Genomic DNA, 57671 nt, shown 5'->3' on the forward strand with positions numbered 1-57671 from the left:
AGACTCTTTACCTGCATTCGGTATTGTCGCGGCAGTCATGGGAGTCGTGCATGCACTGGCTTCCGCAGACCGGCCGGCAGCAGAGCTTGGGGCGCTAATTGCTCATGCGATGGTGGGGACATTTCTGGGTATTTTGTTGGCATATGGGTTTATCTCACCTTTGGCCACCTTGTTACGTCAGCAGAGTGCAGAAACAACCAAAATGATGCAATGCATCAAGGTGACTCTGCTTTCCAGTCTCAACGGATATGCGCCGCAAATCGCAGTGGAATTTGGTCGTAAAACGCTCTACACCACTGAACGCCCATCGTTTATTGAGTTGGAAGAGCATGTGCGCAGAGTGAAAGCTCCAGCACCGCAAGCGACAGAAGAGGACGCATGAAGCATCAGAACCACCCCGTTATTCTGGTCAAAAAGCGTAAAGCTAAACATGGCGCTGCCCATCATGGCGGGTCATGGAAAATTGCTTACGCTGACTTTATGACGGCAATGATGGCCTTCTTTCTGGTGATGTGGTTGTTGTCTGTGTCCAGCCCGCAAGAGCTTACGCAGATTGCTGAATATTTTCGTACCCCTTTGAAAGTCGCACTGACCAGCGGTGATAAAAGTAGCTCTAGTACCAGCCCAATTCCAGGGGGCGGTGATGACCCTACTCAGCAAGTGGGCGAGGTGCGTAAGCATATTGATTCCGAAGAGAGTCGGAAAGAAGAGTATCGGCTCAATAAGTTACGCGAAAAACTGGATCAATTAATTGAATCTGACCCGAGGCTGAGAGCATTACGGCCACATTTGCTGATTAACATGATGGATGAAGGGCTGAGAATTCAGATAATCGATAGCCAAAACCGGCCGATGTTCAAGATGGGGAGTGCTCAGGTTGAGCCCTATATGCGCGATATTTTACGTGCAATCGCGCCAATCCTGAATGACATACCGAACAAAATCAGTCTGTCTGGTCATACCGATGATCTGCCTTATGCGACGGGTGAACGCGGTTACAGTAACTGGGAGTTATCAGCGGATCGTGCCAATGCTTCACGGCGTGAATTGCTGATTGGCGGTTTAGATGAAGGCAAGGTCTTGCGCGTGGTGGGTATGGCATCGACGATGCGGCTAAAAGAGCAGACCGCAGATGATCCGGTTAACCGACGCATCAGTATTTTGGTTCTGAATAAACAGACTCAGCATGATATTGAGCATGAGAATTTAGATAACAAAGCACTGGATATTGAAAAAGCCGAGAGCTTGAAGCAGGTTGATTCCACAGGCACGACGCCAGTGATACCCGCGCCAACTGCTGCAACAACGCAGGTTGCTATCCCGGCAACGCCTGCGGTAACAGCGGATGGTGCTAAATCACCGGCGCAACCTGTCACCACGGGTTCAGCGCCAGCGACAATACCGGCGACGGCAACCACCGAGCCGGTGAAAGCGGCAGTGCAGCCAGTAGCAACACCACAAACACAACAATCGAGCACGGGGAACATAACTCCGGTTGCCAACCGGCCAACGACATCGTTGCCAGCGGCACCTGCAAGTGATGTACCGGTCTCTCCGACAAGCCGCGACGCACAGTAGAGGTGACACCGTGAGCATGGATATTACCGCGTTTTATCAGACTTTCTTTGATGAAGCAGATGAATTGCTGGCAGATATGGAACAGCATTTGTTATTGCTGGATCCGCTAGCACCAGACAATGAACAACTCAACGCCATTTTCCGTGCCGCGCATTCGATCAAGGGCGGTGCAGCGACATTTGGTTTTTCGGTATTACAAGAAACAACCCATCTGTTGGAAAACCTGTTGGATGGTGCCCGTCGCGACGAAATGCGCTTAAGCACTGATATCATCAACCTGTTTTTGGAAACGAAAGATATTATGCAGGAACAGTTGGACGCCTATAAAACCTCTCAAGAACCTAATGCGGAAAGCTTTGAGTATATTTGTCACGCATTGCGCCAACTGGCACTCGAGGCTTTAGAGCAGCAAGGTAACACCAGCAATACACCGGTAACCGAGCTTAGCAGTACAGCTACTCCGGTAGCTGAAAGCAAAACGGGTGGCAAGGCTCCGGCTCTGGTGCAGGGCGGCATGCGTATTCGTCTCTCTGGTCTGAAAGAACAAGAAATCCCGCTGATGTTGGAAGAACTGGGCAATCTGGGTGAAGTCAAAGATCCGCATCAAACGGCGAATAGTCTTGAAGCGACACTAATTACGTCGGTCAGTGAAGATGATATCAGCGCGGTGCTTTGTTTCGTGCTTGAGCCAGAGCAAATTAGTTTTGTACCAGATGAGTTTGCGCAAGAGCCACAGGCTGAAACTGTGGTTGCAGCAGTGCCTCAAACCGTGCAGACACCGGTTGCAGAGATCAAAAGCGTCGCAAAAACCGATGTGATTGCCGCCCCTACCAGTGCTGAACATGTTAAACCGAAAGCTAAAGCGAGCGAATCTACCAGCATCCGGGTGGCGGTCGAAAAAGTTGACCAACTGATTAATCTGGTGGGTGAACTGGTGATTACCCAATCGATGCTGGCACAACGTTCTAGCACCTTGGATCCCGTAATTAATGGTGATTTGCTTAATAGCATGGGGCAGTTGGAGCGCAATGCGCGCGACTTGCAAGAGTCGGTGATGTCTATCCGTATGATGCCGATGGAGTATGTCTTTAGCCGCTTCCCTCGATTAGTCCGCGATTTGGCCAGCAAATTGAATAAGCAGGTTGAACTGACCTTACTTGGCAGCTCAACTGAACTGGATAAAAGCCTGATTGAACGCATTATTGACCCATTAACCCATCTGGTCCGTAACAGTCTGGACCACGGAATTGAGGATGTGCAAACGCGTATCGCCGCGGGGAAACAACCGGTAGGGAATCTGACACTGTCAGCAGAACATCAGGGCGGCAATATTTGCATTGAAGTACTGGATGACGGCGCAGGCCTTAATCGGCAGAAAATTCTGGCGAAAGCGCAATCGCAGGGGATGGCTGTTAATGAGCATATGAGTGATGAAGACGTCGGGATGCTGATTTTTGCCCCCGGCTTCTCGACTGCCGAGCAGGTTACAGATGTTTCCGGCCGTGGTGTTGGAATGGACGTGGTTAAGCGGAACATTCAGGAGATGGGTGGCCACGTGCAAGTCAGTTTCCAGGCGGGTAAAGGGACGTCCATTCGTATCTTGCTACCATTGACGCTGGCTATCCTTGACGGCATGTCCGTTAAGGTCAGTGATGAAGTCTTTATTTTACCATTGAATGCCGTAATGGAATCACTGCAACCATTAGCTGAAGATTTACATCCACTTGCTGGTGGCGAACGCGTGTTGCAAGTGCGTGGTGAATATTTGCCATTGGTTGAATTGTTCCGAGTCTTTGATGTTGAGAATGCGAAAACAGAGGCCACTCAAGGTATCGTTGTGATTTTGCAAAGTGCCGGTCGTCGTTATGCACTCCTGGTAGACCAATTGATTGGCCAACATCAGGTGGTGGTGAAAAACCTGGAAAGTAACTATCGCAAGGTGCCAGGTATTTCAGCGGCCACTATTTTGGGTGATGGTAGCGTGGCGTTAATCGTTGATGTGTCGGCATTGCAGGCTTTAAATCGGGAAAAGCGTGTAATAGCTGATGACACAGCTGCTGCATAGCAGAAGTACCGGTATGAAACCTGTATGAAACCCGTAATAAAACAGGTATAGGGCCGTGAGGTTTGTTCCCAGCCCTAAAAACAAACATAAATTCAACCTATTGATTGAAGGGTAAAAACATGGCAGGACTAGCAACCGTCACGAAGCTGGCTGGCGAAACGGTAGGACAAGAGTTCCTGATTTTTACGCTGGGCGCTGAAGAGTACGGCATTGATATTTTGAAAGTACAAGAGATCCGTGGCTATGACCAGGTGACTCGCATCGCTAACACCCCAACTTTCATTAAAGGGGTTACTAACTTACGCGGTGTTATTGTTCCTATTATTGACCTACGGGTTAAATTTGCTCAACAGGGTGTCAGTTATAACGAAAATACCGTGGTTATCGTGCTGAATTTTGATCAGCGTGTGGTCGGTATTGTGGTCGACGGAGTCTCTGATGTGCTGTCATTGACCACCGAACAAATCCGCCCGGCCCCTGAGTTTGCTGTGACTTTGGCAACCGAATACCTAACTGGTTTAGGTTCACTTGGGGAAAGGATGCTGATTTTAGTCGATATTGAAAAGCTACTGAGCAGTGAAGAGATGTCACTGATTGATTCAGTGGTTAAAGGCTAAGTTCTTAATTCTCGGTCATTGGGGTGAATGCAGATAACTATCGCCCCGAATGACCACCACAAAGCATTAACACCCAGCTACACCCCGTTAAAATAATGTCTCATCCCGGTAAAGTTCCCCCCTTTAGTGCCGATAACACACTTAATTAGACGTCTTATGTTTTGGCGTACCTGTGTTTTGACGTATTTATGAAGGGATAACATGTTCAAGCGTATGAAAGTGGTCACCAGCCTGCTGCTGGTGTTAGTACTATTTGGTGCCTTACAACTGGTTTCCGGTGGGCTTTTCTTTAACTCACTGAAAAATGACAAAGAAAACTTTGCGGTTTTACAAGTTATCCGTCAACAACAGTCAGTTTTAAATGAAAGCTGGGTCAATCTGCTGCAAACACGTAATACACTCAACCGTGCTGGTATCCGTTACATGATGGATGTGAATCACACGGGGAGTGGCCCGACGGTGAATGATCTATTGGCTTCAGCCAAAGGGACATTGGGCGTGGCTGAGGAGCGTTTTAAAAGCTATGAGCAGATCCCGCTGGATAGTCGACAAGACCCAGAGTCAGCTAAAAAATTAAAACAGACCTATGACCAATACTTTGGTGCCTTGACCGAACTTATCCAGTTAATGGAAGCGGGCAAAATCAATGAATTCTTCGATCAACCGACCTCGAGTTTCCAAAATGCCTTTGAGCATGACTATAACACTTATCTAACACAAAACGATCGTCTGTACGCCTCCGCAGTGGAAGATAGCAATCAATCCTTCAGTTTTGCCATGGGAGTGATTGTTACTGTACTGATTGTGGTATTAGCGGTGGTTATCGTTGTGTGGCTGGGTATGCAGCACATCTTGATTAATCCACTGAAGCACTTGATAGAACATATCAAATATATTGCCAATGGTGATTTAACCCAGACTATTGAAGTGCATAGCCGCAACGAAATGGGCACCTTGGCTGCCAGCCTGAAACATATGCAATCTGAATTGGTGACCACTGTCAGTGATGTGCGCTTAGGGGCAGATGCTATTTATAGCGGTGCATCAGAAATTGCTGCCGGTAACAACGACTTGTCCGCCCGTACTGAACAGCAAGCCGCATCATTGGAAGAAACTGCCGCCAGCATGGAGCAACTCACCGCCACAGTGAAACAGAATGCGGAAAATGCCCGTCAGGCCAGCCAACTGGCATTGAGTGCATCAGAAACCGCGCAAAAAGGCGGAAAAGTGGTGGCTAATGTGGTGCAAACCATGCACGAGATTGCCGGTAGCTCACAAAAGATTGCTGATATTACCAGTGTCATTGACGGTATCGCTTTCCAAACCAACATTCTGGCTTTAAATGCAGCGGTTGAAGCCGCGCGTGCCGGTGAGCAAGGCCGAGGTTTTGCGGTGGTTGCTGGTGAAGTCCGTAATCTGGCACAGCGTAGTGCACAAGCAGCAAAAGAAATTAAAGGTTTGATCGAAGATTCGGTCAGCCGTGTCGACATGGGCTCGGTTCTGGTTGAAAGCGCCGGCGAAACCATGGGCGATATCGTTAATGCCGTGACCCGCGTCACTGACATCATGGGCGAAATTGCGTCCGCCTCTGATGAGCAAAGCCGTGGTATTGATCAAGTTGGTCAAGCGGTGACCGAAATGGACCGTGTCACACAGCAAAACGCCTCTTTGGTGGAAGAGTCTGCTTCTGCCGCCGCAGCACTGGAAGAGCAAGCCAGTATGTTAACCCAATCCATGTCCGTATTTATCCTGCGTATGGATAACGGTAGTACTACAAGAGATGTGAGAAAACCAAAGCAGCCGACACAGGATCAAAGTGGAGCGGCTAAAAAAACACTGGGAAGTGACCTGCAAGAGAATTGGGAAACTTTCTAGACCCTACATAAAACAATACCCTAAATAATTTGAGTTGCAGGAAGTTGGCAGCTAAGAGAATCCCCAAGAGCTTACTTTCAGTAAGTGACGGGGGTAAACGAAGGCAGCTAACGTACATGCAGCTTGAAGTATGACGGGGATAATTAAAGCCGGCCAATGAGCCGGCTGAGAAGAGGTTACGATGTTTGGCCGAATCCGGATTTCTACCAGCTTTTTCCTGTTACTCATGTTGATTTGCGCAATACAGTTAATTTCGAGTGGTCTGTCATTTACGGCTTTTCGTTCAGACTATCAAAATTTAAACCGTGTGGATCTCAGTAGTCAGCAACGGGATGCATTAAGCCTCAGTTGGGTATCCTTGCTTCAGGCGCGTAATACCTTAAACCGAGCGGGGACTCGCTCGGCTCTCAAAGTACCTCAGGAGCAAGTCAATGCGTTAATGGGGAATGCACGTAGCTCATTACAGAAAGCTGATCTCTATTTTAATCAGTTCCTGGCGGTTCCTCGCCTTGATGAGAGTGATACCGGTGGTGAATTGTTGGATGCCACCAAAAACAGTTATCAGAACCTGCGGACCTCATTACGAGAGTTAATCGATTTTCTGGAAGCCGGTAATTTACAAGGCTTTATGGACCAACCAACCCAGAAAACACAAGATTTGTTTGAAGCTGATTTTGTGCAGTATTTGCAGTATGCCAATGAGGTGATTGCTGAAGCAGGCACACAGAATCAGCAAGCTTACCATCTCTCTATGTGGATATTTGGCGGTGCCATTCTGATGGTAATTGCGATGGCCATTTCTTCACTTGTCTGGCTGCGCACGATGTTTGTTACCCCACTGAAGATTATGCGAGCTCATTTTGATCGCATCGCGCAGGGGGATTTATCCGGTCAAATTTATGTCTCTGGTCGCAATGAAATCAGCCAGATGTTTGCCAGCTTACGCACCATGCAGCGGTCGTTAATAACGACAGTTAGTCATGTTCGCGATGGCACTGAAGCCATGTTAACGGGCATTCAGGAAATCTCTGCCGGTAACAATGATTTATCAGCACGGACCGAGCAGCAAGCAGCATCATTGGAACAAACTGCGGCGAGCATGGAGCAGTTAACGGCGACCGTAAAACAGAATGCGGATAACGCCCGTCAAGCCACATTGCTGGCGCAAGATGCGTCGGGAACGGCGGCCAAAGGAGGGGCATTGGCAGGGAGTGTGGTGACAACAATGCACGATATCGCCACCAGTTCGCAGAAAATCGGCGCTATTACTAGTGTTATTGATGGCATTGCATTCCAAACCAATATTTTGGCACTGAATGCGGCGGTTGAGGCTGCCCGCGCGGGTGAGCAAGGACGTGGTTTTGCGGTAGTCGCGGGTGAAGTGCGTAACCTAGCTCAACGCAGTGCACAGGCAGCAAAAGAAATTAAAGGGTTGATCGAAGAATCGGTCAGCCGTGTTCGCCAGGGGTCCACACTGGTCGAAAATGCGGGTACTACCATGGAAGAGATCGTTCGCTCAGTGACTCGGGTTACCGACATTATGGGTGAAATCGCTTCCGCTTCGGATGAGCAAAGCCGGGGTATTGAGCAGGTTTCACTCGCAGTAACCCAAATGGATCAGGTCACTCAGCAAAACGCCGCATTAGTGGAAGAGGCTGCGGCTGCGGCTAACGCATTGGAAGAGCAGGCAAGTATGCTCTCTAATGCAGTGTCTGTTTTTCGTTTGGAGCAAGGTAGCGACAACGAGGAGGGGCAGGCGGCAGACGGCAGTGGTAAGCAATCGGTTGTAAAAGCAACGGTCGCAAAGGAAAACCCAGATTGTCAAACGGCGTAACGAAAACTGTGTTGCGGGGTGAGGCCGGATGAAACCGTCATCGATGAAGTCATCATTAATGAAAGAATCCACTCAGCCATCACCTCAAGAGTCTGGATCGATTTTGACCCAGATGATTCAGCGGCTCCCGCTGTCGGATGTGCATTTCCGGCGCATTTGCCAACTTATTTATCAACGAGCCGGGATTGTCTTGGCCGAACACAAACGGGAAATGGTCTATAACCGCTTGGTCAGGCGGTTAAGGTTGCTCGGGATTAATGATTTTGGTCAATACCTTGCATTGCTGGAAACCGACCCAAACAGTGCAGAGTGGCAGGCGTTTGTTAATGCATTGACCACTAACTTGACGGCGTTTTTCCGTGAAGCGCACCATTTTCCGATTCTGGCTGAGCATGCTCGTCAACGAGCGGGGAATTACTCGGTATGGAGTACGGCGGCATCGACAGGTGAAGAGCCTTATTCCATCGCCATGACCCTATGTGATGCGTTGGGAAATCGTTCGGGTTCCTGCCATGTATTGGCCAGTGATATTGATACGCAAGTGTTGGAGAAAGCCACCAGTGGCGTATACCGACAAGATGAATTGCGCTCGTTGTCAGCACAACAGATGCAGCGCTATTTCTTGCGTGGCACTGGGCCTCATCAAGGTATGGTGCGGGTGCGACCGGAGCTTGCCAACATGATTCAGTTCCAGCAACTCAATCTGTTGGCACCTGAGTGGGCACTGCCAGGGCAGTTTGACGCTATTTTTTGCCGTAACGTGATGATTTATTTTGATAAAGAAACGCAGGAGCGCATTCTGCGTCGCTTTGTCCCTTTGCTAAAACCCGGAGGCTTGATGTTTGCAGGCCATTCGGAGAATTTCAGTCAAATTAGTCGGGAATTCTATTTGCGCGGGCAGACCGTTTATGGACTGACCAAGGAGAGGTGATGAGTAAAATCAGAGTATTGTGCGTTGATGATTCTGCATTGATGCGCCAGTTAATGACGGAAATTATTAACAGTCACCCGGATATGGAAATGGTTGCAGCAGCACCCGATCCATTGGTTGCCCGTGATTTGATCAAAAAATTCAATCCGCAGGTGTTGACTCTCGATGTTGAAATGCCGCGGATGGATGGTTTGGATTTCCTTGAGAAATTAATGCGGCTACGACCAATGCCGGTGGTGATGGTTTCATCATTAACCGGTAAGAATTCCGAGATAACCATGCGGGCGCTGGAGTTGGGGGCTATCGATTTTGTCACCAAACCTCAACTGGGTATCAGAGAGGGCATGCTGGCATACAGTGAGCTGATTGCGGAGAAGATCCGTACTGCGGCGAAAGCACGTTTGCCGCAACGTGGCCCGGAACATGCGCCGGTGATGCTCAGCCATACACCGTTGCTCAGTAGTGAGAAGTTAATCGCCATCGGTGCATCAACAGGGGGGACTGAAGCCATCCGAACTGTCTTGCAACCTTTGCCGCCGACCAGTCCGGCACTCTTGATTACGCAGCATATGCCACCGGGTTTTACCCGTTCATTTGCCGAGCGGCTCAATAAATTGTGTCAGATTACAGTGAAAGAAGCAGAAGACGGTGAGCGGGTATTGCCCGGACACGCCTACATTGCGCCCGGTGATCGGCACATGGAACTGGCACGCAGTGGCGCAAACTATCAGGTGCGTATTCATGACGGGCCTGCCGTTAATCGTCATCGTCCCTCGGTCGATGTCCTTTTCCGTTCTGTCGCGCAGTATGCCGGGCGTAATGCCGTCGGTGTGATTCTGACCGGGATGGGCAATGACGGTGCTGCCGGTTTATTGGAGATGCATCGTGCGGGTGCTTATACCATCGCACAAAACGAAGCCAGCTGTGTGGTGTTTGGTATGCCGCGTGAAGCTATCGGCATGGGGGGGGTTAATGAAATCCTGGAGCTGAATCAGATAAGTCAACGGATGTTGGCGCAGATCAGTAGCGGGCAAGCCTTGCGCATCTAATCTCCCTACGTCCTTGACGTGGCAGGGGGCTAACTCACCCGAATCACTGATTTGAGTCAGTTCAGCGGGATTTGTTTGTTGGCAGGCTACCGGCAACGCCAATGACTTTGGATGATATTGCTGGATGGTTTTTTTCTATAATAAACAGGACATTGGTATTTAATCGCTCAGCGGTGAGCAATAAACCTTAGGAGTTAGTATGGCGGATAAGAATCTCAGATTTTTGGTGGTAGACGATTTTTCGACCATGCGTCGTATTGTCAGAAACCTGCTAAAAGAGCTGGGTTTTAACAATGTGGAAGAAGCCGAAGATGGTGTAGACGCATTGAATAAATTACGTACGGGTGGTTTTGATTTTGTGGTTTCTGACTGGAACATGCCGAATATGGATGGCCTGGATCTGTTGAAAACTATCCGTGCTGACGGTGCTCTTGGCACTTTGCCAGTTCTGATGGTAACTGCGGAAGCTAAAAAAGAGAATATCATCGCAGCAGCGCAAGCCGGTGCCAGTGGTTATGTAGTGAAACCTTTCACTGCCGCTACCTTGGAAGAGAAGCTCAATAAGATTTTTGAAAAGTTGGGTATGTAAGGAGGCGAGATGAGTAACCATCAAATGCCGGCAACAGATGCGGCGTCAGCCAGTGATATAATTAGTCGTATTGGCCAGTTAACGCGGATGCTGCGCGATAGCTTACGTGAGTTGGGTCTTGATCAAGCTATTGCCCAGGCAGCAGAAGCGATTCCTGATGCTCGCGATCGTCTGGACTATGTGGTCCACATGACGGCCCAGGCGGCAGAAAGAGCATTAAACTGCGTTGAAGCGGCACAGCCGCGCCAGAATGAGCTGGAGTCTTCGGCTAAAGCACTCAAAGTTCGCTGGGATGATTGGTTTGCGAATCCAATCGAGCTTTCAGATGCCCGTTCGCTGGTCACTGATACCCGCGACTATCTGGATGTGGTGCCACAACATACCTCATTTACCAATGCACAATTGTTGGAAATCATGATGGCGCAGGATTTCCAGGACCTAACGGGTCAGGTTATCAAGCGCATGATGGATGTGGTGCAAGAGATTGAGAAGCAGCTATTAATGGTGTTGATGGAGAACATTCCGGATATGCCATCAAAACCGCAGAAACCGACTGACAGCTTGCTCAATGGACCGCAATTGGATAAAAATGGCACTGGCGTTATTGCCAATCAGGATCAGGTCGATGACCTGCTTGATAGCTTGGGCTTCTAAACAAGTACTGAACCCTGTAGCGGATAGTGAATTATACGGTGCAGATGAGGCTACTCTTTATAGTAGATTAGTTCTCATCTGCCACTCTTCCTCAATGTATTGGCCGCGTTATTTCATCCTGACCACCGGTGTTTACCGAATATCAGTAATCTAATCCACGGCTTTTACTGCTCTTGTTGCAATTCATGTATATTTTCACGCCACTTCATGGCGAGTTGTACGGCATTTTTGGCATTGACTCGTCCATATCCATACCATTCGCTGTGCCCATCTTTATCATATAAACCATTCTTTTTGTCTATTTGATCACAGGTATGCCGAATAATATCTTTGACCTCCAGATAGCTTAGTGACGGATTGACCGAGAGGATGAGAGCCGCCACACCTGCGGCACCGGGGCAGGCACTGGAAGTCCCGTTAAAGCTATTGGTATAGTTACCAAAAATATCACCGGTATTTGTTGCCCCTTGGCTATTGTTATATTCATGCCGTAAATCAGTAGTCCAAATACCAGGGGTTAATGGCATAGGGTGATGTTCCATCGGGTTGAAAAAATCCCCGCTTGGGAAGGCACACCATAGTGACTTACCATAATCGCTGTAAGTGGAGCGGGTGCTGCGATCATTGCAGGCGGCTACAGCAATAACATGCTTATAATTGGCATAACCGTCATTATCTATCGATTCATTACCATTACCGGCGGCAAAAAAGATGGCACAACCTTTGCCATTGCGGCCATTTTTCACAGCATAATCAATTGCTGAACGGGTCAATGCCGGAAGTTCGGCGACAACTTCGTGTTCAGGGTCGTCTGGGTCGAACCAAATACCCTCGACCGGTCCCCAACTGCAAGAGATAACATCAGCGCCCATATCTGCCGCCCAGGCAAAGGCTAAAGCTTCTCCTAGTGATCCTAAACCTTCCGCTAAACGTATCGGCATCAGTTGTGCCGCCGGTGCGACACCGGATGCCCCGTAACGGCCATCAGCGCAGGCGACTCCCGCACAAGGTGTTCCATGAGTATCACCCGGTTCGGGGCTGGGGTCGCGGTTGGTGTTGACACCAGAAAAATTGACGGGATGGATGATTTTCTTCTCGCGCATAAATTCAGGGTGGTTTAAATCAAACCCATCATCGATAACCGCAATCACGATGCCCTCTCCTTGGGTGATTTTATGCGCATTTTCCACATTGGCACTGGCATCTACATCAATTTCTACTCGCACGACGGTTTTCTTTAGATGCCATTGATTGGGATGGATGATTTTGGGTTCTTTATGATGAATTAACTCAGGATGACAATGGTCAATATCTTTGTGCTGTAATATTTCATCGGCAATGACAAAAACGTGATCTCCGGTATTGGGCTGAGTGGCAACAAAGTAACCATTAGCAATGAATGTCAATTTTACTTTAATAATAAGGTTATATTGGTTGAGGATTTTTTCGCATTCACTTTCTGTTAATTTTTCGTTGAATTTAATAAATAAATTCTCGGTATAAATAATGGGTTCTTTATTTCGCTCTATTTTATAACCATACCCAACAAATCTAACGTCAGTGTTGGTGGTGATATTTTCTTTTAATTCATTGATTTTATTATTGTCAGACTGAACGCTGATAACGTAGACCTGTGCTGCGGTAATGGTGAAAACAACCTGATACTCTATGTTGTCTTTTATCACATTATTCATCATTTTTACGAAATCTTTTCCTGGATGCATTCTAACAATAAGTATGTCATTTGATTTTATTATGGATAACATTTTTCTTTTATGATTTTTAATATCATAAGTTACGTTAAATTTCTTCATCTCAATATCCTTCTGATATGTTTTTTTTATCATTTAACTTTGTGTGTTTATTGTTTTAATTGAGTTTCTGTGGGTAATAAAATAACAGGATTTAATTCCTTTTTTATATCACATCAAAATACACTGTTTATGAACAATTCATTATTAAGCATGAATAAGCCAATCATTATGCCAACGGCTCTTTCGGCTATTGTGATGGTGGTGTGCTACGTGAACCAAAGAGGGCTGCTGCGATGCTGATCCGAGAAATAACCCCCTAATTGCAGCTTTGTTCCATCCATAGGCTGCCTGAATGTTTGTCATGCTAAGCAGCAATTTTATTTTTCATTCATTTCTCTGATACGGGAACGCTTACGCTGAACAGGAATACCTGCTGTGGCTGAAGATAGCGATCTGGAAAAAAGCGAGGAACCCACAGCCCACAAGCTGGAGAAGGCTCGCGAAAAAGGCCAGATTCCGCGCTCGCGCGAACTGACCTCGATGCTTATGCTCGGGGCCGGTTTGGCGATCTTGTGGGTTTCGGGGGAGTCAATGGCGCGACAACTTGCCGCCATGATTGCCCAAGGTCTGCATTTTGACCACGGTATTGTGAGTGATGACAAGCAAATGCTGCGGCAGATTGGCATGTTGTTGAGGCAAACCCTGATGGCGCTGCTGCCGATTTTCGCCGGGTTAGTGATAGTAGCGCTGGCAGTGCCGATGTTATTGGGCGGTGTGTTGTTTAGCGGCGAATCTATTAAGTTTGATCTAAAGCGAATGAGCCCAATCTCGGGCTTAAAACGGATGTTTTCTTCTCAAGCCCTGGCTGAACTACTGAAGGCGATTTTGAAGGCGACCTTGGTCGGCTGGGTTACCGGCATATTCCTGTGGCATAACTGGCCAGATATGATGCGGCTGATGGCCGCTCCTCCGGTCGCGGCTTTAGGTGATGCGCTTCATTTGATTATCTTCTGTGGATTGGTGGTGGTGTTAGGTTTGACACCCATGGTTGGCTTTGACGTATTCTTCCAGATAACCAGCCATATCAAGAAATTACGTATGACTAAGCAGGAAATACGTGATGAATTCAAAGATCAAGAAGGTGACCCGCATGTGAAAGGGCGCATACGTCAGCAGCAGCGAGCGATGGCTCGCCGGCGAATGATGGCGGATGTCCCTAAAGCCGATGTGATAGTCACTAACCCGACTCACTATGCTGTCGCCTTGCAGTACAACGAAGCAAAAATGAGCGCGCCGAAAGTCTTGGCGAAAGGTGCGGGGGCTGTTGCGCTGCGTATCCGTGAACTGGGGGCTGAACACCGCATTCCTCTATTAGAAGCACCGCCGCTGGCCAGGGCATTATTCCGGCATAGTGAAGTGGGCCAACATATTCCAGCCACCCTGTATGCCGCGGTGGCCGAAGTCCTTGCCTGGGTTTATCAACTGAAACGTTGGAAGCGGGAAGGTGGGCTAATTCCGAAAAAACCTGAACATCTGCCGGTACCGGAAGGACTGGATTTTGCAACAGAGAGTGAGACTGACTAATGGCTAATTTGGCCGCCCTGCTACGTTTACCGGGCAACTTCAAAGATACGCAGTGGCAAATTCTTGCTGGGCCAATCCTGATTTTGATGATCTTGTCGATGATGGTGTTGCCGCTCCCACCGTTCATCCTTGATTTGCTGTTTACCTTCAATATTGCACTGTCCATTATGGTGCTGCTGGTGGCGATGTTTACCCAGCGCACTCTGGATTTTGCGGCATTCCCCACTATTTTGCTGTTTTCAACGTTGCTGCGCTTGTCTCTAAACGTCGCCTCAACCCGTATCATCCTTATGGATGGTCATACGGGGGCAGCGGCGGCAGGCCGTGTTGTTGAAGCCTTTGGTCACTTCCTGGTGGGCGGTAATTTTGCCATTGGTATTGTGGTCTTTATCATCTTGGTGATTATCAACTTTATGGTTATCACCAAAGGGGCCGGGCGTATTGCCGAAGTGGGCGCACGCTTTGTGCTGGATGGAATGCCCGGCAAGCAAATGGCGATTGATGCTGACTTAAATGCCGGATTAATTGGTGAAGATGAGGCGAAGAAGCGCCGTTCAGATGTTACCCAAGAAGCCGACTTCTACGGCTCAATGGACGGGGCCAGTAAGTTTGTTCGTGGTGATGCGGTTGCCGGGTTATTGATCATGGTGATTAACGTGGTCGGCGGCTTATTGGTTGGGGTGCTTCAGCACGACATGGCCGTCGGTCATGCGGCAGAAACTTATACCTTGCTCACCATTGGTGACGGCTTGGTGGCACAAATTCCGGCATTGGTTATCTCCACAGCCGCAGGTGTTATTGTGACCCGCGTCAGTACCGATCAGGATGTTGGTCAGCAAATGGTCACCCAGTTGTTCAATAATCCGCGGGTGATGGTATTGAGTGCCAGTGTGCTGGGCTTGCTGGGGATGGTCCCAGGGATGCCGAACTTTGTCTTCCTGCTGTTCACTGTGGCACTGCTGGCATTAGCCTGGCGCTTGCGAGGTAAACAGACACAGCAGCCGGCAGAGGCCGAATCCCCCGTTATACAGGATCAACAACAAGCCACAGAAGCGACATGGTCAGATGTTCAATTGGAAGATCCGCTGGGGATGGAAGTGGGCTATCGCCTGATTCCAATGGTGGATTTTCAGCAAAATGGTGAGCTGCTGGGGCGAATTCGCAGTATCCGTAAAAAGTTTGCCCAAGAGATGGGCTATCTGCCGCCAGTGGTGCATATCAGGGATAATCTGGAACTGCCGCCAGCAAGCTATCGAATACTCATGAAAGGAGTCGAAATTGGCAGCGGTGAAGCTCATCCTGGCCGCTGGTTAGCCATCAATCCGGGTAATGCCGTTGGGACATTACCGGGTGAGGCTACCCATGATCCGGCCTTTGGTTTGGCGGCGGTATGGATTGAAAGTGCTTTACGTGAACAGGCGCAGATTCAGGGCTTTACCGTGGTGGAGGCGAGTACCGTGGTGGCGACGCACCTTAACCATCTGATTAGCCAATTTGCGAGTGAGTTATTTGGTCGTCAGGAAACCCAGCAGCTACTGGATCGTGTCTCGCAAGAGATGCCGAAGCTAACCGAAGATTTCATTCCTGGCGTGGTGACTTTAACCACGCTGCACAAAGTGTTGCAAAACCTGTTACTGGAGCGGGTATCCATCCGCGATATGCGCACCATTATTGAAACACTTGCCGAACATGCACCCAATCAAACGGACCCTTACGAGTTAACCGCAGTGGTGCGTGTGGCATTGGGGCGCTCAATTGCACAGCAATGGTTCCCTGGCACCGGTGAAATTCAGGTTATTGGCTTGGATGCTGCATTGGAGCGCTTGTTATTACAGGCTCTGCAAGGCGGTGGCGGTTTGGAACCGGGGTTGGCTGACCGCCTGTTAGAGCAAGCCAAACAAGCGTTGCAACGTCAAGAGATGCTGGGAGCACCGCCAGTGTTGCTGGTTAATCATGCATTGCGAGCATTATTAGCGCGCTTCCTGCGTCGCAGCTTGCCGCAGATGGTGGTGCTGTCTAATCTGGAAATTGGTGATAATCGCCAAATTCGCATGACATCAACAATAGGAGCAGCCTGATGCTGATTCGTCTTCCTCAAGTTGTTATCGGTGGATTATTCTCGGTCTGTTTGTTGCCATTGCATGCGGCAGCTTCTGGCTCTTGGGTAGCAGATGATATTGGTGTGACGCAAAGCCTGCGGGGCGTGGCGACATCAGCAAAACCGCTGCGTTCACCTGTGGCACTGGCTCAGGAGAATACGCGGATTGTATCGGTGGGTTGGCGCTACCAATTGATGTCGGCAGCACCTGATGGGTTGCAGGTGAAGTTATGTACCCCCACCCGTTGTATGCCACTTGAAGGTGGCAGTGGGCAGAGTCGCGGGCTAGCAGGGGAACCCGCCGCGACCCAACTCACTTTTGTTTATTTCATTGCGGGCAAAGGTCGTGTCAACCCGCCGCTACAAGTGATCAGCAACCAAGTGCTAGTCAATTATCGTTAAGCTACATCCACCGTCAACCTACGCCCATATCGGGTAAATGCAGGCATAGCATATAGACAGTGGCGGGTGACTGTTGAGCTCTTTTGCCTGCGCCACCGAGTGTATTGACATCGCCATTGCACTGCAAAAAACCAAACTAAATAACATGCGCTGTATTTTCATCTTTCCTCCTTGAAACCAAGCAAAGAGTGGCTTGGTTGCGCCACATTAACGCATCGCGAAAATGGAGAAAAAGTCCTTTTTTGTGTTGGCAGTAAGAAAACTAATAACCGCAGGCAGGGTTGACAGTATTTATGAAAGATAAAACAGGGGAATTCCACAAATATAAACCCTGTAATCGGGCATTATATACTTGTGGAACACTAAATTGGATGCAAGGGGCGCTGGAGGATAGTGCTAAATACCAATCTTACGGCCCAGTAGACTGGCACCTTTAGATTGACCATCTGGCCCATACAGTGATTGGCCGTGGCGGGTATTCAATACAGCTAATGCTTGAGTATTATATTCAATATGCTGTTGCAGCAGTAGCCCATTATGCAGGTTGCTATATTGAAGGCTTTCAGCCAATTCCAACATCCGTTGCCAGCGCACGGCGAGCTCAGCCACTTGGTGATAAGGAGCTTGAATATTGACGGTTTTCTCAGTGGTGAGACGTGTTTGATCCAGATAAGCCAAGGTAGCCAGTATTGAACTTTTTTGTTCAGTTACACCTTGCAACACGATACCTTGAATCCGGCCGGAGCACAGCAATTGCTGCTCTTGCGCTACAACAGCCTTCAGGGACTCGAGAAGTTCAAGTTGTTGGTCTAGATTGGTCTGTAATCTTTCCACCACCAAGTATCCTTTTACGGTTAACTATTGTTATTCTGTTTAGCTATTTTTCAGGTCATCCGCGACATTTTTGAGCAGAGCATCGGCAATTTTACCGGTGTCCATGGTCAGTTGGCCTGAGCGAATAGCCTGCTTTAATGTTTCTACACGTTCTACATTGATATCCTGACTGCCCGGTTGCATCAGTTTTGCCTGCGCATCACTCAATTTAACCTCGGTACCGCTCACTTGCGTTTTTGTTTGGGCAGAAGGTTTACGCGTCTGTTGCGCAATATCACTGGTTTCCCGTGGCTGAACTGGTGCTACTGGTAATAGCGGTTGAGTGCGATCAATACTCATATAGTGTTGCTCCCTTTATAGCGGGATGGGCGTTTATCGACCCGCTATCTTTCAGCAAAAGAATGGCGGGATTGTTACTATTTACCCCGCAAATAACTGCATATTAGAGTTATCGGCAAAGGTTAAAAAAACTTTAATCACTATAACATAATGCGAATTGTACCATCTTCCGCCACGGTACCACTGACGATTTGACCCGATGCCATGCGCACCCGGACATTATCTTGAACAGCACCGTTATTCATGGCTTTGCCATTGCTATTAACATTAAATCCTTCACCTTGCGCTAATACCTGCACGTCTTGCCCGGCTTTTATGACCCACAGACGGCGCAGCATATTCCGTGTCAAAGGTTGGCCAGCATTGATTTGCCGCAAGCTTACCGCACCCTGAGCAAAATGAGGTTCCAGTAATGCGCCGGGGGGCAGGGTATCGAGCCGGCCTTGCTTCATCTCAATATCTTCCGGGGTAATTTTCGCGCCACTGGGCAGTCGGCGAGCCGCGACAGCATAGTGTCCACTGACCTGCACTTGCGTCTGAATAAAACGGCGCTGACCATCACAACGTACCGACAGGCTGATATTTCCCCAAGGACGCGCATTGGTTGGCAGTGTGATTTCAGGCATTTCACATTGTGGCCATTGGTTTTGCGGTGTTTTGATGACCACCTTCACCTGGCTCTCTTTGGCGGGATACTGTTGTTGGAAGAATTGATTTACCTGGGCAGATAAATCTGCCGCCATCGCTTGATGTGCAACCGCCTGACTTGCCAGTAGCAGCCCCAACGCTAATGTTATGGCGTCACTTTTTTTTATTGCCATCAATTTTCCTCTTCGCCTCCCCATCCACTCAAGCCAGGCCACGCTTTTATTGCCTACCACCTGTTTTCGCCCACTAGTGTACCTGTACCTCAACAAGGTTAAGGGGATAAATAGCGACGCATTTTGCTCTTATTCTGACGATAGGCTTTCCTCTACGACGTTTATGCTGTCGACTCCAAATTCTAACCTTGCGGGGGGACTATGCTCGACAAACTGGACGGAGCTCTGCGTTTTCAACAAGAGGCGCTTAACTTGCGCGCTCAACGACAGGAGATCCTGTCGTCCAATATTGCAAATGCGGATACACCTGGCTTTCAGGCACGTGATATTGATTTCTCCAGCCAACTGAAAAAGGTGATGGAGCAAGGACGTGTCAATGGTACCGGGGTGTCGCTCAGTTTAACGTCAGCCCGTCATATCCCGGCAAGCACAGTTCAACCGCCTGACCTTGATCTGTTATTCCGCGTACCTGATCAGCCATCTCTAGATGGCAACACCGTGGATATGGACCGTGAACGTACCAATTTTGCCGATAATAGCCTGAAATATCAGACCGATTTGACCGTCCTTGGCGGCCAGATCAAAGGGATGATGTCAGTGTTACAACAAGGATAAGACGGATGTCTTTACTGAATATTTTCGATATTGCCGGTTCTGCATTATCAGCTCAGTCACAGCGTATGAACGTCAGTGCCAGCAACATGGCTAACGCCGACAGTGTTACCGGCCCAGATGGTCAGCCTTACCGTGCCAAGCAAGTGGTATTTCAGGTTGCGGCTCAGCCGGGGCAAGAAACCGGCGGTGTGCGTGTTGCTCAGGTTGTCGACGACCCCGCGCCAGATCGCTTGGTGTTTCAACCGGGTAATCCACTGGCCGATGCCAAGGGTTATGTTCGTATGCCAAACGTAGATGTGACCGGTGAAATGGTCAACACCATCTCGGCTTCGCGCAGCTATCAAGCTAACGTCGAAGTACTGAATACCACTAAATCTCTCATGCTTAAGACGCTGACATTGGGTCAATAATAGGAGCCTGCATAAATGGCCATTACCAACTCCCTGACAGATAGCGATTACGGTGTCAGCACCACCGCAGGTACCAGCTCTACTACCGGTAGTGGCAGTACCAGTCAGGATCTGCAAAACAGTTTCCTGACCTTGCTTGTGGCGCAGTTAAAAAACCAGGATCCCACCAACCCAATGCAAAACAACGAGTTGACCACGCAATTAGCGCAAATCAACACGGTGAGTGGCATTGAAAAGTTGAATACCACTCTGGGGGCTATATCTGGACAAATCGACAGCAGCCAGTCTTTGCAAGCCAGTAGCTTGATTGGTCACGGTGTGATGATTCCGGGAACCTCCATATTAGCGGGCAGTAAAGATGGCACGGTAACCACGACGCCATTTGGTGTTGAGCTGGAACGTTCAGCCGACAAAGTGACCGCCACTATCAGTGATAGCAATGGTCTGGCGGTGCGCACTATTGAGATAGGTAGCCTGTCTGCGGGGGTTCACGCCTTTACTTGGGATGGCTCACTGGATGCTGGCGGCAATGCGCCAGACGGGGCTTACACCGTGACTCTTACCGCCAGCAATGGTGGTGAGTCGCTGGTTGCTACACCGTTGAGCTACGCCATTGTCAACGGTGTGACTCGTGGCAGTGATGGCTCCAAATTGGACCTTGGTCTGGCGGGAACCATCACGATGGATAAAGTCCGTCAGATTTTGTAAGCCGGTTATCGATATAAACAGCAGTAAACCAACATGACGGTGAGGCAATGATGCAACCTGACTCATCCTTATTTTTAAAAGTGACATTTGAAATGTCATCAATGCTCAAGGTCTTTAACGGGCCTCGAATCTAACGGAGAAGAAAATGGGCTTTTCTCAAGCAGTCAGCGGTTTGAACGCAGCATCCAGTAATCTGGATGTGATCGGTAACAATATCGCCAACTCGGCGACCTCAGGTTTTAAAGCCGGTTCAGTTTCTTTTGCCGATATGTTCGCGGGTTCTCAAACCGGGATGGGCGTTAAAGTTGCCGGGATTACTCAAGACTTTAACGACGGCACACCAACCACCACCAACCGCCGTCTGGATTTGGCAATCAGCCAGAGTGGTTTCTTCCGGATGCAAGATAGCAGTGGCGGCGTGTATTTTGCTCGTAACGGCCAGTTCAAACTTGATGAAAACCGTAACATCGTCAACATGCAGGGACTGAGCCTGACCGGCTATCCGGCAACTGGTACACCACCAACAGTACAACAAGGTGCTAACCCGGTTCCTCTGTCTATTCCTCAGGATATGATTGCCGCCAAAGCCACAGAGTCTGGCAACATGGTGGCTAACCTGACCTCAACTCACGATGTTATTTCCGCGACTTTTGATCCAGAAAAACCTGATACGTACAGCTTTGTGAATAACATGACGACCTACGACAGTTTGGGTAACCGTCACGTTATCAATGTGTACTATGTGAAAACAGCGGAAGATGCTGCCAATGGTAACACTTGGGCGGTGTACACCAAGGATAGCAGCGCGACACTCGCTGATGCTACCAAGCCCTTTGACCCGACTGACCCCGCTGCGGCTTCCCTGCGTGGCACCATGGTATTTGATACCAACGGTGCATTGAAAACTGTAGCGAATGGCGGTGGTGCTGCCAGTGCCACTAACTTCAATATGACGATTCCGATGGGCGTAGTTAATGGTGCTCCGGCACAAACTTTCGCACTGAATGTGGCTGGCAGCAAGCAACAGAATACTGGCACTGACGGTATCGTTACTCAGAATCAGACCGGCTATGCTGCGGGTGAATTTACTGGCTTCCAGATCAATAACGACGGCTCCGTTGTCGGGACTTATTCGAACCAACAGACCCAATTGCTCGGTCAAATCGTGCTGGTCAACTTCTCCAACCCTGAAGGTTTATCTCCAGAGGGCGATAACGTCTGGAAAGAAACCAAATCTTCCGGTAACCCCATTCTCGGTACTGCGGGTGGTGGTGGTTTCGGTACCTTGACCAGTGGCGCATTGGAATCTTCTAACGTGGATTTGAGTAAAGAACTGGTGAACATGATCGTGGCGCAGCGTAATTATCAGTCTAACGCCCAGACCATCAAAACTCAGGATCAGATCTTACAAACTCTGGTTAACCTGCGTTAATCGAACTGACGGGATAAGCTCATGGATCACGCAATATATACCGCGATGGGGGCCGCGCGGCAGTCATTAGAGCTGCAAGCGGTAACCGCGAATAACTTGGCTAACGCCTCTACGCCGGGTTTTCGTGCGCAGTTGGCGGCCATGCGCGCCGTACCTATCGACGGGCCGAGTATGGCCACGCGTACCTTGGTCACGGCGTCGACCCCGGGAGTAGATATCAGCCAGGGGACGATGAATTACAGTGGTCGTCCGTTGGATGTTGCTTTGCAGCAAGATGGTTATCTGGCGGTGCAACTGCCCGATGGCACTGAGGCCTATACCCGCAACGGTAACATTCAGGTTGGGGCTAACGGGCAAATGACCGTGCAGGGTTATCCATTAATGGGTGACAACGGCCCGATCGAAGTGCCTCCTCAGGCGGCGGTGACCATCGCAGCTGATGGCACCATCTCGGCACTGAATGCCGGTGACTCACCCAATACCATCGCCCAGCTCGGCCAAATTAAACGGGTCAGAGCCACGGCGGGTGAAGTGATGCATGGCGATGACGGTTTGTTCCATTTGACACCTGCGGCGCAACAGACCCGTGGTGCTCAGTTGGCCAACGACCCGTTGATTAAAATCATGCCGGGTGTGCTGGAGGGCAGTAACGTGAAGGCGGTTGAAGCGATGACCGACATGATTGCCAATGCCCGCAGTTTCGAAATGCAGATGAAAGTCATCCACAGTGTGGATGAAAACGAACAGCGCGCTAATCAGCTGTTAGCAATGAGCTAAGCGCGTAGGCGCAGAGGAATAAACTGATGATCCGATCACTATGGATTGCCAAAACCGGCTTGGATGCACAGCAGACCAATATGGATGTTATCGCCAACAACCTGGCGAACGTCAGCACTAATGGCTTTAAACGTCAGCGGGCGGTCTTTGAAGATTTGCTGTACCAAACAATGCGTCAACCGGGAGCACAATCTTCCGAGCAGACAACATTGCCATCGGGTTTGCAGATTGGTACGGGGGTTCGCCCGGTCGCCACTGAGCGTTTACACAGTCAGGGCAACCTGTCCAAGACCGATAACAGCAAAGATATTGCCATCAAAGGTGAGGGGTTCTTTCAGGTGCAGATGCCTGACGGCACCAACGCCTATACCCGTGATGGTTCTTTTCAGGTGGACCAAAATGGCCAGTTAGTGACCTCCGGCGGTTTTCAGATACAGCCGGCGATTACTATTCCAGCCAATGCCTTAAGCATGACAGTTGGGCGTGACGGGATAGTGAGTGTCACTCTACAAGGGCAAACCGCCACCCAACAAGTTGGGCAACTGACACTGACCACCTTCATCAATAACAGTGGTCTGGAAAGTGTGGGCGAGAACCTGTATCAGGAAACCGCCAGCTCCGGCGCACCTAATGACTCAACGCCAGGCCTGAACGGCGCGGGCTTGTTGTATCAGGGGTATGTTGAGACTTCTAACGTCAATGTGGCGGAAGAGTTGGTCAACATGATCCAGACGCAGCGCGCCTATGAAATCAACAGTAAAGCGGTTTCAACCTCCGATCAGATGTTGCAAAAACTGACACAGCTGTAAATCCGCTCTCGGGGGGCAATAGCGCCCCCTGATAGCCGCAGAATAATAAGTATTCGGGGCTGACCTTGCCAGCCTCCAACCGGTTACAGGATCGATAATCAGAAATGGATACATCGCCGCTGCGAAAATTAGGTGAGTTGAGATGGGTTGGTGCGCCATTGATGGCGGTGCTACTGCTCAATGGTTGCGCGTATATTCCGCATAAACCACTGGTGGATGGCACCACGTCTGCCCAGCCCGCCCCCGCCAGTGCGCCACTGCCGAATGGCTCTATTTTCCAGGCTGCCCAGCCGATGAATTATGGTTATCAGCCGCTATTCGAAGACCGCCGTCCACGTAATGTCGGTGACACACTGACCATTACCTTGCAGGAAAATGTCAGTGCCAGCAAAAGCTCTTCAGCCAATGCCAGCCGGAATGGTTCCAGTAAATTTGGTGTCGCGACTGCGCCTCGTTATTTAGAGGGATTATTGGGCAACGCGCGGGCTGATATGGATATTTCTGGTGATAACACCTTTGGTGGCAAGGGTGGGGCGAATGCCAACAACACCTTTAATGGCACGATCACTGTCACTGTTAATCAAGTGCTGGCTAACGGCAACTTGCATGTAGTGGGTGAGAAACAGATCGCCATCAATCAGGGAACAGAATTTATTCGCTTCTCTGGGGTAGTCAACCCACGCACCATCAGCGGCAGCAATACCGTGACCTCAACACAGGTTGCCGATGCGCGCATCGAGTACGTGGGTAATGGTTATATCAATGAAGCGCAAACCATGGGCTGGTTGCAGCGGTTCTTCCTTAATATTTCGCCGTACTAAGAGGCCCAGCAATGCGTAAACCGTCACTTATCACACTATTTGTTGTACAGCTTATAGCGTTTATTTCGCTGCTGTCATTGCCGGCTTCGGCTGAGCGTATCCGCGATTTGGTGACCGTTCAGGGCGTACGTGATAACGCATTGATCGGCTATGGCCTGGTAGTGGGCTTGGATGGCTCGGGTGACCAGACCATGCAGACGCCATTTACCACGCAAAGCTTGAGCAACATGCTGTCGCAACTGGGTATTACTGTTCCGCCGGGTACCAATATGCAGCTTAAAAACGTGGCTGCAGTGATGGTCACGGCCAAGTTGCCGGCATTTTCCCGTGCCGGACAAACCATTGATGTCGTGGTTTCTTCTATGGGTAATGCCAAAAGTATCCGTGGCGGCACATTGCTGATGACGCCGCTAAAAGGGGTCGACAATCAGGTTTATGCACTGGCGCAGGGTAACGTATTAGTCGGTGGTGCTGGCGCTTCCTCGGGTGGTAGCAGTGTGCAGGTCAACCAACTGACCGGTGGGCGCATTAGCAATGGTGCGACAATTGAACGTGAATTGCCGACCACCTTTGGTACCGACGGCGTGATTAATCTTCAATTGAATACCGAAGATTTCACTATGGCACAGCAGGTCAGTGATGCCATTAACCGTCAACGTGGCTTTGGTTCTGCAACCGCCATCGATGCCCGTACTATTCAGGTTTTAGTGCCGCGCGGCAGTAGCTCGCAAGTGCGTTTCCTGGCCGATATTCAGAATATCCCAGTCAATGTGGATGCCGGTGATGCCAAGGTGATTATCAACTCCCGTACCGGCTCGGTGGTCATGAACCGCAATGTGGTGCTGGATTCTTGTGCAGTGGCTCAAGGGAACCTGTCAGTGGTGGTCGACAAGCAAAATACGGTCAGCCAGCCTGATACGCCTTTTGGCGGCGGCCAGACCGTGGTGACACCGAATACCCAGATTTCCGTGCAGCAGCAAGGCGGGGTATTGCAGCGAGTGAATGCCAGCCCGAACCTGAATAATGTGGTCCGTGCCTTGAATTCCCTGGGGGCAACACCTATCGATTTGATGTCTATTTTGCAGGCGATGCAAAGTGCGGGCTGCTTACGGGCAAAATTGGAAATTATCTAATGAGTGATTTGATGGCTATGTCCGGGGCGGCTTATGACGCCCAGTCACTGAATACATTGAAACGTGATGCGGCCAGAGATCCGCAGGGGAATCTGAAACAGGTTGCCCAGCAGGTCGAGGGCATGTTTGTGCAGATGATGCTCAAAAGCATGCGCTCTGCCTTGCCGCAAGATGGCGTGATGAACAGTGATCAAACCCGGCTTTATACCTCTATGTATGATCAGCAAATCGCTCAGCAAATGTCGGTCAAAGGGTTGGGTCTGGCGGACATGATGGTGGAGCAGCTTTCCGGCACCACCTCACCAAGTGAAAACGCCGGCACGGTACCTATGATGCTGGACAATGAAGTCCTGCAAACCCTGCCTGCGCAAGCCTTGGAGCAAATGGTGCGTCGGGCTATGCCGACGCCGCCGAGCAACAGCTCAGCATCACTGCCGCAAGGCACGGGGAGTTTCGTGGCGCGCATGTCTATTCCTGCGCAGATTGCCAGTCAGCAAAGTGGAATTCCTCATCAGCTCATTGTGGCGCAGGCCGCATTGGAGTCAGGTTGGGGCCAACGTGAAATTCCAACCGCGGATGGCAAGACCAGCTATAACGTCTTTGGTATCAAAGCAGGCAGTAGCTGGGAGGGTCCGGTCAGTGAGATAACCACGACCGAATACGAACAAGGGGTGGCGAGGAAAACTAAAGCTCGCTTCCGTGTTTACGGCTCTTACGTCGAAGCCATCAGTGATTATGTCAAATTACTGACCCAAAACCCGCGCTATGCCCATGTTGCCGCAGCACAAAGCCCTGAACAAGGCGCACATGCCCTGCAACAAGCCGGATATGCCACCGATCCTCAATACGCGCAAAAGTTGGTCAGTGTTATTCAGCAAATGAAGAATACGGGTGAGCAGGCAGTGAAAGCTTACAGCAGCGATTTAAGCCAGTTATTTTGATAAATAGCTATTTTGATTGTGATTAAAGCCGAGTTTGGACCCATATTTTTACTCAAGTTATCAAAAGTCTGGTCGATAACCTTAATAGGCTGTGCGGGGGCTTCGGTTTCCTCAGGCAGTATCCCAATATTAATAAATGCAGGTTCGCGAGAGTTATCACCTGCTGTAAAAGGATTTCTTTATGTCCAATAGTTTAATGAATACTGCGATGAGTGGTCTGAGCGCAGCACAATATGCCCTGAGCACCGTCAGTAATAACATCAGCAATTACCAAGTGGCGGGCTATAACCGTCAGAACACTATTTTTGCACAAAGTGGTGGCACACTCAGTCCTGCGGGATTTGTTGGTAATGGTGTCGCAGTGACAGGTGTAAATCGCGAATATAACTCCTTTATTACCAACCAATTGCGTTCAGCTCAGACTCAGAGCAGTGGGTTAACCACCTATTACCAGCAAGTTTCACAAATTGATAATTTGCTGTCTAACACGTCCAATAACATTTCAACAACTATGCAGGATTTTTTTAGTAACCTGCAAAACTTGGTAAGTAACGCTGATGATGATGCCGCGCGTAAAACGGTATTAGGGAAGGCCGAAGGATTAGTTAACCAATTCCAGAATGCGGATAAATACCTGCGTGATATGGATAATGGTGTCAACCAAAAGATTACTGAAAGTGTTAGCCAGATTAATAACTATGCCGATCAAATCGCCAAGTTAAATGACCAAATTACCCGTCTACGCGGCAGCAGTGGCAGCGAACCGAACGCACTACTTGACCAGCGAGATCAACTGGTGACTGAGTTAAACCAGATTGTGGGGGTGACTGTTACTCAACAAGATGGCGATGCTTATAATGTCTCCTTTGCCAATGGTTTACCTTTGGTTCAGGGGCCGAGTTCTTACCATGTTGAAGCGATACCATCTAGCGCTGATGCCACTCGATTAGCCATTGGCTACAAATATGGTAGTGGGACTACGCTGGAAGTGGATGAAAGTCGTCTGATGACCGGTAGCCTTGGCGGTACCTTGAAATTTCGTAGTGAAGCTCTGGATAGCGCCCGTAACCAGTTAGGTCAATTGGCACTGGTGATGGCGGATAGCTTCAATACTCAACATAAAGCCGGGTTTGATGCCAACGGAGATGCCGGTACCGACTTCTTTAGTTTTGCTGATCCTACTGTGCTGAAAAATGCTAGAAATCAGGGGGATGCAAGCCTGACTGTTGCTTACACCGACACTTCAAAAGTCCAAGCCAGTGACTATAGCGTTGAGTTCGATGGCACTGACTGGCAAGTGACGCGTCTGTCAGATAATACCAAAGTTCCTGCCAATCCGGTGAAAGATGCCAGTGGTAACACTACAGGTTTAAGCTTTGATGGTGTTGTCGTCACTATTGATAACGGCACCACAGGGGCAGAATCCAAAGATAAATTCACGGTTAAAACGGTATCTAATGTGGCCGCTAATTTTCAGGTAGCCATTACAGATTCCAGTAAAATTGCGGCCTCCGGCAGCAAAGATAGTGGTGCCAGTGACAACGTTAATGCACAGGCGCTATTGGATTTACAAACCCAAAAATTAGTGGGTGGCAAAGCGACATTCTCTGGTGCTTATGCCGGGTTAGTGAGTAACGTCGGTAACCAGACCAACACTGCGAAAACCAACAGTGCAGCACAAGCCAATATTGTGACTCAGTTGACAGCAGAACAGCAGTCTATTTCCGGGGTGAACCTGGATGAAGAGTATGGCGATTTACAGCGTTTCCAACAATATTACTTGGCAAATGCGCAAGTTATGCAAACCGCATCAACACTGTTTAGTGCGCTGCTGGGTATTCGTGGCTAATTTTTTGTTGGCGGCGGTAACGCGCCGCTATTTATCTTATTTCGAGTTAAGTCAGTCGGTTGCTGACTTAGCTGTTGCTAAAAGGAACTGACATTGTGCGCTTAAGTACCAGCATGATTTATCAGCAAACTATGCAGGGTGTCACTAATGCCCAATCCCTTTGGATGCAGTCTGGTCAACAACTCTCTACCGGCAAGCGCGTGGTTAACCCGTCGGATGATCCGATGGCAGCATCCCAAGCGGTGATGGTGTCACAATCTGAAGCTGAAAATGGCCAATATACTTTGGCTCGTAGTTTTGCCCGCCAAAGCTCCTCGTTAGAAACTACAGTTCTCTCTCAGGCGACAACGACTATCCAGTCAATTCAAAGTCTAATTATTGGTGCTGCCAAAGACTCATTAAGTGATGATGACCGGGCTTCATTGGCAACTCAATTGCAGGGGCTCAAAGATCAACTGCTTAATCAGGCCAATTCCACCGATGGTAATGGTCGCTATATGTTTGGCGGCTTTAAAAGTGATACTCCCCCTTTTCTGGTCAGCGCGACGGGTGAAGTGACCTATGCGGGCAGTGATACCCCGATTACCCAGAAGGTCGATTCAAATCGTTCTATGACCGTCGGGCATACTGGCTCTAGCGTATTTATGGCATTAACCAAAAATGCAAAACCAGAACCTGATGATATCAATGGTGATCCGGTTGCCTCTGAAACCAATATTTTTAATACCATCGATACGGTACTGAAATCACTGAAGACGCCTTTACAAGGGGCAACTGATGATGTGAAGCAACAAGCCTCGGCGGAGATGGATAAAGGCATCCGTGGTATGGCTAACTCACTGAATAACGTGTTGTCTGTACAAGCGGAGATTGGGACTCAATTACAAGAGCTAGACAGTTTGGATAGCTTGGGCGCAGACCGCACTTTGATCAATAAGCAGCGTTTGAGCGACTTGCAAGATGTGGATTGGAACTCTGCTATCTCCTCATATGTCATGCAGCAAGCCGCATTACAGGCTTCATACACCACATTTAGCAATATGCAGGGCATGTCTCTGTTCCAACTGAATAAGTAATTCATCTTCAAACTGTGGGGTTTTGCCCCACAGTCTCTCTCTTAGCTTGCCAACCCACTTAATACACCCGCCAGACGGTCAAAAAACTCACCAAATAGGTGCTCGGAGAAGGGTGCCAGTAGCGGCATAATTAAACCAAGGGAAATAATACCGACCGTTAAGGTCAGTGGGAAACCGATAACAAACACTGAAAGCTGCGGTGTCATTCGGTTGAGCATGCCCAACGCCATGTTTAGGGTGAGCAGTAGAGTAATGAGGGGGAGTGCCAGCATCAGCCCATTCATAAAGATTAAGGAACCGGCTTGCGTTAATGCCAGGAAACCATTGCCATTCAGTGGTTCGAACTGAATAGGTAAGGTATGGAAACTGTCTGCCAGCAGTGAAATTAGCCACAGATGGCCGTCGAAGGCGAGGAATAACAGCATCGCCAGCAAGTTTAACAAACGGGCAAGAACCGGCATGTTTGGCCCGCCGGAGGGGTCAAAGAAGGTGGCAAAAGAGAGCCCCATTTGTAGACCAATCACTTCACCGGCCAGCCGGACAGCAGCAAAGGCAAACTGCATGGTTAAACCGATGGCGACGCCAATCAATACTTGTTGGGCCGCTACCCACACTGCACCGGCAGAGACTAATGGAATATTGACCGGCGGTAGCGAAGGGGCAATTAGAAACGTAATTAACACCGCTAAGCCAACTTTGACTTTGCGGTTTATCTGCTTCTCGCTTAATACTGGTGCGGTAGTGATCAGGGCCAATACGCGGACTAACGGCCAGAAATACTGGCTAACCCAGATGCTGAGTTGGGTGGTATCGAGAGAGAGCATATTAGCCAATCAACGTTGGTAGGCTGGCAAACAAATTACGCATGTAATCAAGAATTAAGTTCAGCATCCATGGACCAGCGATAACCATAGTCGCGAAGACCGACAAAATTTTTGGGATAAATGACAAGGTCATTTCGTTTATCTGTGTTGCTGCCTGCAATAAGCTCACAGTCAAACCGCTTATCAGGGCGGCTAATAGCAGTGGCGCGGCCAGTGCAAGGGCGATCTTCATTGCCTCAACGCCGAGTGCCATTACCGATTCTGGTGTCATGACGTATCTACCTCTTGCCTAACCATGATTACAAATAACAGCGTTTTCAGCCAAATATCATCAGCTATAGAAGCTTTGCGCCAGTGAACCCAGTAACAGTTGCCAACCATCGACTAAGACAAACAGCATCAACTTAAAGGGGAGCGAGATACTGGCTGGTGGAACCATCATCATCCCTAAAGCCATCAACACGCTGGCCACTACCAGGTCGATAATCAAGAATGGAATAAAAACGGTAAAACCGATTTGGAAAGCTGTTTTCAGCTCACTGGTGACATAGGCGGGCAGCAGGATGCGCATCGGAACCACTTCAGGCCCTTCCAGTGCCGGTATATTGGCTAAGCGGGCATAGAGTGCCAGATCTGATTCACGGGTTTGGCGCAGCATAAATTCACGTAGCGGTTGCGACCCTTTATCCATCGCCACTTCCATACTTATTTTGTCCTGACTAAAGGGCAGATAAGCATCTTGATAAACCTTGTCGAATACTGGCGACATAATAAAGAAAGTCAGAAATAGCGCTAAACCCAGCATAACCTGATTCGGTGGTGCTGAAGGGGTACCCAGTGCGTTACGCAACAAACCCAATACAATAATGATGCGTGTAAAACTGGTCATCATCAGCAATGCGGCAGGCAGAAAACTCAGGGTGGTAATAAAGACTAATGTCTGTACCGGAAGCGACCAACTTTGCCCACCATTGGCCAAGGGTTGGCTGATAATACCAGGCAATTGAGCCAATGCCGCTGGGGAGCAGAGCAAGATGAGCAGCAATAGGGGAGTTTTATTCATTAGCGGACGCAAAGCGATCATGCCGATTTTTCCGGATGTTTCAGTAGCTTGTTCAGTAGTTGGCGAAAATCAGCCGGTTTCGCACTGTTTGGCGATAGCTCGGTACTTGTTTCATCAACGGGTGGGCGGGGCAGAGTATGAAGTTGGGTGACATTTTGCGCGGTGACACCTAATACCAACCAGGTATTATCGACTTCGACGATTACCACTTTCTCACGCTGCCCGACCTGACAACTGGCCCGTACATTCAATAACTTATTGTTGCGCGCCTGCGGTGCAAAACCTAAACGACGAACCAACCACGCGCCACACAAAATCAGCAGCAGAATGCCACCTAATACACTGCCAACTTGCGTTAATACCGTACCTGCGGGCATGGCTGGGGCCGTTTGCTGCGCAGCGACACCCGGATGACTGGCGGCAAATCCGGTCACCGGTGTTTGTGCTGTTACGGGGGGATTCGCAACCGGCAGATTAACTGCCGGTGCATTAATAGCCACCGGCGCAGCGAGTGCGGCTGTCGAATCAGGTGCTGTCACAGTTTGCGCTGCGGTCATTAGCGACTCAGACGACGCATACGTTCTGACGGGGTAATGATGTCAGTGATACGAACGCCGTATTTATCCGCCACCACCACCACTTCACCCTGAGCAATCAGATAACCATTAATCAGAATATCCAGGGGTTCGCCAGCCAGACCATCAAGGGAAACCACCGAGCCTTGGGACAAGCGCAGCAACTCTTTGATGGTCATTTTGGTACGACCCAGCTCAACGGTCAGCTTCACCGGGATATCCAGAATTAAATCGATATCCTGTAGGTTACCCAGTCCATCCGGCGCCTCCAGTGATTTAAATACACCGTCGGTCGTGGCCGCTGGCTTATCCGCTGCTTGCTGCTCATTAAACGCATCAGCCCACAGATCGTCCACGGATTCCTTTCCATCATCAGACGGAAGCTTAGGGTCACTCATTGGGCTGTTCCTCATTCAGAGCATTCAAAATAGGGTTAATCAAATGTTCAACACGTAGGGCATATTGCCCGTTTAATGTCCCGTACTGACTGGTCAGTACCGGTACACCGTCGACATGACCAATCAGTCGATCCGGTTTATCTATTGGCAGCACATCCCCAGGTTGCAGCTTGAGTATCTGCGACAGTCGTAGCGGAATATCGACAAAATTAGCGACCAGTTCCAGCTCGGAATGCTGAACTTGCTTGACCAGCGTTTCACGCCAATGGCTGTCCTCCTGACGGGAGTTCTCCAGTGGCGGGTTGGTCAGCAGCTCACGCAATGGCTCAATCATGGCGAACGGAATACAGATGTTAAACTCACCACTCAACGCACCGATTTCCACATGGAAAGGTGTGGTGACCACAATATCGTTAGGGGAGGTGGTGATGTTGGTGAATTTCACCTGTATTTCGGAACGAACATATTCCACGTCTATCTTATAGATAGGTGCCCAGGCGTCGCGGTAAGCATCCAGCGCCAGTCGCAGCATTCGGTTGATAACGCGTTGTTCTGTGTGGGTAAACTCACGACCTTCTACTTTGGTCGGGAAACGGCCATCGCCACCAAACAAGTTATCAACAGCAATAAACACCAAACTCGGTGCAAAAACGAATAGTGCAGTACCGCGTAATGGCTTCAGGTGTATTAAGTTGAGGTTAGTCGGGACCGGCAGATTTCGGGCAAAATCATGATATGGTTGAATTTTAATCGGCCCAACCGTGATGTCTGGACTGCGACGTAACAGGTTAAACAGCCCCATTCGGAACTGGCGGGCAAACCGCTCATTAATGATCTCCAGTGCATGTAGCCGTTCACGTACTACACGGCGCTGGGTCGTTGGATCATAAGGTTTAACGTCTGTCTCGTTTCCGATCACAGCTTCAGGTTCTTCACCACCGCTGTCACCGTTTAACAGTGCGTCAATCTCTGCTTGTGAAAGAATGCTATCGCCCATAATGATTATCGCAATATAAATGCGGTAAACAGCACATCGCTGACTACCTGATTAGGTTGGCCTTTAACCATTGGCGGGCTAAGAACGTTTTTAATTTCACCGACTAAACGCTGTTTACCTTCTTCATTAGATAGGCTATCAGCAGACTGACGGGAGAGCAGCAACAGCAGGCGGCTGCGCACTTCCGGCAGATAGTCATTGAGTTTTGCGCGAGTGGTATCGTCAGGTAGCCTTAAAGTCAGCCCGATATAAAGCACACGATCCAGATTATTATCTGGCGTGATCAGATTGACCGTGAAGGTCTCCAGTGGCATGAACACCGGAGAAACCGGGGCAGCTTTCGTCGTGGTGGGTTTACTCTTATTGAGCATCCACCAGCTATAACCGCCACCCGCAGTGGCTGCCACCGCAATCAGCACCAGCAGGATCACCCAGATCGAACTCTTACGCTTGGCCGGGAAGGTATTTTCAGACATGGAGAAGACAAATTCCTGTTTCGGTATCAAACCGGTGAACCACGATAATAGCTTGGGGCAGATCACCCCAAGTTATCCGAATTATTACTGATGATTATCCCGCGCATCCTTAAACCCAATGGGCAGAATAGATAGCGAAAAACGGCCTAACTTACTCGTTTGTCACTTTTTGCGGAAACTCACATCAATTTTAGGCGAAAATATCAACACCACCATTGCCATTCGCCAGAGCTTGCAATGCTGCTGGTGTGGTCAGTGGAGTACTGGTTACGGCCTCGCCTGAAGCAATTTCGCCATAGCCCGGTTGACCACGAGATGCGAAACCTTGTTGATTTTGCTGGCTCTGTTGCTGTGCTTGCTGCCATTGACCTTCGCTGCCGACACTGCTTTGGCCTAGCTGAATACCGTTTTCAGCTAATGCGCTGCGCAAACTTGGCATAGCCGCTTCAATAGCGGCCCGCACCTGACTATGCGCTGAAGCAAAGTGTAATTGTGCCTGGTTATCTTCTATTTTTAGGCTGATTTGTAGCGCACCTAACTCTTGCGGGTTTAGCCGCAATTCGGCATTTTGTTGCCCATTACGACTGAACATAATCACTTGCTGCCCAAGCGATTGCTGCCATTCTTGGCTGCCCAATTGCGCGCTTAAATGGCCGCTAGCCGGAGGACTGACCAGGGTGCTGGCAGTGGTTGATAATACCGGGCTAGAAACGGGCGGCAGAGAAGGCGTGACGGTACTTGAGCTGGCTAAGGTTTTATCCACGGTTGCTGAGGTAACGGCGGTCTCTACCTGCGCGGTTAGTGGTGCCACTTTTGTATTGTGGTCAGGGTCTTTGGCACTTAACGGGCTCAGTTTATCTGGTGTAGATGTTGTTTTAGCTTTAGCTGTTGTGGTGGGCAGCAAGTCACTGTTGGTGGTTTTATCACTTTTCACATTACCCAGCGTGCCGCCAATCAGTGCCGCTAAACCTTTATCTTGCGAGGTCAGGCTGGTCAGCGCGGCGATATCTTGTTTGGTACTGGTTTTGCTATCGATCAGGCCATTCGCATTGGCTTTTTGCCCAGAACTGGCCGTTCCCAGAGTGTTGGCAACTTGATGTGGCAACATGGCCAATAATGTTTGCAAAGCGGTAAGATCGACTTTATCGCTGGTTTTATCCAGTGCGCGGTCATCATTTACGGCGGTTTTTTTGACGCCAGCAGCATCGCCGGTTTGCCCTGCATGAGTCAGGCCCGCAGGCAGTGTGGCACTGATATCGCCCAATGCGGCTAACAATTGATTCAGTTTGCTATTACCGGTAATTGATTTGCCACCGTCAGTATCAATGGTGATATCGGTCGTGGCGGCCAGAGAGGATTTCAGTGTTGAGGCATCAATGGCGGTAAGTTCTTTACCCAACTGGTCACCCAACAATTGGGCAAAATCAGCTGGCAGCCCCGCATCGGTAAACAGCGCAGCAATGGAGGATGAGGATGCGGTACCCTCGGCTTCACCAACGGTTGCGGTGGTAGAGGCTGCAGCCGTTGGCAATAAAGACAGATTCATGAATTTAGACTCCTTTGTGAGGCGCGCTGGGCGAACTCATCCATCAATTTTTGATCTAAACGGTTTTCTTGCAGGCGTGCGGTGCTTGCGGCGCGTTCTTGCAACGTCTCAAATGCGTTTAACCGCTGCTGTTTTTCTTGCCAGTGCTTCACTGCCTGTTCAACTTTGACATTCCATTGAGCCAATTGATTTCGATGTTGATCAATGGCTTGCTCCAGTGTTTGAATAAATTGCTGGTAATTTTGCCAACTGGAGGAGGCCATCCCGTTACTCAGGGTGTCATTTAATCGCACCCGATATTCATCCTGATAAGTCAGCAACATAGTGAGTTGCTGCTCAGCATTTTGATAGGACAGACGAGCCTGCCCCAGTTGAGTACTAGCCTGTTCAACGGCCTTTTGGGCCAGTTCACACAGGGTAACGAGAGGTGACTGATTTTTCATCGCATTCCTCATTTATACCCTTCGAACTTGAAGCCGCAGGGTTGTTGGCTACGTTCACTTACCCGAATCACTTACTGGCGTAAGCTCATCGGAATTCGCTTGCTTGCCACCTACCTGCAACCCCAATTTCTTTGGGTATAAGGCGGGATGGCAGGGACATCATCGGCTGGTATTAGCCTGGAAACAGACTCTTCAAGTGCTGGCAGGCATCTTCATAGCTGCTGCGTTCAAACATGCCTTGCTGTAAGAAAATTTCCATCTGTGGATACAGGGCAATGGCCTTATCCAATAACGGGTCGCTGCCTGCGGCGTAAGCCCCCACACTGACCAAATCGCGGTTACGTTGGAAACTGGCAAGTAACTGCTTGAATTGACGAACTTTACTGTAATGGTTTTCATCAATCAGCGAGGTCATGGCACGGCTTATGGAGGCTTCAATATCGATAGCCGGGTAGTGACCGGATTCAGCCAGACGGCGTGATAGCACCACGTGGCCGTCAAGAATGGCGCGAGCTGAGTCAGCAATCGGGTCTTGCTGGTCATCGCCTTCGGTTAAAACGGTATAAAATGCGGTAATGGAGCCGCCACCGGAGACACCATTACCAGCTCGTTCAACCAATGCAGGCAACTTGGCAAATACGGAGGGTGGGTAACCTTTGGTCGCCGGAGGTTCACCAATCGCCAGTGCGATTTCACGTTGTGCCATGGCATAGCGCGTGAGGGAGTCCATAATCAGTAAGACGTGCTGGCCACGATCGCGAAAGTCTTCTGCAATGCGGGTGGCATAAGCGGCACCCTGCATACGCAGTAGTGGCGAGACATCGGCAGGCGCTGCTATCACCACTGAACGGGCACGACCTTCTGCGCCGAGAATATTCTCGATAAAGTCTTTTACTTCGCGCCCACGTTCACCGATTAGCCCAACGACAATCACATCAGCCTGGGTGTAGCGGGCCATCATCCCTAGAAGCACACTTTTACCAACCCCAGAACCTGCAAACAGACCCATACGCTGGCCGCGACCTACCGTCAGCAGGGCATTAATGGTGCGCACGCCAACATCCAATACCTGCTCAATTGCGGTGCGCTGCAATGGGTTGATTGGCGGGGTAATCAGGGGGGCGCGATAACCGGTTTCAGGTGCAGGTAAGCCATCCAGAGGTTTGGCACTGCCGTCTAACACTCGCCCCAGTAATTCAGGGCCGAGAGGCAACTGCTTGCTGGCCGAGGCGCCACCGGTGGTCACTCGCGCATAAACACGAGCGCCAGGTACAATGCCTTCCACTTCTTCCAGTGGCATCAGGAACAGACGCTGGCCATTAAAACCGACCACTTCACTCTCGACTTCCTGAACTTCGCCGTTATCGTGGCGTTCAATCAGACAAGTTGCGCCCAATGGCAACTGTAGGCCAGTGGCTTCCAGCACTAGGCCAGTCGCTCGCGTCAACCGCCCATAACGGCGAATAGTGGTTGATTGGCTGATCCGCTCTTCGAATTTATCCATCGATGTGAGCCAGCGGCCAAGACGGGCGGTCATTATAATTCTCCCGGTGCGGCCAACCGACACAGTTCATGCCAGCGGGTTGCCAGACTGGCATCTAAGTCGCCTTCTTCGGCACTGAGCTTGCAACCGCCCGGATGAATTTGACTATCGCCCAATAGACGCCAGCCATGCAGACTCAGGGTAGTGCCTAAGCGCTGTTCAACCACGGCTAAATCATTCGGATTTACCCGCAATTGCGGTTTGCCGGCAAACATCGGTTCTTGCTGAATCATCTGCTGGATTTGGGCTAACAAGGCGGTGCCATCACAAATTGCGGGTTGCCCCAAAATCTGTTTGGCTGCCGCCAGCGCCATCTGCATAAGCCGCGAAGCAATGACGCTGTCCAGTGCATCCAGAGTACTTTGGAAGTCGTTAACCAGCAGTTGCCAATGGGCAGTTATCGGGGCCAATTGTTTCTCGGCATCAGCTAAAGCTTGCTGATGGCCCTCTTCAAGGCCGGTTTGATAACCTTTATCCAGGCCTTCTTGCAGCCCTTTGGCAAAACCTTGTTGGCGGCCTTGCTTCTCAGCTTCGAGTTGCAGGTTTATCAGTGTTTGTTGCTCATCAACGCCAGTGGGCTCAGTCTCGGTACCCGGCTCGTCAGTGAACAACATGCTGATATCCGGTGCAACAACTGCAGCGACAGGATCTGACTGGCTGGAAAAATCGTTAAGTGACCAGGGCTGCCAGGGCAGGGCATTAATCTGATCAGACATAGATATCCTCGCCGCCACCGATGACTATCTCGCCGCTTTCTGCCAAACGACGGACAATGAGCAAGATAGCTTTCTGTTCGTTTTCCACCAGTGACATACGCACCGGCCCACGGGTTGCCAAGTCGTCGCGCAAGATTTCCGCTGCGCGCAGTGACATATTGCTGAGGAAACGCTCGCGCAGTGCTTGATCGGCACCTTTCAAGGCAATCAACAGCGATTCGTTGTCGATCTCTTGTAGCAAACGCTGAATGCTGCGGTCGTCGACACTGACCAAGTTCTCGAACAGGAACATTTCGTCGATAATTTTCTGTGCCAGCTCGCCGTCATATTCGCGCACCGCTTCCATAACCGTCTCTTCCTGTTGTGTTTTCATCAGGTTGATAATCTCGGCTGCGGTGCGGATACCGCCCATTTTGCTGCGCTTAAGATTCTGGCCATCAAGCAGGTTATTCAGCACTTCAGTCAATTCAGCCAAGGCCGCAGGCTGAACACCGCCAAAGGTGGCGATACGCAGCATGACATCGTTGCGCAGGCGCTCGTCGAACAGGGCCAGAATGTCGGCGGCCTGAGCGCGTTTGAGGTGAACCAAAATGGTGGCGATAATCTGCGGATGTTCGTCGCGGATCAGGTCGGCCGCCATCTGTGGCTCCATAAAGTTGAGCGTTTCCATACCGCTGGTGGTTTCGCGTGACTCCAAAATGTCTTCTAACAAGCTGGATGCACGCTCTTCTCCCAAGGCTTTTATCAGCACGGTGCGCAGATAATCGCTGGCATTGACACTCAGAGCCGCATATTGCTCGGCGTCGTCTTCAAACTCAGCCAAGACATCAACTAACTGCTGGTGAGAGACCTGACGCATGCTCGCCATGGTGGTACTGAGTTGTTGCACTTCGCGCGAGGAGAGGTGCTTAAACACCTCGGCGGCATGGTCTTCACCCAAAGTCATCAGCATGATGGCGCTTTTTTCAGTTCCGGTCAGGCTCATTGGTCATTACTCATCCATTGACGGATAACCAGCGCGACAACACGTGGGTCTTTATCCGCAAGTTCGCGTATACGCTGGGCCTGAACTTCAGCACTTACCCGCTGCTGATTTTTCTTACGCAGGGCCAGCTCTTCTTTACTCTGTTTCGCCGTCTCAGTGGCTTGTGCGGTCTGAACAATGTTATTGACCGAGGCTGCCGCTTTATCAGCAATTTGTTTCTTAGCAATCAATGGGCGCACCAGTTTGCGCCATAAGATCCATGCCACCAGTAAGATGAGCAGATAACGACCCGCATTCAGCAACTGATCAAAGAAGGACGGCTGTTGCCAGAATGGCAGGGCATTACCGGAAGCATTGTCGGTTGCATTAAATGGTGTATTTACCACATTTAATGTATCGCCACGGTCAGTGGAGAAGCCCATCGCCTCTCGGGTCAAAGATTCCACTTGCGCCAGTTGATCTTTAGTCAAGGCAATGGGTTTGCCCGCTTTATCACTGCCGTAATTAACCACCACGGCGACGGAGAGTCGCTGCACCATGCCCGCTTGCTGCTGGGTATGACGAATAGTGCGGTCAACTTCGAAGTTAGTGGTTTGGTCATGGCGACTATTACTGGATGTCGCTGTCGAGCGGGTGGTTGCAGGGCTATTCGCCGCATTGGCATTATTCGCGGCAGCACCTGTCGCTCCTGGAGCCGCAGCAGGCTGAGGTACTTCAATCGGTGCGACCGGCGTGGCTGACGGTTGGTTGGACAATGCTCCCGGCACACCACCGACATTGGAGCCACCCAGTTGCTCACTGGAACTGACTTGCTGAGAACGTACCGCGCCTTGGTTGGCTGCTTGATTCGGTTTGTACTCCTCGTCGGTCTGTTCGCGACTGGCGAAATCAACTTGTGCGGTAACTTGAGCATGTACATTGCCGCTGCCGACCATGGGGGCCAAAATAGTTTCAATACGGCGCTGGAAGCGGTTTTCTACTTCATTGGTAAATTTGAGTTGTGCTGCATTTAAGTCGCGACCTGCGCTGTCGGATTGCGTCAGCAAACGACCGGTCTGATCGACCACGGTGACGTTAGCCGGCGGTAAACCCGCCACACTGCTGGAAACCATGTACACGATAGCGTTAATCTGACCGTCATCAAGCGCGCGACCAGGCTGTAAGGCGAGTGTTACTGAGGCCGTCGGTGATTTTTGCTCGCGAACAAACAGTGAGGGTTTTGGCATCGCCAAATGGACGCGAACATTCAGTACCGGCCCCAGAGTGCCGATAGTTCGGGCGAGTTCACCTTCCAGCGCCCGCTGGTAGTTGACTTGCTCACTGAATTGGCTAATACCAAATTTTTCCTGGTCCAGCAGTTCGAAACCGACGGCACCACCTTTAGGTAAACCCTGCTGTGCCAGACGCAGGCGGGTTTCATGTACTTTATCCGCAGGGATCAGCAACGCCCCGCCATGATCAGCGAAGCGGTAAGGAATATTCAGTTGTGTCAGCTGTGTGACGATATCGCCACCGTCACGATCACTCAGGTTGCTATAAAGAACACGGTAATCCGGGCTTTTAGCCCATAACATCAGGGCGACAATAATAGCGATAGCTGCTGCGGCTGCAATCAGCAGTGGGATTTTTGGATTCGCGCGTAGGCGTGCCAGTGTTGTCGTAAAGGTATTTTCACGATTTTCACCGCCGGTTATCGAGGCATTCATACACGTCCTTGGCCAAGCTGATCAACGTTTGAGTGAGTATTTTTTATGTAATTAATATGTCGAAACAAAACAGACTCCCAAGTGAAAGCATCAATAACTGATATCCCCTTTTATGGGCACGCCATTATTTGCTGTAAGTGAGTAATTCGATGGCTCAATAAGCTGGTATTTTTGTGTCTAATTAGCCGCTTTAGCGCAAAAATGATGTGTTAGGGTGTCATCCTGAAAAAAGTGATGCTTGTCTGGCGGTGAATAACCACCTTGGCCGGTTCATTTGTCATGATGTTATTCGAATAACTAAATGTTCTGGGGTGAGTATGTCTGTTCAAGGTATCGAAGGGGTTCTACAGCAGTTGCAGGTTACGGCATTGCAAGCATCTAACTCTGCGAAAACAATGCCCGCAGAAGCCGGTTTTGCCAGTGAATTAAAAGCGGCAATTGGCAAAATTAGTGAAAATCAGCAGCATGCCCGCACCCAGGCGCAAAATTTTGAGTTAGGTGTCCCCGGTGTTGGCCTGAATGATGTGATGGTGGACATGCAGAAGTCATCTGTTTCTTTACAGCTCGGTATTCAGGTGCGTAATAAGCTGGTTGCGGCCTATCAAGACGTGATGAATATGGGCGTGTGAGTGGGTAATATTATTGATTTATAGATAAAATATTATCATCCTACTTTTTGTCGAGCATGAGCAGGGCATTTTGAGCAAACTTTGCACTTATTAATTTCATGTGCTCATCATGACTACCTGGCATCCATTCGCCATATCCCGAAAAAATATTTGCGCTGATGTATGACCCATCTGAGAGGCAATAAATGATGGGTTTAGCTCCGGCAGAAAGCCACTAACCGGCAAATGTATACCTAGATTGATAGGCTTTCTACTGCTCGCTCCTGACCTCCTCATCGTGCTATGAACCCCCTCCGAGATATCCAGTATCTGGGTTAATGCTCGGGAAACCATATTAAACGGTAAAGAGGGCAATCTTTCTCGGTCGGTGGGATTTGGCTGAGGCCTAAAACACAAAACCGGGCTTAATGGCCCGGTCTGCTTATTCTCAATTCTCTAATCTGTATTAGAAGTTATATTTAACCCCTAACATTACTGCAGTATCGCTATAACCTTTGTTGCCGACCTGCTGCCCAACATTACCCCAGACGTTGACGTTTTTATTAATTTGGCCTTCAACACCCACTTTCACTTCCGCAATATTTGCAGCACCATCTTGCTTCACGGTCACATTATCCATTGTCGTGCCAAAGTCTTTAGTATTATGGATCCAATTTGCTTCAATAAACGGTTGGAATACACGGTCTTTGGTTTTATCTTGATCCGCGTAGCCTTTCATAAAGGCTTTCACGCCCAGACGAGTCTGGATATTGCCATCACCTTCACCCGACACATTCGTGCCGTTGGCTTCTTTATGGTCATCTGCTTTCACGCCCATCCAGGTCACCTGTGCTTTAGGCTGGATAAAGTAAGTGGCATTTTTAGCGGTATTCTCACCCACTTTAAAGGTATAGCCACTCTCAACAGACGCCGTCACACCTTTGGATTTGTACTCTTCACTCGCCAAATCCTGGCCATCAACGGTGTTGTTGAACCAGCTGTATTGTGCCCAGCCATCCACATACAGGCCAGATTTATCGGCTTCGTTAGCATACCAGGTACCGTAGACACCGGTGCTGTAGCCATCAGTAGATCCTTTCGCGTTATAACCAGTCACCTGCGAAACAGAGGTGCTCTTACTGTTACCGTAACCCGCCATTACACCCAGATGAAAACGGTCAGTGGTATTGCTGCTCCATTGAGCAACATCCCCACCTAACTGCAGCACATAGCGGTTTGCCTGGGTGTTTAATTGCCCATGAGTATCACGTGAGCGGTTATGGCCACCTGAATTACGCAACCACAGACTGGTCATTTTACGTTCGCCGGTCAATGCATCTGTATACTGGGTTTCACCCAAACGGTCATTGAGGCTCGTCACGAACATATTATTAGCAGCAGCCAGGTTAGCTGCGTAACTGCTAGCTTCTGGGCGCTCAACCATCGGTAATGGGTCAACAGGGTCAACAGGGTCAACAGGGTCAACAGGGTCAACAGGGTCAACAGGTATTACTGCACTGGTCAGATACCAGTTACTGGTATTTGTACCTACGCCACGTGCCAGAGAGTAGTCATAAGCGCCGGCCACAATACGGCCATTTTTAACAAACTCACCATCGGACAGGCCATTCACTTGAATCAACTCTATGCCGTTCAATGTCGCCGCACCGCGGCCACCCAGGTTAGTGACACCCACTCGAGTTGTGCCCGAAGTATTGCCATTAACGACTAACTTGTCAGTAACAGAAGTATCATTATTTAATACTGAGTTAAAATTCAGCAAACCACCGTTGCCGATGTAATCACCGGATACCGTCAACACGGTCCCTGGCGCGCCGTTAAAACTTACTGTTCCACTATTATCCAGACTGTTGAGTGTCTGGCTAAAACCAGCTAAATCCAGTTGTCCCGCACTATCGACAATATAATCAGAAGCCGCACTGAAGCTGCTTACCGCTCCTGCCTTTAAGGTACCCGCATTAACAGTTGTGGTACCGCTATAGCTATTTACACCGGTGAGTACCGTCGTACCACTGTAAACGGCAACTTTACCACTACCATCAATGGCAGAATTAAATTGATAATTGGTGTCAGTATGGTTAAAAACAATTGAACTATCGCCATCACCCAAGGTAATAATGGGGGTATCAATGTCTCCGGCGGCGGTTGCAGCATAACCGGCGGCACTCCCAATATTCAGCACACCGGTCGAAGTCGCATCGTTAGCAATTATTATACTATTTGTTTTAACGAGACCATTGTTATTGATGGTAAGTGAGGTGTTACCACCATTCTCACCAAAACGCATATCACCGTTGTTAATCCATGTGGAATTGGCACCTGTGACTAAAATGTCACCTCTTGAACCCGAAGCAATACCCACATAGCTGTCAGCACTACTTAAACTCCCACCATCAGAGACGACTATTGAACCATTTCCATCCCAACCTACTATCAATACACTAGAGTTTTGCCAAGAAGAGCCTGCTCCTGAAATATTGACTCGGCCTGTGGCCCCAGCCATATCACCTACATAGCCGTCAGAGTTTGTTACAGCACCTCCATTGGAAATATTGAGTGTGCCATTACTACCAGTGTACCGTCCAACGTCAAGAGAATCGATGTTGTCCCAACGAGAGCCTGTACCGGTGACTTCGACCAATCCTACAGAGCCATTGAGTTGACCGTAACGACTGGTGACCACACCCCCATCGGAAATAATCATAGTTCCTGGGCCGTTGGTAGCAATGTCCAGTAAATCACCTAACTCCCAACGAGAGCCAGCGCCACTTACCTCAACGTAGCCTGTAGAAGTGGTACCCGCACCGACTCTAGCCATAGTTGCAGTAGTAACAACTCCGCCGTCGGTGATTTTAAGGCTACCATCGCCCTCATGTCCGATGAACATCCGGTTACCGGCATTCCAGATGGATCCTGGGCCTGTAACTTCAACGCTGCCGGTAGAACCTGGATGGTAGGCAATATCAGCATCATTTTGGTTAGTGACTACAGCACCATCGGCGATTCGCATCGTGCCATTGCTATTATCTTCACCGCCAATGCGTAATCCGCCACCGTTGATCAATTGCGAACCAGCCCCACTGACTTCAAGGTAACCAGTAGCCCCAACACCAAAACCAACATGCGTCGCGTTAACTGGATTGTGTACAACGCCACCATCTAATATTTGTAATGTGCCGTTACCGTTATAGCCCACAAACAGTACACCGTTGTTTATCCACTTAGAGTCAGGGCCAGTAATAGCCACCTCACCGGTAGCGGTAGAACTATAGCCAATATAGCTCCATAACCCAGCGGCTACATTTCCGCTGGTCAACGTTCCGCCATCGAAAATATCCATAGTACCGGATGACGTATTACCAACAATTATTACCCCTGGAATATCCCAATCAGGGTTGTCAGGTATTACATCACCTGAAAAACTGATGTCAGCATAAGAAGTTGTGGTACTCATCGCAGATATAATAGTTAAGGCAATACAAGATAATTTGCAGTTAAACGTTTTCATGTTGAGTAATAACCCTGATATAAAAATGATAAAAAGAGTGAATTTATTAATATGAATTTTCGTTTACTTTTTAAAATACATATGAAAGGGAACTTATTACTTACAACGATTATTCATGAATCAATAATAACGTGATCCAGATCAAAAAATAATCAGATACTCGGATTGTTTTTGTGGGAATTTTCCTATTTTTTGTTTAAGCATCCCAATTTTTACATCTAAAACACTCGTTTTCTTAACGAGCCTACGATGAGGGGGGGTGATCTAAACTCAAAATTATATTGATAGGAAAATAAATATATAATAATGATGAAATTACTCTGAATATGAGGCTATGGGTTAGCTAAGATATTTTGTACAGATAATTTATTTTAAATACTGGAGTAAATGCCAAAATTTTAATCTTGTATAATGTACTCTCTTGGTTATCTCTATCAGAGTTACTATTGCAGCATTCCTTAACAATAGACATGACCTTCATGATGATAATTTAAGTGATAAGCGATTTAGCTTATCAAAGGGAGACCAAGTAAAGAATAATGATATGGATATCTATTGAGGCGAGGCAAATATGAACGGGGCAAAAATGCGGCAAGTTACGACCTAACGCGAAGTTCACTTGACTTAAGATAACGTGGTTTTTTGTGCAGTAAAATGCCAGCATTAAGAGTGCCATTCTCATGGCGATAATTAATTTCGCACCTGTGAGCAAAATCTCATTCAACATTTATGTGACAATTTGATGTGATATTTATTATTCAACTCAATTGATATAGGTGGCTGTAATGAGAATTTACTTAATGATATCCCTTATCTTTTTTCCTATTGTTTCATTCTCTAGTGAACCAAAATCACTTTTGGCAGAACCAGCAATAATGAAAGTTTCAGAAGCTGTTTGTAGTAATCGCTATGTGAAAAAAGAACGAATTGCTTGTATGAAGTTAGTGGATTTATCCATTGTTAAAGCTTATTGGGTTGGGCAAATGAAAAATACCTGCAACTCGAGGTTTGATGCCTCAAAGCCGGGGTGCGGTAATATTAAAAGGTTGGTAAAGGCATTAGATAGAATGGGTGGGCAGTATCTTGAGGAATAATATAGAGTAGTAGTTGCCGCATCGATGTTATTCAATTTCTTCGTGTGACAGTGCCCATAGATAAAGTGATGCCGTCGTGCCATAGGGCGTGTAGCGGCGGCGATATCGCTCAAAACGCTCACGCGGCAGTGTTTTATGACGATATAAATTCATCATGCCACGGCGTATTGCCAGGTCACCCCAACTGACGACATCTGGACGAGAAAGTGAGGAGATAAGCAGCATTTCTGCCGTCCATATCCCCACGCCATTAAGGTTTGATAGCTGAGTTATCACTTCATTATCGGGTAATTGAGATATAGCTGATAAATCCAGTGAACCATTGAGTACAGCATCAGCGGTTCCTTTAATGTATCCGGCTTTTCTCATGGTCATACCGCAGCCTTGAATAGCTTCGATAGAGGCTGCGGCTATCGCCATTGGCGTAACAGCACCCAGTAAAGTCATCAGGCGCGCATTTACAGTGAGCGCCGCTTTAACCGAGATTTGCTGGTCAACGATATTTCTGATTAATGCGGCAAACAGATCCGGTGATAATGGGCGGGCTATCATCCCCAATCGATCGATGGCCGCTGCCATTTTCTTATCCCGCCGCTTGAGATGATTAATTTCTGTTTCACCGTAGCTATAAAACATGCTTAAAACTCCATTGTGATGCATGCGAAAAGCTAAAAAGCGTAGCCTCAATTCTGTATGGCGCACACTCCGTTTCTTGCTTGTGATGTTTAAGCCGTTTCCGCCAACGTGATATTCTGATGACCCATTCTTTGCAGTAATACCGATACATCAATAACATCCACTTTATCGGCTTGCAAGTGAGCGATTGCGTATTCATGCCAAATACCCGATTGCAGGAATAAAATAAATATTTCTTTATCCAAATGATTCTCGTTCACCATATTAACCATGATGTTCAGCGCCTCGGATAATAGTTTCCCCGGTTTATAAGGGCGATCGGCGGCAGTCAGTGCTTCAAAAACATCAGCGATGGCCATCATGCGGACCGGAATGCTCATTTGGGTATAATTGAGTTGATAAGGATATCCTTTACCATCCATTCTTTCATGATGACCACCGGCAATGGTGGGTACATTCGCCATGGTGCGTGGGAAAGGGAGTTTTTTAAGCATTATAATAGTCTGCATAATATGCTCATTTATTTTATAGCGGTCTTCTTCTGTCAGTGTCCCACGGCGGATACTGAGGTTATAAATCTCCCCACGGTTGTAAAGTAAAGTTGGTTCTGGCACTTTGAAATCATAGTATTCTGGACGTCTGTCTTTATTCTCACGATAAATAATATGTTCTTCTTTATCTGCCAGCATAGGCTCTTGTACTGGCAATGATGAGGTTGGTTGCCGGGATTTGCGTACTCGCTCCTCATTGGCTATACCGGCGTTATCATCTAATGTACGTGTCCAGTGATAACGGGCAATTTGCTGAATACGCGCAATTGCTTCATCAGACATAAATTCGCCGCCGACATTACAGTTAGCGATAAAGTAAAAATCTTCATCTAACTGGCGCAATTCGTCAGCCAGCAATTGTTGGTCAGCTTCACTGGCCATGATGGTGGCATGGCGGTGTAAGAAGATAATTTCTTTCTCGCGTTTTAATACTTCAAACCGCATCCTTACTTCGTGAATACGGTCATAAATCAATTCTAATTTTGTTGATTTATCGACAACAAATTCTGGGGTCGTTATCTTGCCGCAATCATGTAACCAGCAGGCTGTATGCAGTTCTTCCCACTCATTATCTGATAAGGTAAAGTCGGCAAAGGGCCCCTCTTTAACATTAACCGCGGCTTTAGCGAGCATTTTTGTTATTTCAGGGACGCGCTGGCAGTGCCCTCCGGTATAGGCACTCTTAGCATCTATTGCTCCGGCAATAAGTTGAATAAACGCATTGAGCAGATTTTTTTGTTCTTGCAGTAATCGCTGCGTTTCTACAGACACCGATAAACTGCCAACCAGAGCATTAACTAACTGAATTTTTGAACGTTCACGTTCAGTATTTAATTCATAAGGGTTAAATAACAGTAAGAAGCCCAGTAATTGCTCGTCATGTGTCTTCATCGGAACAGCAATAAACCGCAGTGGTAGATAAGGCTGGAGGAAGTCATTCAGTTGGCTGAGGATATTTTCTTTGTTCAATGTCCCAGTGATGGTTTTTCCTTCAAGTACTGGCTGGAAGGTGGTGAAATTATCTTCTATTACCTGCAATGAAGACATTTTCGCCACGGGGATATTTTCACCATTCCAGCGAAATGCCGTTGGTGTAAAGATACCTTCATCTTTATCCGCGAGAAATATCATCCCTCCAGTCATTGCTGCAATCTCAGTGGTTTCACTTAATAATCCCTGCATCTGGCGGACAAAGTTACTTTCAGATGTCAGCATATTACCCATGGAAATAAACTGTTTTAGCGTGGACTTCATTTTTGACATTGATTTGTGCAGTTCATCCACTTCTTCAATCACCGAGCGCTCTACCTGATTATCTTCAAAATATAAGTTGCTGATGGAGTCAGCATCTTGACGAAGACGAATAAGGGGGTTGGATATCTTTCTTGAGAAATACCAGACAATCGGCAAACTGAGCATCAGAAGAATAAATGCAATAAAAGTCGAATGATTACGAATAGAGTTAGCATCGGCAGTCAAATAGCTGGCTGGAGTAGCAATGACTAACTGATATTTATTACCATTATTATTAATATCGACCACAGCACCATACCATTGCTGATTTTGTGCTTCAAATATGATGCTGTTACCATTATTATCATTTGGGTTGTTGGCTGCGGTGCGACTTTGTTGAGCATTCAGTAATGATTGCAATACAGGAACTTGTTTGTCAGTAGTGGCCGCAATCGCGGTTGCCCCTTTAATTTTTGGCAAACTGGCGATAACTTCACCGTGAGAATTAATAATGATGGCCTGACTGTCCAGTGGTAAATTTTGTCTGACGAGAAACTGCGATAAAGAGGCTAATGAAACATCTAGTCCAATGATTGCCTTTTTATTCTCAGCCTGACGGCTATAAGTAAAACCAGCCTCTCCTGTACCTTTGAAAATATAAATAGGGGAGGTGACTAACGTAGGACTGGCTGAGGCGAGAATAAACCAATCTCGCAGACGAGGGTCATAATTATCATTGTCCCGAGGCATAACCGCAATAACTTGCTGTTGTTTATCCAGATAGATAAAGCTTTTTTCCGGCAAACTATCGAGAAAACGATTACTTTGAATCATCCATTCAGCATCTTCAGGGGCATGAAATAATAGGCGATTAGCGTCTGTTAGACGCCTAAGCATAAATAAATCCCCATTAGGGTAAGCACTATAGACAGCACTGGCGTAGGTATTTTGCTTGAGGATTTCAATAAACTTACCTACAAAGTTCATTCTTTGTTCAAGAGTCGATAACTCGGTAATCTGCATACTGGCGAGAATATTAACTGACATCATCATAGGGCGAGTCACCGCGTCTAATTCAGCGGCGATCGCCTGGCCAGTTTTTTGATACTGCCTATTGGTGCTGATTTCAGTCAGCTTAGTTAGTTGGCTATGACCAAAAATAATAATCACCGTGCCGATTGAGACAATCAGCAAAGTAAAGAGAACCGCAATCTGGATGTGTAGAGGATAGCGGCTTTTTAGTCCGAACAGATTGCTAAGCATCGTAACCATCCCGAGAGATTAGTATTTAATCAATTTTAATCATAGGATGTACTGTTCTAACTAACATATTCCTCTTTCTTTCAGTGGCTTATGGTTAATCACATGATTGTAATGGTTTTTTTAGTTATTAAGTCAGCTTTGTTGGATGAAAAAACCAATCACAGTGCGAAAAAAAATGTTTTAATGCGCAGAATATCTAAAAGCAGTATTTAGTCGTCTCAATAAATTGCGCTAAAACGGATAAAGAAAGCCTAAATAAGAACGGTGGATACATTTATAGACTGGAGAATAATAAATCACAGTGAAAATTATCTGAAACCGCAGTGGGTTCAGATAGAGTCTAAATCTGGTGTATGAAGATTTAAATAATTATGATAGTTGAGGGACGATGGTTCGTTATCCGCTGGTTGTAAGCGATGATGCCCACGTATGGCGGTAGGGGCAAAGCCAAAACGTTTACGAAAACGTTCAGCAAAACGTGATGCGCTCTCGTAACCAACTTGACTGGCAATTAATGAGATGGGCCAATCTGTTCCTTGCAACAAACGTAATGCACTGGTCATACGGACATCAATCATCAAATCTCGTAATAATGTATTTTCAGCTGCGAGTTTTCGCCGTAATACCACTTCGCTCATTGCCATATGCTCGGCCACTTCAGATGCAGACCATATTTTGTGTGGGTCGATCGCCAGGCAACGGCGTACTTGTTCACTTAATGAGTGACTGTCATTGTGTGTGAATTTAACGCCCCGCTGAGCTAACCAAAGTAGTAATTCAAACATACGATGTCTGACGATAGTGGGGGGGATATCGCCAATATCTGAGATTGCTTTAAAAGTATTTCCGAAGGTGTTAATAAATTCGGAGGCCAAATTACGTACAGGCATAACTTTTGGAATAGCTCGCAGACCAGATGATGCTGGATGGTTGGCAAATGTTGCTATCAAACGAGGATCACAACGAAGTTGATGACTGAAAAATAACCCATCATCAGATAGACCATTAACTATATCAATGGTTTGGCCGCTACTCACCGCCACTATTTCACCCGATTGAACAATACACTCCTGATTATTCCAACGAATAATCTTATGTCCACGGTTAACCATAATGAGCAATGGATGCTCAATATAGACAGAAGAGAGTAGTAGCTCTGTGTGTTGAATAACATGTGCCGAGCTACCCACACCAGGGCAAAAATTAATTGTACGTTCCATCGATATTCATTTCACAATTTTGGCTTGAGAATATCTTTACGCTTTGAATAGCAGACTGGCAACCCATTTTAATAGAAAACTTACAGTAACTGACTATTTTAGCAAAAAGTCTTCAATGTGAGAGTAATAGTCAGTTAGACATGAGTAATTGTTACTTCCAATATAATGCCATGTTAAAAATAATGGCAATTAAAATTAATTGTCATGATGAATGTTTAAGTTTCAACCTTCTGTTTCACAACAAGTTGATATATTGTAGCTACACAATTTGGCGATTATTGTGTTTCGCCTAACAGCAATGCATGGTCAGGAAACTGGCCATAGGTGTTATTAACCGCCTGTTGTCGAGTTGATTGTCCAACCAACTCACTTAATGCATCAAGACGCAGCTGTAATAAACGCTTAATCTCTATTTCATTATCCAGAATGGCTTTCAACTTCTCCCGTAATAGCTCTTGCAATACCGAAGAGGTGCAAGAGGAAATAGTCACGTTAGCCGTATTTTCAACTGCTTTGAGGTAAGTCATTTCCAGATCAACCAGGGCATCCCATTTCCCTTCAGTAGCCAGTATTAACATTTGCTCGCTGAGGGTTAGGATTTGTTGATATTCGGACAAAAGGTGCTGGTGACGTTCCATTAAATGGGGTCCTAATCAGGTTGATAATTGGGGCCGATCTGCCGCCAGGCATCTGCAATATTTTCGAGCAGAGCCAAGACTTCATCAATGGCCTGTTCGTCATTATGCAAATTAGCATGCAACAAGCGTCGTGACATATAGTCATATAAAGCCGACAAATTCTGTGCAAGTTCACCGCCTTTATCCATATCCAATCCAGCACTCAGCCCATTATCAATAATATTAATGGCTTTAGAGAGTGCCGCACCTTTGGCTGGAATATCTCCCTGACTCATCAAAATACGCGCTCGAACCAGGGCGCTCTGCGCCCCGTCGAATAGCATCACGATCAATTGATGAGGGCTAGCACTCATTACGCCACTTTCCATTCCTACCTGAGCGTAAGCTTGAACCCCTGCTCGATTGTACATGTCCTATGCCTTATGAAGAAAATTGCTGAGTTAAGAAGCTGGCAGTGCTGTTTAATGACGTCATCAATTTATCTAATTGGGTAAATTGGGCTTTATAGCGCTCAATAGTGGCGGTAATACTGGCTGTGGTCGCAGTGACCTGTGTATCCAGATTTTTTAATGACTTATTAATACCGTCAGTCGCGCTTTTCAGTGTGCCTTTGCTGGTATCCAACGCAGCATTCAGTAAATTGTCCATTTGGGTAGCAAAACCGGTAGTTTCACCATCACCGACAAAGAAACTGGTCACACCGTTTGGTTTATCTTTCAGCGCTGCATCTAGTTTGGTTGAATCAATCACCAATTTGCCATTGAGGTCTTGGGTAATTCCCATGCTAGCCAATGTCTTAACATCACCTGATTGTGCAGACGCTAACTGGCTTTTTAACTGGGTCTGGATACTGCGTAATGTCCCGTCACCGACTAGGGCACCATTGCTGGTTGACTGATCTGTACCTTGCTCAACCGAGGTATATTTGGTTAAAGAGGCAAAAGTCGTTTGTAATGAATTATAGGCATCAACAAAACTTTGGATTGCCGCTTTGGTCGATGTTGAGTCGCGAGTGATACTCAGCTGTTCTGGTGCATCCGTTTTGGTTAATGCTTTCAAGGTCAATGTCACCCCCTGAGGGGCATCAGTAATGGTGTTGCTCTGACGGACAATCGCCACGCCATTTACGGTCAATTTTGCATCTTCAGCCGCCACTTTTTGTGTCATGGCACCACTGCCGCCAGTGCTGCTTGGCGTGTAATTCAGAAAGTCGTTCAGCGTATCATCACCGGTAACACTGACGGTCATCTCTGATTGGGTACCGGTATCTTTCGACGTCAAGGCCAGATAATAGGTATTATCATCGGCTTTCATAATACTGGCGCTAATCCCGGTTTCCTGCTTATTAATAGCATCGCGGATGCCCGCTAAAGAGGTTTGGTCACTGGTCAGGCTAATTTCTGTTGGTGTTTTTTTGCCTGGTTGGGTAATGGTGATAGTGCGAGTGGCATTATCGTTACCTAACTTATCAGTGGTGTTCGCCACTTCTTTCGATAGCAATGATTGCGCTTTCGCCAGATTCGTCACTTCAATGCTGTAGTTACCGGCACTTGCTTCACTGTCTGTTACCGCACTGAATGCGGTATTGGTGCTACTGACTGCGGTGCTGGTCAATTTATCTGCTTTCTTTAAAGCCGCCGAGGCGGTTTCAACTTTCGCTAAGGCACTCTGCAATACGCTAAATGCGGTGAGCTTAGCTTTATAGCTAGTCTGTTGCGTGGTCAGCGGCGTCAGGCGCGTTTGCTCTGCCGCACTTAATTGATCCAATAGAGTGCTTAAATCCATTCCAGAACCGGTGCCCAATGCACTGATACTTGCCATGTCTAATCCTTAATATTCAAGTGTCGTTGCAATGGTTATCGGCAGGGGATAAAGAAAGTTTACACATAAGAGATAAATTATGATGGCGAGAATAACGGGGGATAACAGGGCGCTATTTCTGCCATTGAACAGGTAACTAAATATAAAGAGGGATAACAGAATAATAATATAAATTTAAAAATTATTATGTCGAATGACTAAAGGTTCCTTAAAGAGCGCCGATACAAGTTAGGACGGTGATGAAGCCGTGGGCAGTATGCCCAAACCATAACCCAACAGCATTTAAGGAATAATACTATGGCGGTAATTAACACTAACAGCTTGTCTCTGCTGACTCAGAACAACCTGAACAAATCCCAGTCTTCTTTAGGCACCGCCATTGAGCGTTTGTCTTCTGGTCTGCGTATCAACAGCGCGAAAGACGATGCTGCTGGTCAAGCCATTGCTAACCGTTTCACTTCTAACATCAACGGCCTGACTGTTGCTGCACGTAACGCCAACGACGGTATCTCTTTGTCACAAACCGCTGAAGGCGCTTTGGGCGAAATCAACAACAACTTGCAGCGTGTACGTGACCTGACTGTTCAGGCACAAAACAGCTCTAACTCAGCATCAGATATCGACTCCATCCAGTCTGAAGTTAACCAGCGTATGGAAGAAATCAACCGTGTTACCCAACAAACTGATTTCAACGGTATCAAAGTTCTGGATAACCGTACAGCAACTGACTCTACTTACGATTTCCAAGTTGGCGCACAAGATGCTCAAACCATCGGTATCAAAATCGGCGCCAGCTCAGGTTGGAACTTGGCTGCAGCGAATGCTGATGGTACTTCAAGTGACAGTATCAATGAGTACAAATTTACAACTACCCCTGGCTTGAAAACTGCCCAAGACGCTGTTAAAACAGCAACGACGGCAGCTGCCACCGCAGAAAAAGCGTATAACGATGCATTGGCTGTTGACCCAGACACCACATCAACAGGGAACGTTGCTTTGAAAGCAACATTGGATGCAGCTAAGCTTGATGTGACCGCAAAAACTACTGCTCAAACTACTGCACTGAAAGCCTCTACTGATGCTGGTGAAGCAGTGAACGGCAATGCCCGTACTGTGAAGGCCGAAGGTTTTGACGTTCTGAAAGGTCAAGTTGCTGCTGATGGTACTGCCGCGGGCACCACTCCGTTGGCTGATATCGATAAAGCACTAAAAGCGGTTGATACTCAACGCAGCGTGCTGGGTGCTTCTCAGAACCGTTTTGAATCTACCATCACTAACCTGAACAACACTACTAACAACCTGACTTCAGCACGTAGCCGCATCCAAGATGCTGATTACTCTACTGAAGTGTCTAACATGAGCCGTGCACAGATTCTGCAACAAGCAGGTACTTCTGTACTGGCCCAGGCAAACCAGGTTCCACAAACTGTGCTGTCTCTGCTGCGTTAATTCACAGATACACCATATGTTTTCAAACCCCGCTACGGCGGGGTTTTATCTTGCCTTATCGAAATCGTCAACAGAGCTATTTCGATAAGGGGCCGTTCAAACCAGGCGCTAATGGCTGTTTTTTTCTCAGTTTTTAGTGCTGTTTGTCGCTCTGTTTTTTCACATTCAGAAGTAGGTTAACAGTAAAACTCATGGGCATAAGTCAAATAACCGCCCTTTTATAGGCCTATTCCGACGATTGTCTGACTGACCTGACAGGATAATGGTACGACTCTCTTACCCTTAGGTGCCTGTCTAGTGAGCGATCTGTATACCGCCGAAGGCGTGATGGACAAGAATTCCCTCTGGCAACGCTATGTTCCTCTGGTTCGCCATGAGGCATTACGCTTGCAGGTGCGCCTGCCGGCCAGTGTGGAATTGGACGATTTGTTGCAGGCTGGGGGGATTGGTCTGCTGAATGCTGTTGAGCGTTACGATGCTTTACAAGGAACCGCATTTACCACTTATGCGGTACAGCGTATACGTGGTGCCATGTTGGATGAGCTGCGCAGCCGAGATTGGGCTCCGCGCAGTGTTCGGCGTAATGCCCGCGAAGTTGCCAGCGCCATGCAAAAGGTCGAGCAGCGGCTTGGGCGACCGGCGACAGAGCAGGAAGTGGCGCAAATTCTTGATATTGATCTGGCTGAGTATCGCCAGATCTTGTTAGACACCAATAACAGCCAGCTTTTCTCCTATGATGAATGGCGAGAAGAACATGGTGAAAGTGTCGAGCCGCTGCTAGAAGGGCATGAAGATGCCAATCCGTTGCAACATTTGTTGGAAGGAAATCTGCGCCAGCGCGTCATTGAAGCGATCGAAGCATTACCAGAACGCGAAAAAATGGTGTTGACGCTGTATTACCAGGAAGAGCTGAACCTGAAAGAAATCGGCGCTGTTCTTGAAGTGGGGGAATCCCGCGTCAGTCAGCTTCATAGCCAGGCGATAAAACGTTTACGCGCCCGCCTGAGTAACGACTCTTAATTCACTTTCGCTCAGTGATTTCACAGTGTTTAACTTTATTAATACAGGTCTTCTCATGCCAGGACTTCAGTTAAAAAAGCGGCCGCTGAGCCGTTATTTAAAAGATTATAAGCACGGCCAAACTCATTGCTCACATTGCCATAAAGAACTTGATCGCATGGCATTGGTTTTTCGCGGACAAATTATTAATAAAGAAGCCATTGCCGGTATGGACCAGCCTATTGATGATCAAGTCTGGTCAAAGCTTCAGCATGAATTAACCGCATTATGCCGTTTTTGCAGTGAGATATACTGCAATAGCGCACCGGGTTATTTTGATATTATGGCGTTCAAACAATATTTATTTGAACAGACTGAGATGAGCCACAGCACTGTTCGTGAATATGTTGTGCGCTTACGTCGGTTAGATGAAATGCTGGTGGCCACTAATTACCCAGCAGAAAAATTCGCCAGTGAAACCATGCATCAGCGTATTATCGATGAACTGCCCAATGCTGCACATAACAATTATCGCATTGCTTTGCGTAAATATGATCAATACTTAGCCTGGCAAAAAAATTATTGAGGTTAATGGAGAGCATTCCATCAGTTGAGAAAGCTCTGTGTTTTCAGTGAAAGCATTTCTACTATTACGCAAAACTATTCAATCACACTCTTCAGTGATTCAGCGCCCGGCAAGGTTTCTCCTTCGCTGGGCGTTTCATCTATTCCGCAAATAGCATTAATCTCCGACGTTCTGGCTTACTGACATCTATAATAAAATCAGTGATTATTCGTGTTACATCTGATAAATCTATATAAATGCAGTAACTCATTAATTTCCCGGGGGACCCGTGACGTTTCAACATAAACTGGCGCAATTTCCGCGCCTGGACTTGGTCGGCCATACGACGCCATTAGAAAAACTCTCTCGACTCTCCGATTACCTGGGACGTGAAATTTATATTAAACGCGATGATGTCACCCCATTGGCACTCGGTGGTAACAAGTTGCGCAAGCTTGAGTTTTTAGCGGCAGATGCCTTGAGGCAAGGGGCTGATACACTGGTGACTGCCGGGGCGATTCAGTCTAATCATGTGCGCCAAACGGCGGCAGTTGCGGCGAAATTAGGGTTACATTGTGTCGCGTTACTAGAGAATCCTATCGGCACTTCGGCGGAAAATTATCTGACCAATGGCAATCGATTGCTGCTGGATTTGTTTAATGTCGAGGTGGTGATGTGTGATGGGTTGCACCAGCCAAATCAGCAACTCGCTGAGCTGGCTACCCGGATCGAGGCGCAAGGTTTTCGCCCGTATGTGGTCCCAGTTGGCGGTTCCAATGCCTTAGGTGCATTGGGATATGTGCAATGTGCATTGGAAATTTCTGCCCAGTCGGCAGGGAATGTTGCTTTTAGTTCGGTGGTTGTAGCTTCGGGCAGTGCGGGAACTCACGCCGGGTTAGCCGTGGGGCTACAGCAACTGTTACCTGACGTTGAATTAATTGGGGTGACGGTATCGCGTAAAGCGGATGAACAGCGGCCTAAAGTCGTGGATATTCAGGAACAACTGGCAGTATCCCTAGGAATTACTGAGCCACAGGCAGAAATTATCTTATGGGATGATTATTTCGCCCCGCGATATGGTGAGCCAAACGAAGAAGGATTGGCCGCGATTGGGCTGCTGGCAAGACTGGAGGGGATGCTGTTAGATCCTGTTTATACCGGCAAAGCGATGGCGGGTTTACTCGATGGCCTCGAGCAG

The 57671-nt window shown here is 48.2% G+C and carries 53 protein-coding genes and 1 pseudogene (2 of these 54 cut by a window edge); 30 read left to right on the forward strand and 24 right to left on the reverse strand.

Annotated elements, in window-relative coordinates:
- The 10 genes and pseudogenes from motA to cheZ form a co-directional block, all read left to right on the forward strand.
- A protein-coding gene (gene motA / locus DJ58_RS00885; RefSeq protein WP_004708125.1) for a flagellar motor stator protein MotA crosses the window boundary here: on the forward strand, window positions 1–382 show its 3' portion. The gene continues 506 nt to the left of window position 1, outside the view; 382 of the gene's 888 nt are visible here — the last part of the coding sequence; the start codon falls outside the window, past its left edge; it ends in the stop codon at window positions 380–382.
- On the forward strand, window positions 379–1578 hold the full coding sequence (motB, locus tag DJ58_RS00880) for a flagellar motor protein MotB (protein ID WP_032910769.1): 1200 nt from the start codon (window positions 379–381) through the stop codon (window positions 1576–1578). The genes motA and motB overlap by 4 nt, the downstream gene beginning before the upstream one ends.
- A 16-nt stretch (window positions 1579–1594) precedes the next feature.
- Window positions 1595–3643, forward strand: coding sequence for a chemotaxis protein CheA (gene cheA, locus DJ58_RS00875; protein ID WP_004708127.1), 2049 nt, complete (start codon window positions 1595–1597; stop codon window positions 3641–3643).
- A 119-nt stretch (window positions 3644–3762) separates the two neighbouring features.
- Entirely contained in the window at window positions 3763–4260 is a 498-nt protein-coding gene (gene cheW / locus DJ58_RS00870) for a chemotaxis protein CheW (RefSeq protein WP_004708128.1), read from the forward strand.
- 201 nt (window positions 4261–4461) lie between these two features.
- A pseudogene (locus DJ58_RS00865) lies at window positions 4462–6013 on the forward strand (methyl-accepting chemotaxis protein); the annotation flags it as partial.
- 303 nt (window positions 6014–6316) lie between these two features.
- On the forward strand, window positions 6317–7969 hold the full coding sequence (locus DJ58_RS00860) for a methyl-accepting chemotaxis protein (protein ID WP_032910771.1): 1653 nt from the start codon (window positions 6317–6319) through the stop codon (window positions 7967–7969).
- 58 nt (window positions 7970–8027) lie between these two features.
- The gene (cheR, locus tag DJ58_RS00855) at window positions 8028–8900 is read left to right on the forward strand and encodes a protein-glutamate O-methyltransferase CheR (RefSeq protein ID WP_032910772.1); all 873 of its coding nucleotides are present in this window, start codon (window positions 8028–8030) and stop codon (window positions 8898–8900) included.
- Entirely contained in the window at window positions 8900–9949 is a 1050-nt protein-coding gene (locus DJ58_RS00850) for a protein-glutamate methylesterase/protein-glutamine glutaminase (protein WP_004708134.1), read from the forward strand. Before cheR ends, DJ58_RS00850 begins: the two co-directional genes overlap by 1 nt.
- 199 nt (window positions 9950–10148) lie before the next feature.
- Window positions 10149–10538, forward strand: coding sequence for a chemotaxis response regulator CheY (gene cheY / locus DJ58_RS00845; protein ID WP_005164479.1), 390 nt, complete (start codon window positions 10149–10151; stop codon window positions 10536–10538).
- Window positions 10539–10547: 9 nt separating this feature from the next.
- Complete coding sequence (gene cheZ, locus DJ58_RS00840; protein ID WP_032910773.1) at window positions 10548–11192, forward strand: protein phosphatase CheZ; 645 nt, start codon at window positions 10548–10550, stop codon at window positions 11190–11192.
- A gap of 164 nt (window positions 11193–11356) precedes the next feature.
- Here the strand turns inward: cheZ and DJ58_RS00835 are convergent, their stop codons facing one another.
- The gene (locus tag DJ58_RS00835) at window positions 11357–12889 is read right to left on the reverse strand and encodes a S8 family peptidase (RefSeq protein ID WP_279624973.1); all 1533 of its coding nucleotides are present in this window, start codon (window positions 12887–12889) and stop codon (window positions 11357–11359) included.
- 492 nt (window positions 12890–13381) lie between these two features.
- Between DJ58_RS00835 and flhB the strand changes: the two genes are divergently transcribed.
- Genes flhB through DJ58_RS00820 form a run of 3 tightly spaced genes read left to right on the forward strand, consistent with a single transcriptional unit; the run spans window position 13382 to window position 17030 of the window.
- A complete protein-coding gene (flhB, locus tag DJ58_RS00830; RefSeq protein ID WP_032910775.1) occupies window positions 13382–14530 on the forward strand; it encodes a flagellar biosynthesis protein FlhB in 1149 nt (382 codons plus the stop codon).
- Complete coding sequence (gene flhA / locus DJ58_RS00825) at window positions 14530–16608, forward strand: flagellar biosynthesis protein FlhA (protein ID WP_004708146.1); 2079 nt, start codon at window positions 14530–14532, stop codon at window positions 16606–16608. The genes flhB and flhA overlap by 1 nt, the downstream gene beginning before the upstream one ends.
- Entirely contained in the window at window positions 16608–17030 is a 423-nt protein-coding gene (locus tag DJ58_RS00820; RefSeq protein ID WP_032910776.1) for a flagellar protein FlhE, read from the forward strand. The genes flhA and DJ58_RS00820 overlap by 1 nt, the downstream gene beginning before the upstream one ends.
- A 396-nt stretch (window positions 17031–17426) precedes the next feature.
- Here DJ58_RS00820 and DJ58_RS00815 read toward each other — a convergent pair whose 3' ends face one another.
- From DJ58_RS00815 to flgA, 3 genes are all read right to left on the reverse strand, one after another.
- Window positions 17427–17867, reverse strand: a complete 441-nt coding sequence (locus DJ58_RS00815; RefSeq protein ID WP_032910777.1) for a flagella synthesis protein FlgN — start codon at window positions 17865–17867, stop codon at window positions 17427–17429.
- A 36-nt stretch (window positions 17868–17903) separates the two neighbouring features.
- Complete coding sequence (gene flgM, locus DJ58_RS00810) at window positions 17904–18203, reverse strand: flagellar biosynthesis anti-sigma factor FlgM (RefSeq protein ID WP_004708151.1); 300 nt, start codon at window positions 18201–18203, stop codon at window positions 17904–17906.
- Between the two features lie 140 nt (window positions 18204–18343).
- A complete protein-coding gene (gene flgA, locus DJ58_RS00805; protein WP_004708153.1) occupies window positions 18344–19024 on the reverse strand; it encodes a flagellar basal body P-ring formation chaperone FlgA in 681 nt (226 codons plus the stop codon).
- Between the two features lie 201 nt (window positions 19025–19225).
- Between flgA and flgB the strand changes: the two genes are divergently transcribed.
- The 11 genes from flgB (at window position 19226) to flgL (ending at window position 29595) form a co-directional block, all read left to right on the forward strand.
- Complete coding sequence (gene flgB / locus DJ58_RS00800; protein WP_004708155.1) at window positions 19226–19639, forward strand: flagellar basal body rod protein FlgB; 414 nt, start codon at window positions 19226–19228, stop codon at window positions 19637–19639.
- 5 nt (window positions 19640–19644) lie between these two features.
- The gene (gene flgC / locus DJ58_RS00795; RefSeq protein WP_004708157.1) at window positions 19645–20049 is read left to right on the forward strand and encodes a flagellar basal body rod protein FlgC; all 405 of its coding nucleotides are present in this window, start codon (window positions 19645–19647) and stop codon (window positions 20047–20049) included.
- A gap of 15 nt (window positions 20050–20064) precedes the next feature.
- The gene (gene flgD, locus DJ58_RS00790; RefSeq protein ID WP_004708159.1) at window positions 20065–20757 is read left to right on the forward strand and encodes a flagellar hook assembly protein FlgD; all 693 of its coding nucleotides are present in this window, start codon (window positions 20065–20067) and stop codon (window positions 20755–20757) included.
- A 145-nt stretch (window positions 20758–20902) separates the two neighbouring features.
- A complete protein-coding gene (gene flgE / locus DJ58_RS00785) occupies window positions 20903–22189 on the forward strand; it encodes a flagellar hook protein FlgE (protein WP_004708162.1) in 1287 nt (428 codons plus the stop codon).
- A gap of 21 nt (window positions 22190–22210) precedes the next feature.
- The gene (locus DJ58_RS00780) at window positions 22211–22966 is read left to right on the forward strand and encodes a flagellar basal body rod protein FlgF (RefSeq protein ID WP_004708164.1); all 756 of its coding nucleotides are present in this window, start codon (window positions 22211–22213) and stop codon (window positions 22964–22966) included.
- 26 nt (window positions 22967–22992) lie between these two features.
- On the forward strand, window positions 22993–23775 hold the full coding sequence (flgG, locus tag DJ58_RS00775; RefSeq protein WP_004708166.1) for a flagellar basal-body rod protein FlgG: 783 nt from the start codon (window positions 22993–22995) through the stop codon (window positions 23773–23775).
- Window positions 23776–23879: 104 nt separating this feature from the next.
- Window positions 23880–24596, forward strand: coding sequence for a flagellar basal body L-ring protein FlgH (flgH, locus tag DJ58_RS00770; protein WP_004708168.1), 717 nt, complete (start codon window positions 23880–23882; stop codon window positions 24594–24596).
- 11 nt (window positions 24597–24607) lie between these two features.
- Window positions 24608–25729 carry a flagellar basal body P-ring protein FlgI gene (locus DJ58_RS00765; RefSeq protein ID WP_004708170.1) on the forward strand — a complete coding sequence of 374 codons (1122 nt, stop codon included), beginning with the start codon at window positions 24608–24610 and terminating at the stop codon, window positions 25727–25729.
- Window positions 25729–26670 (forward strand): flagellar assembly peptidoglycan hydrolase FlgJ, encoded by a 942-nt coding sequence (flgJ, locus tag DJ58_RS00760; RefSeq protein WP_032910778.1) that lies wholly within the window; start codon window positions 25729–25731, stop codon window positions 26668–26670. The genes DJ58_RS00765 and flgJ overlap by 1 nt, the downstream gene beginning before the upstream one ends.
- Window positions 26671–26851: 181 nt before the next feature.
- Complete coding sequence (gene flgK / locus DJ58_RS00755) at window positions 26852–28519, forward strand: flagellar hook-associated protein FlgK (protein WP_032910779.1); 1668 nt, start codon at window positions 26852–26854, stop codon at window positions 28517–28519.
- A gap of 95 nt (window positions 28520–28614) precedes the next feature.
- The gene (gene flgL / locus DJ58_RS00750; RefSeq protein ID WP_032910780.1) at window positions 28615–29595 is read left to right on the forward strand and encodes a flagellar hook-associated protein FlgL; all 981 of its coding nucleotides are present in this window, start codon (window positions 28615–28617) and stop codon (window positions 29593–29595) included.
- 41 nt (window positions 29596–29636) lie between these two features.
- Here flgL and fliR read toward each other — a convergent pair whose 3' ends face one another.
- From fliR to fliF, 13 genes are all read right to left on the reverse strand, one after another.
- Window positions 29637–30419: a flagellar biosynthetic protein FliR gene (fliR, locus tag DJ58_RS00745; RefSeq protein WP_004708175.1), complete on the reverse strand. Its 783-nt coding sequence runs from the start codon at window positions 30417–30419 to the stop codon at window positions 29637–29639.
- Between the two features lies 1 nt (window position 30420).
- Entirely contained in the window at window positions 30421–30690 is a 270-nt protein-coding gene (fliQ, locus tag DJ58_RS00740; protein ID WP_004708177.1) for a flagellar biosynthesis protein FliQ, read from the reverse strand.
- Between the two features lie 60 nt (window positions 30691–30750).
- Window positions 30751–31503: a flagellar type III secretion system pore protein FliP gene (gene fliP / locus DJ58_RS00735; protein WP_032910781.1), complete on the reverse strand. Its 753-nt coding sequence runs from the start codon at window positions 31501–31503 to the stop codon at window positions 30751–30753.
- A complete protein-coding gene (gene fliO / locus DJ58_RS00730) occupies window positions 31500–32039 on the reverse strand; it encodes a flagellar biosynthetic protein FliO (protein WP_004708181.1) in 540 nt (179 codons plus the stop codon). Before fliO ends, fliP begins: the two co-directional genes overlap by 4 nt.
- On the reverse strand, window positions 32039–32455 hold the full coding sequence (gene fliN / locus DJ58_RS00725; RefSeq protein WP_032910782.1) for a flagellar motor switch protein FliN: 417 nt from the start codon (window positions 32453–32455) through the stop codon (window positions 32039–32041). Before fliN ends, fliO begins: the two co-directional genes overlap by 1 nt.
- Entirely contained in the window at window positions 32448–33452 is a 1005-nt protein-coding gene (gene fliM, locus DJ58_RS00720) for a flagellar motor switch protein FliM (RefSeq protein ID WP_004708184.1), read from the reverse strand. The genes fliN and fliM overlap by 8 nt, the downstream gene beginning before the upstream one ends.
- A gap of 5 nt (window positions 33453–33457) precedes the next feature.
- On the reverse strand, window positions 33458–33928 hold the full coding sequence (gene fliL, locus DJ58_RS00715; RefSeq protein WP_032910783.1) for a flagellar basal body-associated protein FliL: 471 nt from the start codon (window positions 33926–33928) through the stop codon (window positions 33458–33460).
- A gap of 190 nt (window positions 33929–34118) precedes the next feature.
- Complete coding sequence (locus DJ58_RS00710; protein ID WP_032910784.1) at window positions 34119–35474, reverse strand: flagellar hook-length control protein FliK; 1356 nt, start codon at window positions 35472–35474, stop codon at window positions 34119–34121.
- Window positions 35471–35917: a flagellar export protein FliJ gene (gene fliJ, locus DJ58_RS00705; protein ID WP_004708191.1), complete on the reverse strand. Its 447-nt coding sequence runs from the start codon at window positions 35915–35917 to the stop codon at window positions 35471–35473. The genes DJ58_RS00710 and fliJ overlap by 4 nt, the downstream gene beginning before the upstream one ends.
- Window positions 35918–36089: 172 nt before the next feature.
- Window positions 36090–37454: a flagellar protein export ATPase FliI gene (fliI, locus tag DJ58_RS00700; protein WP_004708193.1), complete on the reverse strand. Its 1365-nt coding sequence runs from the start codon at window positions 37452–37454 to the stop codon at window positions 36090–36092.
- Window positions 37454–38176, reverse strand: coding sequence for a flagellar assembly protein FliH (gene fliH / locus DJ58_RS00695; protein WP_032910785.1), 723 nt, complete (start codon window positions 38174–38176; stop codon window positions 37454–37456). The genes fliI and fliH overlap by 1 nt, the downstream gene beginning before the upstream one ends.
- Window positions 38169–39161, reverse strand: coding sequence for a flagellar motor switch protein FliG (fliG, locus tag DJ58_RS00690; protein WP_032910786.1), 993 nt, complete (start codon window positions 39159–39161; stop codon window positions 38169–38171). Before fliG ends, fliH begins: the two co-directional genes overlap by 8 nt.
- Window positions 39158–40867: a flagellar basal-body MS-ring/collar protein FliF gene (gene fliF, locus DJ58_RS00685; RefSeq protein ID WP_004708196.1), complete on the reverse strand. Its 1710-nt coding sequence runs from the start codon at window positions 40865–40867 to the stop codon at window positions 39158–39160. Before fliF ends, fliG begins: the two co-directional genes overlap by 4 nt.
- A gap of 317 nt (window positions 40868–41184) precedes the next feature.
- Here fliF and fliE point away from each other — a divergent pair, with 317 nt between their 5' ends.
- Window positions 41185–41496: a flagellar hook-basal body complex protein FliE gene (fliE, locus tag DJ58_RS00680; RefSeq protein ID WP_032910787.1), complete on the forward strand. Its 312-nt coding sequence runs from the start codon at window positions 41185–41187 to the stop codon at window positions 41494–41496.
- Between the two features lie 445 nt (window positions 41497–41941).
- Here fliE and DJ58_RS00675 read toward each other — a convergent pair whose 3' ends face one another.
- Window positions 41942–45004, reverse strand: coding sequence for an autotransporter outer membrane beta-barrel domain-containing protein (locus DJ58_RS00675; protein ID WP_032910788.1), 3063 nt, complete (start codon window positions 45002–45004; stop codon window positions 41942–41944).
- A 785-nt stretch (window positions 45005–45789) separates the two neighbouring features.
- Between DJ58_RS00675 and DJ58_RS00670 the strand changes: the two genes are divergently transcribed.
- The gene (locus DJ58_RS00670) at window positions 45790–46098 is read left to right on the forward strand and encodes a hypothetical protein (protein ID WP_032910789.1); all 309 of its coding nucleotides are present in this window, start codon (window positions 45790–45792) and stop codon (window positions 46096–46098) included.
- A gap of 27 nt (window positions 46099–46125) precedes the next feature.
- Here DJ58_RS00670 and DJ58_RS00665 read toward each other — a convergent pair whose 3' ends face one another.
- The 6 genes from DJ58_RS00665 to fliD all read right to left on the reverse strand — a co-directional run bounded on the left by DJ58_RS00665 (window position 46126) and on the right by fliD (window position 53460).
- Window positions 46126–46734: a DNA-3-methyladenine glycosylase family protein gene (locus DJ58_RS00665; protein WP_004708204.1), complete on the reverse strand. Its 609-nt coding sequence runs from the start codon at window positions 46732–46734 to the stop codon at window positions 46126–46128.
- Window positions 46735–46823: 89 nt separating this feature from the next.
- Window positions 46824–49781 carry an HD domain-containing phosphohydrolase gene (locus DJ58_RS00660; RefSeq protein WP_004708207.1) on the reverse strand — a complete coding sequence of 986 codons (2958 nt, stop codon included), beginning with the start codon at window positions 49779–49781 and terminating at the stop codon, window positions 46824–46826.
- 329 nt (window positions 49782–50110) lie between these two features.
- Entirely contained in the window at window positions 50111–51001 is an 891-nt protein-coding gene (locus DJ58_RS00655; protein ID WP_004708212.1) for a helix-turn-helix transcriptional regulator, read from the reverse strand.
- Window positions 51002–51276: 275 nt separating this feature from the next.
- Window positions 51277–51639, reverse strand: coding sequence for a flagella biosynthesis regulatory protein FliT (gene fliT, locus DJ58_RS00650; RefSeq protein WP_004708213.1), 363 nt, complete (start codon window positions 51637–51639; stop codon window positions 51277–51279).
- Between the two features lie 11 nt (window positions 51640–51650).
- The gene (gene fliS, locus DJ58_RS00645; RefSeq protein WP_032910790.1) at window positions 51651–52049 is read right to left on the reverse strand and encodes a flagellar export chaperone FliS; all 399 of its coding nucleotides are present in this window, start codon (window positions 52047–52049) and stop codon (window positions 51651–51653) included.
- Between the two features lie 10 nt (window positions 52050–52059).
- Window positions 52060–53460 (reverse strand): flagellar filament capping protein FliD, encoded by a 1401-nt coding sequence (fliD, locus tag DJ58_RS00640; RefSeq protein ID WP_004708216.1) that lies wholly within the window; start codon window positions 53458–53460, stop codon window positions 52060–52062.
- A gap of 297 nt (window positions 53461–53757) precedes the next feature.
- Here fliD and DJ58_RS00635 point away from each other — a divergent pair, with 297 nt between their 5' ends.
- The 4 genes from DJ58_RS00635 to DJ58_RS00620 form a co-directional block, all read left to right on the forward strand.
- Window positions 53758–54909 carry a flagellin FliC gene (locus DJ58_RS00635; RefSeq protein ID WP_004708219.1) on the forward strand — a complete coding sequence of 384 codons (1152 nt, stop codon included), beginning with the start codon at window positions 53758–53760 and terminating at the stop codon, window positions 54907–54909.
- Window positions 54910–55206: 297 nt separating this feature from the next.
- The gene (locus tag DJ58_RS00630) at window positions 55207–55929 is read left to right on the forward strand and encodes an RNA polymerase sigma factor FliA (protein WP_004708220.1); all 723 of its coding nucleotides are present in this window, start codon (window positions 55207–55209) and stop codon (window positions 55927–55929) included.
- A 55-nt stretch (window positions 55930–55984) separates the two neighbouring features.
- Window positions 55985–56494 (forward strand): flagella biosynthesis regulatory protein FliZ, encoded by a 510-nt coding sequence (gene fliZ, locus DJ58_RS00625; RefSeq protein WP_004708222.1) that lies wholly within the window; start codon window positions 55985–55987, stop codon window positions 56492–56494.
- Between the two features lie 268 nt (window positions 56495–56762).
- On the forward strand, window positions 56763–57671 hold the 5' portion of the coding sequence (locus DJ58_RS00620; protein WP_004708225.1) for a D-cysteine desulfhydrase. Its footprint extends 84 nt past the window's final position; 909 of the gene's 993 nt are visible here — the first part of the coding sequence; the start codon lies at window positions 56763–56765; the stop codon falls past the right edge of the window.

This window comes from Yersinia frederiksenii ATCC 33641 (genome assembly GCF_000754805.1).
Classification (GTDB): domain Bacteria; phylum Pseudomonadota; class Gammaproteobacteria; order Enterobacterales; family Enterobacteriaceae; genus Yersinia; species Yersinia frederiksenii.

Bases quoted from the DNA above. Each gene is read 5' to 3' on its own strand.
- motB (WP_032910769.1), top strand. From the start codon at position 379: ATGAAGCATCAGAACCACCCCGTTATTCTGGTCAAAAAGCGTAAAGCT.
- cheA (WP_004708127.1), top strand. From the start codon at position 1,595: ATGGATATTACCGCGTTTTATCAGACTTTCTTTGATGAAGCAGATGAA.
- cheW (WP_004708128.1), top strand. From the start codon at position 3,763: ATGGCAGGACTAGCAACCGTCACGAAGCTGGCTGGCGAAACGGTAGGA.
- DJ58_RS00860 (WP_032910771.1), top strand. From the start codon at position 6,317: ATGTTTGGCCGAATCCGGATTTCTACCAGCTTTTTCCTGTTACTCATG.
- cheR (WP_032910772.1), top strand. From the start codon at position 8,028: ATGAAAGAATCCACTCAGCCATCACCTCAAGAGTCTGGATCGATTTTG.
- DJ58_RS00850 (WP_004708134.1), top strand. From the start codon at position 8,900: ATGAGTAAAATCAGAGTATTGTGCGTTGATGATTCTGCATTGATGCGC.
- cheY (WP_005164479.1), top strand. From the start codon at position 10,149: ATGGCGGATAAGAATCTCAGATTTTTGGTGGTAGACGATTTTTCGACC.
- cheZ (WP_032910773.1), top strand. From the start codon at position 10,548: ATGAGTAACCATCAAATGCCGGCAACAGATGCGGCGTCAGCCAGTGAT.
- DJ58_RS00835 (WP_279624973.1), bottom strand. From the start codon at position 12,889: ATGATGAATAATGTGATAAAAGACAACATAGAGTATCAGGTTGTTTTC.
- flhA (WP_004708146.1), top strand. From the start codon at position 14,530: ATGGCTAATTTGGCCGCCCTGCTACGTTTACCGGGCAACTTCAAAGAT.
- DJ58_RS00820 (WP_032910776.1), top strand. From the start codon at position 16,608: ATGCTGATTCGTCTTCCTCAAGTTGTTATCGGTGGATTATTCTCGGTC.
- flgM (WP_004708151.1), bottom strand. From the start codon at position 18,203: ATGAGTATTGATCGCACTCAACCGCTATTACCAGTAGCACCAGTTCAG.
- flgA (WP_004708153.1), bottom strand. From the start codon at position 19,024: ATGGCAATAAAAAAAAGTGACGCCATAACATTAGCGTTGGGGCTGCTA.
- flgB (WP_004708155.1), top strand. From the start codon at position 19,226: ATGCTCGACAAACTGGACGGAGCTCTGCGTTTTCAACAAGAGGCGCTT.
- flgC (WP_004708157.1), top strand. From the start codon at position 19,645: ATGTCTTTACTGAATATTTTCGATATTGCCGGTTCTGCATTATCAGCT.
- flgD (WP_004708159.1), top strand. From the start codon at position 20,065: ATGGCCATTACCAACTCCCTGACAGATAGCGATTACGGTGTCAGCACC.
- flgE (WP_004708162.1), top strand. From the start codon at position 20,903: ATGGGCTTTTCTCAAGCAGTCAGCGGTTTGAACGCAGCATCCAGTAAT.
- DJ58_RS00780 (WP_004708164.1), top strand. From the start codon at position 22,211: ATGGATCACGCAATATATACCGCGATGGGGGCCGCGCGGCAGTCATTA.
- flgG (WP_004708166.1), top strand. From the start codon at position 22,993: ATGATCCGATCACTATGGATTGCCAAAACCGGCTTGGATGCACAGCAG.
- flgH (WP_004708168.1), top strand. From the start codon at position 23,880: ATGGATACATCGCCGCTGCGAAAATTAGGTGAGTTGAGATGGGTTGGT.
- DJ58_RS00765 (WP_004708170.1), top strand. From the start codon at position 24,608: ATGCGTAAACCGTCACTTATCACACTATTTGTTGTACAGCTTATAGCG.
- flgJ (WP_032910778.1), top strand. From the start codon at position 25,729: ATGAGTGATTTGATGGCTATGTCCGGGGCGGCTTATGACGCCCAGTCA.
- flgK (WP_032910779.1), top strand. From the start codon at position 26,852: ATGTCCAATAGTTTAATGAATACTGCGATGAGTGGTCTGAGCGCAGCA.
- fliR (WP_004708175.1), bottom strand. From the start codon at position 30,419: ATGCTCTCTCTCGATACCACCCAACTCAGCATCTGGGTTAGCCAGTAT.
- fliQ (WP_004708177.1), bottom strand. From the start codon at position 30,690: ATGACACCAGAATCGGTAATGGCACTCGGCGTTGAGGCAATGAAGATC.
- fliP (WP_032910781.1), bottom strand. From the start codon at position 31,503: ATGATCGCTTTGCGTCCGCTAATGAATAAAACTCCCCTATTGCTGCTC.
- fliO (WP_004708181.1), bottom strand. From the start codon at position 32,039: ATGACCGCAGCGCAAACTGTGACAGCACCTGATTCGACAGCCGCACTC.
- fliN (WP_032910782.1), bottom strand. From the start codon at position 32,455: ATGAGTGACCCTAAGCTTCCGTCTGATGATGGAAAGGAATCCGTGGAC.
- fliM (WP_004708184.1), bottom strand. From the start codon at position 33,452: ATGGGCGATAGCATTCTTTCACAAGCAGAGATTGACGCACTGTTAAAC.
- fliL (WP_032910783.1), bottom strand. From the start codon at position 33,928: ATGTCTGAAAATACCTTCCCGGCCAAGCGTAAGAGTTCGATCTGGGTG.
- DJ58_RS00710 (WP_032910784.1), bottom strand. From the start codon at position 35,474: ATGAATCTGTCTTTATTGCCAACGGCTGCAGCCTCTACCACCGCAACC.
- fliJ (WP_004708191.1), bottom strand. From the start codon at position 35,917: ATGAAAAATCAGTCACCTCTCGTTACCCTGTGTGAACTGGCCCAAAAG.
- fliI (WP_004708193.1), bottom strand. From the start codon at position 37,454: ATGACCGCCCGTCTTGGCCGCTGGCTCACATCGATGGATAAATTCGAA.
- fliH (WP_032910785.1), bottom strand. From the start codon at position 38,176: ATGTCTGATCAGATTAATGCCCTGCCCTGGCAGCCCTGGTCACTTAAC.
- fliG (WP_032910786.1), bottom strand. From the start codon at position 39,161: ATGAGCCTGACCGGAACTGAAAAAAGCGCCATCATGCTGATGACTTTG.
- fliF (WP_004708196.1), bottom strand. From the start codon at position 40,867: ATGAATGCCTCGATAACCGGCGGTGAAAATCGTGAAAATACCTTTACG.
- fliE (WP_032910787.1), top strand. From the start codon at position 41,185: ATGTCTGTTCAAGGTATCGAAGGGGTTCTACAGCAGTTGCAGGTTACG.
- DJ58_RS00675 (WP_032910788.1), bottom strand. From the start codon at position 45,004: ATGAAAACGTTTAACTGCAAATTATCTTGTATTGCCTTAACTATTATA.
- DJ58_RS00670 (WP_032910789.1), top strand. From the start codon at position 45,790: ATGAGAATTTACTTAATGATATCCCTTATCTTTTTTCCTATTGTTTCA.
- DJ58_RS00665 (WP_004708204.1), bottom strand. From the start codon at position 46,734: ATGTTTTATAGCTACGGTGAAACAGAAATTAATCATCTCAAGCGGCGG.
- DJ58_RS00660 (WP_004708207.1), bottom strand. From the start codon at position 49,781: ATGCTTAGCAATCTGTTCGGACTAAAAAGCCGCTATCCTCTACACATC.
- DJ58_RS00655 (WP_004708212.1), bottom strand. From the start codon at position 51,001: ATGGAACGTACAATTAATTTTTGCCCTGGTGTGGGTAGCTCGGCACAT.
- fliT (WP_004708213.1), bottom strand. From the start codon at position 51,639: ATGGAACGTCACCAGCACCTTTTGTCCGAATATCAACAAATCCTAACC.
- fliS (WP_032910790.1), bottom strand. From the start codon at position 52,049: ATGTACAATCGAGCAGGGGTTCAAGCTTACGCTCAGGTAGGAATGGAA.
- fliD (WP_004708216.1), bottom strand. From the start codon at position 53,460: ATGGCAAGTATCAGTGCATTGGGCACCGGTTCTGGAATGGATTTAAGC.
- DJ58_RS00635 (WP_004708219.1), top strand. From the start codon at position 53,758: ATGGCGGTAATTAACACTAACAGCTTGTCTCTGCTGACTCAGAACAAC.
- fliZ (WP_004708222.1), top strand. From the start codon at position 55,985: ATGCCAGGACTTCAGTTAAAAAAGCGGCCGCTGAGCCGTTATTTAAAA.